The organism is Streptomyces sp. NPDC101227, from assembly GCF_044767545.1.
GTDB lineage: Bacteria > Actinomycetota > Actinomycetes > Streptomycetales > Streptomycetaceae > Streptomyces.
The window spans coordinates 409,070-464,941 of sequence record NZ_JBIWOD010000003.1 but is presented as its reverse complement, the minus strand read 5'-3'; the positions used below and the strand labels follow the sequence as shown (position 1 = coordinate 464,941).

The window sequence follows — 55,872 nt, the reverse complement described above, 5'->3', positions numbered from 1 at the left end:
CGGTGGCCTCTTCCACGACGCGGTGACGCTAACACCGTCGATATAGTAGGTACCTATAGGAAAGTGACTATGCCGAAGGGGTCCCTATGACCGGCAAGGCAACCCGGACCGCACCCTCGTCGACCGACCCCGAACAGGCCTGTCCCATAGGCCCGGTGGTGGACATCGTCTTCAGCCGGTGGACCACACCCATCCTGTGGACCCTCCACGCGCACGGCCGGCAGCGGTTCGGGGAGCTGGAACGACGGATCACCAGGATCACCCCGAAGGTGCTGACCCAGCGACTGCGGCAACTGGAGCGCGACGGCCTGGTCGTGCGCACCTACCACCCGGAGGTCCCGCCCCGGGTCGAGTACGAGATCAGCGAGCTCGGCCGCAGCCTCGCCCCGCTGTTCGCGCATCTCACGGAGTGGGCCACCGCCCACCTCGGCGAAGTCGAGCGGGCCCGGCACGACTACGACCGCGAGCCGGCCCGCTAGCGCGCCGCCGCGGCGGCGGGCGCCCGCCCCCCGGCCGTGGTCACGCCGCCGTCCCCGCCCCGCCGTCTCACGCCCCGGTGAATGCCTCCAGTTCCGCCTGCGTCGGGTAGGACGGCTGGGCGCCCGGCTTGGTGACCGCGGCGGCGCCGACGCGCACCGCGAAGCGGGCCGCGTCGGGGAGGGCGTCGCCGCGGGCCAGCCGGGTGGCGAGGGCGCCGGTGAAGGCGTCGCCGGCACCGGTGGTGTCCACGGCCTTGACCCGTACACCCGGGACCTCGCTCATCCCGGAGGCGTCCAGCACCAGCGCCCCCTCGCCCCCGAGGGTGATCACCACCGAGCGGGCGCCCTTCGCGTGCAGCGCCTGCGCCCACTCCCCCGGCTTGCCGTCGGTGAGCCCCGACAGCTGACGGGCCTCGTGTTCGTTGACGACCAACGGGTCGGCGACGGCGAGGAGTTCGGGGGCCAGGGCCGCCTCGGGTGCCGGGGAGGGGTTGAGCACGACGCGGGTGCCGGCGTCCTCGGCGGCCGAGGCGGCGGCGCGTACCGACTCCATCGGGATCTCCAGCTGGAGGGAGACCACCGAGGAGTCGGCGATGACCTGCGTCGCCGCGGCCACATCGGCCGGGGTGAGGGCGGCGTTGGCGCCCGGCGAGACGACGATGCTGTTGTCGCCGTCCGGGCTGACGATGATCATCGCCGTGCCGGTGCGGGCGGCCTCGTCCACGATGACCGGTGCGACATCGGTGCCCGCCTCGCGCTGCGCGCTCAGCAGCAGTTCGCCGAACGCATCGCCGCCGACCCGTGCCAGCAGGGCGGTGCGCCCGCCGAGCCGGGCCGCGGCGGCCGCCTGGTTGGCTCCCTTGCCGCCGGCCGATTCGACCAGGTCCGTGCCGAGCACGGTCTCGCCCGCACCGGGCCGCCGCTCCACCCGCACCGTCAGATCCGCGTTGGCCGAGCCGACCACCAGGACGTCGTACATGCGCCGCTCTCCCATTTCTTCATCTCACCCGTCTGTCGTGAATTTCGCGGCGTTCTTCGCCGTCACCAGCACCACCGGCACCTTGACCGTCTTCGGCAGCTTCTCACCGCGGGCGGCCTTCAGCGCCCAGTCCACGGCCTGCTTGCCCAGCAGTTGCGGCTGCTGGGCGACGGTGGCGGTCAGCGTGCCGGCGCGGACCGCCGTGACGCCGTCCGGAGTGCCGTCGAACGCCACCACCTTGACGTCCTTGCCGGAGCGGGCGCCCAGCGCCTTGGACGCCCCGAGCGCCATCTCGTCGTTGGCGGCGAACACCCCGGCGATGTCGCGGTGCGCCTGGAGCATGTTGGACATCACGTCCATGCCCTTGGTGCGGTCGAAGTCGGCGGGCTGCCGGGCGACGACCTGGATGCCGGGGTACTTCCTGATGCCCTCTTCGAAGCCCCGGCCGCGTTCGCGGGCGGCGGAGGTGCCGGGCTGGCCCTCCAGGAAGGCCACCTTCCCCCTGCCGCCCAGGGATGCGGCCAGCGTGCGGGCGGCGAGGCGGCCGCCGGCGACATTGTCGGAGGCGATGGTCGAGCCGACCGCGCCGCCGTTGACGCCCCGGTCGATGGAGATGACCGGCACCTTCGCGCGGTTGGCGACGCCGACGGCCGGGACGGCGGCGTCGGAGTCGACCGGGTTGATGATGGCCGCCCTGACGTTCTGGCTGGTGAACGTCTCCATCTGGTTGATCTGCTGGGTGGGGTCGTTCTGCGCGTCGGTGATGTTGATCCGCAGCCCGCGGGCGTCCGCCTCGGCCTGGGCGCCTTCCTTGATGCCGACGAAGAACGGGTTGTTCATGGTCGACAGGGCCAGGCCCAGGTCCGTATGCCCGCCGCGGTCGCAGCCGGAGAGGGCGAGCGCCGCGGCCAGCGCGGTCGCGGCCAGCGCCGCCGCACGGCGCGTCACCGGCGCTCCCGGACCACGGGTCACTCCCGTACGGCCCTTCATCGCGCGCTCCGGCGGCGCAGCGTGTCCAGGAGAACGGCGAGCGCAATGACCAGCCCGGTGGCGACCTGCTGCCAGAACGCCGAGACGCTCAGCAGGTTGAGGCCGTTGCGCAGGACGGCGAGGATCAGCGCGCCGATGAGGGTGCCGGAAGCCTTGCCGGAGCCGCCGGAGAGGCTGGCCCCGCCGATGACGACGGCGGCGATCGCGTCCAGTTCGTAGCCGGTCGCGGCCTGCGGCTGGGCGGAGGTGAGCCGGGCCGCCAGGACGATGCCGGCGACCGCGGCGAACAGGCCGGACAGCGCGTAGATGACCAGCTTGCGGCGTTTGACGTTGATCCCGGAGAGGCGGGCGGCCTCCTCGTTGCCGCCGATCGCGAACATCGCGCGCCCGGCATAGGTGCGGGCCAGGATCAGCGCCGCGATCAGCCCCATCGCGATCATGACGAGTACGGGGACCGGCAGCCAGCCGCCGAGGGTGTCGCCGAGGGCACCGATGGAAGCGGGGAAGGGGATCGGCGAGCCGCCGGAGATGACCAGGGCCAGGCCGCGGCCGACGGAGAGCATCGCCAACGTGGCGATGAAGGCGGGGAGTTTTCCGTAGGCGACCAGCGCGCCGGAGACCAGACCGGCCGCGGCGCCGACCGCGAGGCCGAGGAGGACGGCGATCCAGACGGGCAGGCCCTGGTCGGTGGCCGCCCAGCCGACGACGATGGCGCAGAGCCCGGCGACCGAGCCCACCGACAGGTCGATGCCCGCCGCGACGATCACGAAGGTGACGCCGAAGGCGAGGATCGCGGTGACCGAGGCCTGGACGCCGACGTTGAGGAGGTTCTGTCCGTTGAGGAAGTCACCGGACAGCGCCGCCATGACGACGACCAGGGCTATCAGGCCGCCCAGCGGGCCGTTCCGCAGGACCGCGCGGGAGAACCACGCCCCGGGTCCGTCCCGGTCCGGTGCCGCGCCCGCCGTCTTGGCGGGGGAGGCCGTCTTCGTATCAGCGAACATCGAAGCTCTCCATCGCGCTCTTGTGGGTGTGGTCTGCGGGTGCCCGGACGGCCAGTTCCATCACGGCGTCCTGGGTGGCCTCGTCGGCCGACAGCTCGCCGGCCAGCCGGCCCTGGGACATCACCAGGACCCGGTCGCTCATCCCGAGCACCTCGGGCAGATCGCTGGAGATCATCAGGACCGCGCGGCCGGACGCCGTCAGGTCATTGATCAGCTGGTAGATCTCGACCTTCGCGCCGACGTCGATCCCGCGCGTCGGCTCGTCGAGGATCAGCAGCCTGGTGTCCGTGAGCAGCCATTTGCCGATGACGATCTTCTGCTGGTTGCCGCCGGAGAGGGTGCGCGCGGGCTGCGCCAGGCCGCTCATCCGGACCTTCAGCCGCTCGGCGACGGTGGCCGCTTCGCGTCGCTGGCCGGCCCGGTCCACCAGGCCGCCGCGGGTGTCGCGGTCGAGGCGGGCGAGGGTGAGGTTGTCCTGGAGGGAGGCGTCCAGGAGCAGTCCCTGGCCCTTGCGGTCCTCGGGGACGAGCCCCAGTCCGGCGCGCATCGCGGCCCGTACGTCGCCGCGGGCCAGCGCCTTGCCGTCGATCTCGACCGTTCCGGCGTCGTAGCGGTCCGCTCCGAAGATGGCCCGGACGACTTCGGTGCGGCCCGCGCCGACCAGTCCGGCCAGGCCCACGACCTCACCGGCGCGCACCTCGAAGCCGATGCCCTCGAAGGCCGGGCCTGCCGTGGTGCCGTTGCGGGTCAGGCCGGTGACCTTCAGCAGCGGGGCGCCGGGCCCGTCGGGGCGGCGGCGCGGGTACTGCTCGGCGATGTCGCGGCCCACCATCAGCCGGATCAGCTCGTCCTCGCCGGTGACGGCGGGCACCTCGGCGACCGAGCGGCCGTCGCGCAGGACGGTGACCCGGTCGCCGAGGGCGCCGATCTCGTCGAGGTGGTGGGTGATGAAGATGATGCCGACGCCCGACTCGCGCAGTTCGCGGACGATGGCGAAGAGCGTCTCGACCTCCTCGGAGGTGAGGACCGCCGTCGGCTCGTCCATGATCAGGATGCGGGCGTCGAGGCTGAGCGCCTTGGCGATCTCGACCATCTGGAGGCGCGCGATGCCGAGTTCGGCGACCGGGGTGTTCGGGGAGACGTCGAGGCGTACGCGGGCGAGCAGTTGGGCGGCGCGCGCCCGCATCGTCTTCCTGTCGACCAGGCCGAGGGCGGTGCGCGGCTGGCGGCCCAGGAAGATGTTCTCGGCGACGGTCAGACCGGGGACGAGGTTGAACTCCTGGTAGATGGTGGCGATGCCGAGGCGTTCGGCGTCCTGCGCGGAGCGGATCCGCACCTCTTGGAGGCCCTCTCCGCCGTCCACCAGGATGCGGCCCCCGTCGGGGCGGTGGGCGCCGGAGAGCATTTTGATCAGGGTGCTCTTGCCCGCGCCGTTCTCGCCGAGCAGGACGTGCACCTCGCCGCTGCGCAGGGTCAGATCCACGCCGTCCAGCGCGCGCACGCCCGGGAACGACTTGGTCACCCCCGCCACGCGCAGCAGTTCGCGGCCGCCCGGTACGTCGTCGTTGACGCCGGTCATGCGCTGCCTCTCTTCCTTCGGGGTCCGGTTGCTCGGTTCCTCGGGTTCCTCGGGTCTCTCGGGCCTCTCGGGCCTCACGCGTTCCTCGCGTTTGTCGCGTTTGTCGTACGGCTCGTCAGGGGGCGCTCTCGCCGCAGGAGCGGCGCGTCACGAGGCGGGCGGGCAGCAGCACCGAGTCGGCCGGGCGGCCCTCGATGCGCGCCAGCAGGGTGTGGACGGCGGCCCGGCCCAGTTCGCGGGTGGGCTGGGCGATGACGGTCAGCGGCGGGTCGGTGTGGGCGAACCACGGCACGTCGTCGTACGACACCAGCGCGACGTCGTCGGGGACCCGCAGCCCGCGCGCCTTGAGCTCGTCCATCGCGCCGAGCGCCATCAGATTGTCCGTGGCCAGCACCGCGTCGGGCCGCTGCGGCAGGTCGAGGAGGTCGCTCATCACCCGGCGGCCGCCGGTGTGCTGGAGGTCGGCCGTGGCGCCCACGCGTTCGTCGGGCAGATCGATGCCGTGTGCGGCGAGCGCGGTGCGGAAGAGTTCGAGGCGCTCTTCGCCGGTGGGGGTGCCGGCCGGGGCGACGATGATCGCGGGGCGGCGGCGGCCGAGGGCGGCGAGGTGGGCGGCCAGGTCGGTCATCGCGGTGCGGCCGTCGGCGCGTACGCAGGGGGCGTCGATGCCGGGAACGGTGCGGTCGAGGAGGACCAGCGGGGTGCCGGAGCCGACGACCTCGCCGAGCATCGCCGAGCCGGTGCCGGCGGAGCTGACCAGCAGGCCGTCGATGCGGCGGTCGAGCAGGGTGCGGATGTAGTCGTCCTGCTGCTCGGGGCGTTCGCCGGCGTTGCCGATGACGAGGCTGTAGCCGAGGCTGCGGGCCTCGTCCTCGACGGCGTCGGCGAGCTCGGTGAAGAAGGGGTTGGTGAGGTCGCTGATGATCAGGCCGAGGGCGCCGGTACGGGCGGTGCGCAGGGCGCGGGCGACGTTGTTGGGGCGGTAGCCCAGCTCCCGTACGGCGGTCAGCACCCGCTCGCGGGTCTCGGCGACCGGGCTGTGGCCGTTGAGGACCCGGGAGACGGTGGCGACGGAGACTCCCGCCCGCTCTGCCACCTCTTTGATGTTCGCCATGGCGCCGTTGCCGTCCTGTTCGTGCGGTCCGCGTCGTTGCGGGGCCGGCCCGTTGGGTGTCCGGCCCGTTGCGGGGGCCGGCGGGTCATCGATTCCGTACCGTGCAATCGATCCCGAGCCATCGATCTCGTCTGCTTGTGTAATCGATTCCATGATTCTGTGCGAGGCCCTACGTAATCGATTACACGGCTGCCCCGTCAAGGCGCCGTCGATGTGGCCTGCGTCACATGGATGACCTGGGCCGCCCCGCTCATGGCCGAGGGCCGCACCCCAGCTGGGGTGCGGCCCTCGGCTTCGGGCTCTGCGGCAGGCCCGCCGGACGCGTCAGGCGACGGTCAGCTTGACCTCGATGTTGCCGCGGGTGGCGTGGGAGTACGGGCACACCTGGTGCGCCTTCTCCACCAGGGCCTTGGCGGTGTCCGCGTCGACGTTGGGGATCGAGGCGGAGATCTCGACCGTGAGGCCGAAGGCGCCGGCCTCGGTCTTGCCGATGCCGACCTTGGCGGTCACGCGGGAGCCGGAGACATCCTGCTTCTCCTGGCGGGCGACGACGCTGAGCGCGCCCTGGAAGCAGGCGCTGTAGCCCGCCGCGAAGAGCTGCTCGGGGTTCGTGCCGGCGCCGCTGCCACCCTGCTCCTTGGGCGGGTTGACGACCACATCGAGCTTGCCGTCGTCGCTGGCGACGCGGCCGTCGCGGCCGTTCTCGGCGGTGGCCACGGCGGTGTAGACGACGTCAACGGTCGGGATGGACATACAAATCCTCCTGTGATTCGCCGCGACTCGCGCCCACGGATCGCGACGGCTTGCCGCTGAGCCTAACGGGCGGGGGCAAGAGGGTGGGGGAACGGGGGCGGTGGGGCGGGGCGGGGGGCCGCCGAGGGGGCGGCGGAGGCGCGGAGTCCTCCGGCTCCCTCCCCCCCCCCGGGCCCACCCCCACCCCGCCCCACCACCGCCGGTTGCCGGGCCTCACCGTGGGCCCTCCGCCATTGACCCTCAACCATCAGGGGCTTCAGCCGATGGCGCGGCCCGTGGGGGTCATCCCTCCAGGCTCACGATCATCTTTCCGGTGTTCTCGCCACGGAGCATGCCCAGGAACGCCTCGACGCCGTTCTCGACGCCGGTCACCTTGGTCTCGCGGTACTTGAGCTCGCCGGAGCGGATCCAGGCGGAGACCTCCTCCACGAACTTCGGCTGGAGGTCGGCGTGGTCGCTCACCAGGAGGCCCTGCATGCGCAGGCGCTTGCCGATCACCATGGCGAGGTTGCGCGGGGCGGGGCTCGGCTCGGTGGCGTTGTACATCGAGATCATGCCGCAGACCGCGATCCGGCCATGGACGTTGAGGGCGGAGATGGCCGCCTCGAGGTGGTCGCCGCCGACGTTGTCGAAGTAGACGTCGATGCCCTCGGGCGCGGCCGCCCTGAGCTGGCCCATGACGTCGTCGCCGTGCTTGTAGTTGAAGGCGGCGTCGAAGCCGTACTCCTCCACCAGGAGCTTGACCTTCTCGTCGGAGCCGGCCGAGCCGATGACCCGGGAGGCGCCCTTGAGCCTGGCGATCTGGCCCACCTCGCTGCCCACGGCGCCGGCCGCGCCGGAGACGAAGACGGCGTCGCCCTCCTTGAAGGAGGCGACCTCCAGCAGGCCGGCGTAGGCGGTCAGGCCCGGCATGCCGAGCACGCCCAGGTAGGCGGTGATCGGGGCCAGCGACGGGTCGATCCTGGCGGCGCGCGTGGCGTCCAGGACCGCGTACTCGCGCCAGCCCAGGCCGTGCAGGACGTGGTCACCGACGGCGATCGACTCGGCGCGCGAGGCGATGACCTCGCCCACCGCGCCGCCGTCCATCGGCTGGTCGAGCCGGAACGGCGGGACGTAGGACTTCACGTCGTTCATCCGGCCGCGCATGTACGGGTCGACGGAGAAGTGCTGGTTGCGGACGAGGATCTGGCCCTCGCCGACCTCGGGGACCGCGGCCTCGCGCAGCGCGAAGTCGTCCGGGGTGGGCCAGCCGTGCGGGCGGGCGATGAGGTGCCATTCGCGGCCGGTTGCGGGCAGTGCGGACATGAGCGCGATCCTCCAGCTTGCTTCGGCCCGAATACCTCAGGCTCGATGTTTCATGTACTGAAACAATGATGCTCCTCGATATTTCATGTTGTCAAGCAATTGGGTATCCTGGTGTCATGACAGCGCGCGCAGACTCCCTGACCGTCGAGGTCGTCGACCTGATCGGCACCGTCGTCGCCCGGTACTACGAGGAGTACGAGCACGCCGCGGCCGAGCACTCCCTCACCGGCGCGCAGGCGCGGGTGCTCAGCCTGCTCTCCATCGAGCCGCTGCCCATGCGCAAGGTCGCCCAGCGGCTGAAGTGCGAGCCGTCGAATGTCACCGGGATCGTGGACCGCCTGGAGTCCCGCGGCCTGGTGGAGCGCCGCCCGGACCCGGCCGACCGCCGCGTCAAGCTGGCCGCCCCCACCGCCGAGGGCGCGCGTACGGCCGAACGGCTGCGCACCTCCCTCGACTTCGCCCGCGAGCCGCTGGGCCAGCTGACCGTCGCCGAGCGCACGCTCCTCAAGCAGCTGCTCCAGCGGATGCTGGGTATCGCGCCGGAGTAGCGCACGGGCGGCCCCCGGGCAGGAAATGGCCCAGGAACGCCGGGGGCGAATGTCCCAGGTGGCGGGCTCCGCGGCGCTCTAGTCTGATCCGCATGACGCCCCAGAACCCCGCCCGCCACACCGTCGACTTCTACTTCGACCCGATCTGCCCGTTCGCCTGGATCTCCTCCCGCTGGATCCTGGAGGTCGAAAAGCACCGTGACCTGGATCTGCGCTTCCGGGTGATGAGCCTGTCCGTGCTCAACGAGGGCCGCGAGGACCTGCCCGAGAAGTACCGCGATCTGCTGGATGCGGGCTGGGGCCCGGTGCGCGTGTGCATCGCGGCCGCCCAGGAGCACGGCGAGGAGGTGCTGCGCGATCTGTACACCGCGCTCGGCACCCGGATCCACAACGACGGCCGCGAGGACACCGCGACCGTCATCGAGGAGGCGCTGGCCGAGGCCGGGCTGCCGGTGGAGCTGGCCCGCGCCGCCGAGCGGGACACCTACGACGACGCGCTGCGCAAGAGCCACCACCAGGGCATGGACCCGGTCGGCGAGGACGTCGGGACGCCCACGATCCACATCGACGGGGTCGCGTTCTTCGGCCCGGTCCTGATGGCGATCCCGCGGGGCGAGGACGCGGTACGGGTCTTCGACGGCGCCCGACTCCTGGCCGGTTACGACAAGTTCTTCGAGCTGAAGCGGACCCGGACCGGGGAGTTCGACTTCAGCTGACGGGGGCCTCGGGGGCGGACGTGACGGTTGTGGCGGCCGGGTCGCTGACGGCCGTCTCGTTCTCCGCACCCTCCGCCGTCCGCACCGCGCGCAACAGCGCCACCGCCAGTACCGCCGCGCACACCATCACGCCCGCCGCGCCCAGCACCGCCGCCCGCAGTCCGTCGGCGAAGGCCGCGCGGGCCGCGGTCAGCAGCGCCTCGCCCGCCCGGCCCGGCAGTTGGCCGGCCACCGCCGCCGCACCGGCCAGCGTCTCGCGCGCCGCATCGGCCGCCGCCGGGGGAAGCCCGGCGGGCAGCGCATCGCCCATGCCGGACCGGTAGAACGCGCTCCCGACGCTCCCCAGGATCGCCATGCCCAGCGCGCCGCCCAGCTCCGTGCCCGACTCCAGCACCGCCGAGGCCGAGCCTGCCCGCTCCGGCGGGGCAACGCCGATGGCCAGTTCGTTGCTGAGCGACACCACCATCATCAGGCCCCCGGCATAGACCGCCGAGGCGACCAGGACGTACCAGAGGGCCGAGCCCGGCTCGAGCCCGGACAGCCAGGCGAAGCCGCCGGCCGCGATGACGAACCCCAGGCCGATGACGTACGCCCGGTCCATCCGCCGGGCCAGCACCGCGGCCAAGGGCGCCATCCCGCCCACCGCGAGGGTCGGCAGCAGATTCCACAGCGCGGCTTCCAGCGGGCTCATGCCCCGTACGGACTGCAGGTACTGGGTGAAGAAGACCGCGCAGCCGACGAGCGCGAACATCGCCAGCAGGTTCATCAGCACCGAGACGCTGAATCCGCGGTGCCGGAACAGCTCGGGGTCGAGCATGGGGTGGCGGGCGGTGCGCTGGCGGTGGACGAAGGCCGCGGCGGCCGGCAGGCCGATGACCAGGGCGATGACGGACCTCGCGGTGAAGCCGTCGCGGGCGATCTCCTTGATGCCGTAGACGAAGGGCAGCATGGCGAGGAGGGACAGCAGCGAGCCGGGCAGATCGAAGCGGCCGGCCGCCGGATTCTTGAACTCCGGCAGCAGCAACGGCCCGCAGACCAGCAGCAGCACCATCACCGGCGTGTTGATCAGGAACACCGAGCCCCACCAGAAGTGCTCCAGCAGCACGCCGCTGAGCACCGGCCCGACCGCGATGCCGCCCATGGTGGCCGCCGACCAGATGGCGATCGCCTTGCCGCGCTGTCCGGCGTCGTGGAAGAGGTTGCGGATCAGGGCGAGGGTGGACGGCATCAGGGTCGCGCCGCCGATGCCGAGCAACGCCCGTGCGGCGATGAGCATTTCGGCGCTCCGGGCGTACGCGGCGAGTCCGGAGGCGAGGCCGAAGAGGAGGGCCCCGGAGAGCAGGAGTCTGCGGCGGCCGATGCGGTCGCCCAGCGCGCCCATGGTGATCAGCAGGCCGGCCAGGACGAAGCCGTAGACGTCCAGGATCCACAGCTGCTGGACGCCGCTGGGCTTCAGCTCCTGGGTCAGGAACGGCACCGCGAAGTAGAGCACCGAGACGTCCATCGAGATCAGCAGGCAGGGCAGCAGGAGGATGCCGAGCGCGGTCCACTCGCGGCGGCCGGCCGGCGGCTCGGGTGCGCGGGAGGATGTGTACGGGGTAAACGACATGAGTGACACCGTAAGCAGGGCGTGTTTACGCGGCAAACGGCAGGCAAGAAAAGGGAGTTGGAGATGCATCACACTAGTGCGCCAGTCGGCGCAAGGCGTCGGTGGTGCGCCCGCTGTTACGCTCACGGCCTGTGAATTGGCCCTGGTGCACTAGTACGGAGGATGCCCCGTGGCGCAGCCCGAACCGCCGCCGTTCCGCCGGATCGTCGAGGAGATCCGGCGCCGTATCGACTCGGGCGAGCTGGCGCCGGGCGACCGGGTGCCGTCGACCCGGCGGATCACCCAGGAGTGGGGCGTGGCGATGGCGACCGCCACCAAAGTGCTGACGACGCTGCGCCAGGAGGGAGCCGTGCGGGCCGTGCCGGGCGTGGGGACGGTGGTCGCCGAGCCACCGCCGCAGCGAGCCGCCCGCGGCGAGGGTCCGCGTGAGCGCCGGCCGCGCGAGGGCGACGCCGGGCTGAGCCGCGACCGCGTCGTACGGGCCGCGATCAAGGTCGCCGACGTGGAGGGGCTGCGGGCACTGTCGATGCGCCGGGTCGCCGCCGAGTTCGGGGTGTCGTCGATGGCGCTCTACCGGCATGTGGCGAACAAGGACGCGCTGGTGCTGCTGATGGCGGACGCGGCGTTCCAGGACGTACGGCTGCCCGATCCGGCGCCGGACGGCTGGCGCGACCGGATGGAGGCGGGCGCGCGGCTCCAGTGGGAGCTCTACCGGCGGCATCCCTGGCTGGCCCAGTACCTGTCGGTCAGCCGGCCGCAGCCGATGCCCCGGGCGATGGCGCTGATCGAATGGACCATGGCACGGGTCGTGGGAATGGACCCGGTGACGCTGATCCACATGGCCATCACGATGCTGAGCTTTGTGCAGGCCACCGCCGCCGGCTTCGAGGACGACCTCGATGCCGAGCAGGAGACCGGGATGGACCAGGACCAGTGGATGGCGGCGATGGGGCCGGAGTTCGAGGGCATCCTCACGTCCGGCGCGTACCCCATGTACGCGGCGATGGCGGGGACGAAGGAGGACACGGTGAACCTGGAGAGCATCTTCGAGTTCGGGCTGGCCCGCATCCTCGACGGCATGGAGGCGCTGGTCACGCACACGGCGCCGGGCGCTAGCTGAGCTCGCCCCGTAGCCGTCGCGCCCGTAACACCAGTTCCAGCTCGAAGCGGCGGTCCGGGTCGTCCACCTCGGCGCCCCACAACTCCCGTATCTGGCGCAGCCGGTAGCGCACGGTCTGCGGGTGGACGCCGAGCCGGGCGGCCACCTCGGGGGCGCCGCCGCGGGTCTCCAGCCAGGCGAGGAGGGTTTCGGCGAGGCGGCGGGCGTGGGTGGGGCCGCAGCGGGTCAGCGGGGCGAGGCGGCGGCGGGTGAGGTCCTCGATCAGTTCCTCGGGCGGCAGCAGGACCAGCGCCTCGGTGTGCTCGGTGCACTGCAGCAGTTCGCCCGCGGGCAGCAGTCCGCGCTCCGTCAGGTCGACCGCGGCCCCGGCCCAGCGCAGCGACTTGGCGGCATCCAGCAGCGGTACGGCGGGCCCGATGGCGCCCGACCAGCCGGCCGCCGCGCGGGCCAGCAGCTCGCGCCGCCCGGGGGCGTCCGGTTCGGGGACCACCATCCGGGGCCGTTCGCACTCCATGTCCAGCAGGACGTCGGAGGCGACGGCGGGCGCCACCGCCTCGCGGGCCGGGCGCAGCAGGACCGCGACGGCGACGCGTTCGGGCAGCGGCCAGCCGATGCGGGCGGCGCGTTCGGCGAGCGGAGCGAGGGAGCCGCGGGCGGCGGTGGGGGCCGCCGCGCCGCCGCCCGGCCCCGTGCGGGCGGCGCGCCTTGCGGTGCCGGCGGCGCTCGCGAACAGCTGCTCCATCAGGCGGCGTTGCAGCCGCAGCCGCTCCCCGGCCTGGCGGGCGGCGGCCTCGGCGTAGCCGCGTACGGATTCGGCGACCAGCCCGTCGAGGTACTCGAAGCCCGACTCGGCGAGTTCGTACATCGCGGGTGCCGGGATGGCGACCTCCTGGCCGATCTCGGCGAGCCGCCGCCAGGCCAGTTTGACGCCCAGCCGGTAGATGGCCTGGAGGGCGTCGAGGCTGCGGCCCTGGATGCCCTCGCCGCGGCCGAATTCCTGGAAGACCCGGGGGTGGACGTGCGGCCGGTCCAGTCCCGCGGTCATGTGCTCGACGAAGTGCTCGAGGGACTGCCGGATGCCGACCAGGGCGCGGGGTTCGCCGAACTCATCGGGAATCAGCGGTAGTTGAGGGTATGCGTGGCGGATCTCGCGCAGGATGCCCTCGGCCAGCGCGGGCACCTCGTCCAGGGCGAGGGCGGCGAAGCGGCGCACCTGGCAGGGCGGGACCTCCCGCCAGGCGGAGCGTAAGGCGGTCACCATGGCCCGGCCCTCCTGCGCATGTCCGGCGCGTCCTATTCGCCGGTCCGGTCGAAGGTCACCAGCGGCACATTGGGCTGCCGGGGGGTGGCGTCCAGGGCGGCGACGATGCCGAGCGCGGCACCGACGGCGAGGGCGGCGGCGGCCAGTGCGGTCAGTGCGGCGGCGAGCGTTCGGTGCATGGCGCGGCGAGCCCTTCGTCGATGCCGGGGACCCTGGCCGGTCCCCGTCGAGGCTGGTACGGCACACGGCACGGCCCCATGGCGTACGGGTCGCCGGGTACGGATCGGGGCCTGCTCGGTGCCGCGTCCCACAGCGCGGCACCACGGCAGTCGTGGTGCCTGCCGAGTGTGGAAGGGCATTGACTGGCTGTCAAGAGTTCCCTTACGTTCCCGGCCCATGGCGCCCCGGACCCGCCGGCGCCGCCGCACGTGCACCAGAGCGTGTTCCCCTCACCGCTTCCAGGAGTGCTCGTATGCCCGAATCCGGCACACCCGCCGCCGCGGCCACCGCCGCCCGTACCGCCTCGCCCCTCTCGCTGATCCTGCTGGGAATCGGCGTGTTCCTGCTGGTCCTGGCGCCCCTGCTGGCCTGGTACGTCACGCCGCGGGCCAAGGTCACACCGGTCGATGTCGATGTCACCACGGTCTTCACCGGCACCGGCAGCTACTTCGACACCGGGGCGCTGACGACCCGTAAGCGGCAGAAGATCACCATCACCCGGCATGTGCTGGGCGATGTCGCGGCGAGCGAGGAGAGCGGCCGGGCGGTGTGGGACGTGTCCACAACGGTCGACACGCCGCAGACGCTGGCCCTGAAGGATCCGCGCAAGGCGTTCCAGTGGACCACCGAGCGCTGGGTCACCGACCGGCGCAGCAACGCCCCGGTGCACTGCTGCCAGGAGGCGCCCACCCGCTTCGACGGCGATGCGTACCTCAAGTTCCCCTTCGATGTGCAGAAGAAGAGTTATCGGTGGTGGGACAACACGCTGGGCGCGGCCGTCCCGCTCCGCTTCGCCGGTACGAAGACGATCCAGGGGTATGCGGGCTATCGCTTCACCGGGACCGTGCCGGCCACGAGGACCGGCAGCAGGCAGGTGCCGGGCAAGCTGGTCGGCCGTCCGGAGCAGGGGCAGATCCAGGCCGAGGAGTGGTACGCCAATTCCGGGATCGAGGTGGTCGTCGACCGGCGTACGGGGCGGATCATCAGTGCCGCGATCTCGCCGCTGAAGACGCTGCGGGCACCCGGCGCCCGGCGTGACGCGGTGACCTTGCTGCGCGGCGACCATCTCGAGTTCACGCCCGCCACGCAGCGGGCGCAGGTGCGGCTGGCCAAGGCCGACAGCGACAAGCTGGCGCTGGTGAGCGGGACGCTGCCGGTGGGTGCCGCGGCGGCGGGCGGGGTGCTGGCGCTGGTGGGGGTGGTGCTGGTGGTGCGTGGGAGGAGGCCGGGCGGCCGATCCTGAGCGAAGTGATGAACCGTCAGTCCCATGGGACCGGGTTTTTGTCACTCCGGTGAGTAGCCGCGGCGAGCCGCGCGGCGAAAACTGTCCACCCCACACCGGCACCACCCACGCACCACCCGCACCGCCCAGCACCGCCCCGCGCCGTCCCCCGCACCGCCCCGCACGACTCAGCACGCAGTACGTCCCCCACCGCTGGTACCGCACCCTGAGACGAGTTGGAGCACCCATGCCCCAGCACGTACAACCGTCCCCGCAGCATCTGTCGCCACCGTCCCCGCCCCTCCCCGCCCCCTCCGGACCGCCCCTCTCCAGCCCGCCCCGCTCCGGTCCGGCCGCCTCCGGTCCGGCCGCCCTCGGGCCGTCCCCGCTCCCCCGCCGTATCGTCTTTCTCGCCCGCCGCGACCTGGGCAACCCCGCCGCCGGCGGCTCCGAGCTGCTGGTGGACAGGATCGCCGACGGGCTCACCGCGCACGGCCACCAGGTCACGCTGGTGTGCGGCGGACCGGTGCCCCCCGAGCGGGGAGGCACCCCCGCCCGCGGCTACCGGGCGATCTCCGCGGGCGGCGACGCCGGTCATTTCCTGCGCGCACCACGGGAGCTGACCCGCCGGGCCGGCGCCTGCGATCTGCTGGTCGAGGTGTGCAACGGCATGCCGTACCTCGCGCCGCTGTGGCACCGCGGCCCCACCCTGTGCCTGGTCAACCACGTCCATACGGACCTGTGGGAGATGCGCTATCCGCGGCCCGCCGCCCGGGTGGGCCGGGGGCTGGAGCGCTGGGCGCTGGCCGGCACCCACCGCCGCAATCTGATGGTCGCGGTCTCCGGCTCGACCGCGTCCGCGCTGCGCGGGCTCGGCGTGGAAGGGGACCGCATCCGGCTGGTCCACAACGGCGTCGAGGAGCCGGGGCCGCTCGTCCCCAAGGCCCCGGAACCGCTCTTCCTGGCCATGGGCCGGCTCGTCGAGTACAAGCGGATCGATCTGCTGCTGCGGCTGTGGGAGCGGGTCCGTCCGGTGACCGGCGGCCGGCTGGTCATCGTCGGCGACGGCCCCGAGCGGGCGCGGCTGACGGCGATGGCCGGCCCGGACGTCACGTTCACCGGCCATGTCTCCGAACAGCGCAAGCATCAACTCCTGTGCTCCGCCTGGCTGTTGCTGCATCCGTCGCTGGTGGAGGGCTGGGGGCTGGTGGTCATGGAGGCCGCCGCCCGCCGCACCCCCGCCGTCGGCTTCGACATCCCCGGACTGCGCGATTCCGTGGCGGACGGCGTCACCGGACTGCTGGCCCGCGGCGAGAGCGCCTTCGCCGCGCACTGGTGCACCCTGGCGCTCAGCGCCCGCCGCCGCGACGCCCTCGGCCGCGCGGCGGAAGCGCGCGCCGCCCGCTTCCGGTGGAGCAACACGGTCAGCAGCTTCCGGGCGGTCGCCGCGGAGGCCTTCCTCGCCGCTCCCCCCGGGCGGTGAGGCCCCGGTGCGTGACCCCTCGCTGCGCAGGTCCTACGCCCTCTTCCGCGCCTTTCTGCGCGAGCAGAGCGAACCGGAACGCTGTTACACGCTGCTCGCCCGGGACGCCGCCGACCAGGTGGAGCGCCATGCCCCGCTGAAGGGCGCGGTGGTCGTCGATGTCGGCGGCGGCAGCGGCCACTTCACCGAGGAGTTCCGGCGGCGCGGCGCCCAGGGCCTGCTCTTCGAGCCCGATACGGCCGAGCTGACCGCCCGCGGCCGCGTCCCCGAAGGCGCGGTGGTCGCCGACGGCTATCTGCTGCCGCTCGCCGACGGCGCCGCCGACATCTGCTTCTCCTCCAACGTCCTGGAGCATGTCGCCGACCCGGGGACGTTCCTGAGCGAAATGATCCGGGTCACCCGCCCCGGCGGGCTGATCTATGTCTCCTTCACCAACTGGCTGTCCCCCTGGGGCGGCCACGAGACGGCGCCCTGGCACTACCTGGGCGCCGAACGGGCCCGCGCCCGCTACCTGCGGCGCACCGGCCGGCCCGCCAAACACACCCTGGGCGAGAACCTCTTCGCCGTCCACATCGGCCGCACCCTGCGCCAGGTGCGGGCCCGCGAAGAGGTCGCCGTCCTGTCGGCCCGCTCCCGCTACGCGCCGTTCCTCGCCGAGACCATCCCCCGCCTCCCGGGCGTGAGGGAAGTCGCCACCTGGAACCTTCTCCTCATCCTCCGGCGGTTGCCATGACCCAGACGTCCCAGCCCTCTCAGACACCTCAGCCGACCCCGTCGCCCGGGATGTCCATGGCGCCGGGATCGCCCTCGACCGGCGGCACTCCCACGCCCACCCCGGCCGCCCCACCACCGGGCCGACCCCGGGGCAGGCGCTGGCTGTTCGCGTTCTGGGCGCTCGCCCTGGCCGGCTTCCTGGCCCCCTCACCGGGGAAGATGACCTTCGAGACCAAACTGGGCGTGACCAGCGACCCCTGGAAGTTCCTCGCCGACCTGGGGCAGTTGTGGCACGACCGGGCGGGCTTCGGTGGCATCGCCGACCAGTACTTCGGCTACGCCTTCCCCACCCTCCCCTATTACGGCCTGACGCATCTGGTGCACCTCCCCGTGTGGCTGGCCGAGCGGCTGTGGATGTCGCTGATCGTCACCGTCGCGTTCTGGGGCGCGCTGCGGCTGGCCGAACGGCTGCGCTTCGGCGCCCCGCCCACCCGGCTGTTCGCCGCCGCCTGCTACGCCCTGTGGCCGACCTTCACCATCGTCATCGGCTCCACCTCCGCCGCCGCGCTCCCCGGCGCGCTGCTGCCCTGGGTGCTGCTGCCGCTGACGAACCCGGGGACCGGCGCCCGCATCGCGGCCACCCGCTCGGCGCTGCTGATCCCCTTCATGGGCGGCGTCAACGCGGCCTCGACGCTGGCCTCCCTGTTACCCGCCGGCCTCTATCTGCTCTCCCGTACGGGCCCCCGCCGCCGGGCACTGCTCGCCTGGTGGCTGCCCGGCGTCGTACTGGCCACCGCCTGGTGGGTGGTGCCGCTGCTCCTCCTGGGCCTGCACGGCGAGAACTTCATGCCGTTCATCGAGCAGGCGGACACCACCACCGGCACCATGTCCGCCACCGAACTGCTGCGCGGCGCGGGCAACTGGGTCGGGTATCTGAACTTCGGCGAACCCTGGCTGCCGGCCGGCTGGACGATGACGGCCAACGCCTTCGCGGTGCTGGGCTCGGCTCTGGCCGCGGCCCTGGGACTGGCCGGGCTGGCCCGCCGCGATCTGCCCGAGCGCCGCTGGCTGCTGCTGACCGTGCTGGCCGTCGCGCTGATCGCACTGGCCGGATACGGCGGTGCGCTGGGCGGCCCCGTGCACGGCACCTGGCAGGACTGGCTCAACGGCTGGCTCCGCCCGTTCCGCAACATCTACAAATTCACCCCGGGCCTGGCCCTGGCCCTCACCCTCGGCCTGGCGCATCTGCTCGCCGTGCGGCAGCCGTTCGCCGTGCCGAAGGCCTTCCGGTCCGCCGGCGAACGGCGCGGCACCCGCCGGGTCCCCGGCCGCCGCCGGCTCCCGCTGCTGACCGCCGTACTGATCCTGCCGGCCCTCGCCCTCCCCTTCCTGACCGGCACCGTCCTCCAGCCCGGCGCCTTCACCAAGCTGCCCGGCTACTGGGAGCAGACGGCGGGCTGGCTGCGGACCCACACCCCCCACAGCCGCGCCCTGGTCGTCCCCGCCACCGCCCACGGCATCTACACCTGGGGCTCCCCCATCGACGAACCCCTCGACGTCCTGGCCGAATCCCCCTGGGCGCAGCGCGACTTCGTCCCCTTCGGCACCCCCGGCTCCCGCCGCGCCCTGGACGCCGTGGAGCAGGCCCTGATGACCGGCGCCGAAGTCCCCGGACTGCGGGACTTCCTGGGCCGGGCCGGCCTCCACGACGTCGTCGTGCGCAACGACCTCGACCCCGACCAGATCGGCTACGTCCCGCCGGCGACCGTCATCCGCACCCTGGAGGCCTCCGGCTACCGCAAGGTGGCCGCCTTCGGCCCGCTGACCACCAGCGGCCGGATCCCCGCAGAGACGCCGCTCCAGATCCAGGGCCTCTACCCGCGCCAACGCGCGGTCGAGATCTACCGGCCGCAGGACACCCCGGTGCCCGGCCCGGTCACCGCCAAGGCCGTCGCCGACACCGCCCAGCTCAGCGGCGGCCCCGAGTCCCTGCTCCAGCTGTCCGCCGACCCCGCACTGCGGGACCGGCCCACCGTACTGACCGGCGACAACCACCCCGGCCTCGGCACCGTGCCGCTCCAGCTGACCGCCGACGGACTGCGTCGCGCGGACACCCGCTTCGGCCTGGTCAACAGCAACACGTCGTATACGTACACGGCCGAGGAGACCAACCACCCCGACAGCGTCCAGGACCCCGGCCGCCCGCCCCGGCAGATCCTGCCCACCTCCGGCATCGCTCACCAGACCACGGCCGTGCTGCGCGGCGCCTCCTCGGTCACCGCCTCCACCAGCGGCAACTGGCTCTTCCACCTCCCCCAGTACGACCCGGTGAACGCCTTCGACGGCAACCCGGACACCGCCTGGGCGGAGGGCAGCGCGGGCGACCCCGTCGGCCAGTGGGTGCGGATCGCCTTCACCCGGCCCGCCCCGGTCCCGTCCTCGCTCTCCCTCACCCCGCTGCCCGGCGATGGGCTGCGGGCCGCCCCGACGTCCGTACGGGTGGCGACCGACCGCGGCAACGTCGAGTCCCCCCTGCGGCCGGACGGCACGAAGCAGCAGGTCAAGGCGCCCGCCGGCACCGCGAAATGGCTGAAGATCACCATTCTGGGCTCGCAGACGCCGCGCGCGGGCCTCTCCGGCGCGGGCTTCCGCGAGATCTCCGTCCCCGGCGTCCAGGTCACCCGTCTGCTCCAGCTCCCCACCGACGCGGGGCGCTCCGACGCCGCCGACCGGACCTTCTCCCTGCACCGGGGCAGCGACCCCGGCGGCCTCTCCCCGGTCTCCGCCGAAACCGGCCTGCACCGCCAGTTCCGTACGGACGCGAGCGCGCCCTACGCCGTCTCCGGCAAGGCGCTGGCCGTCCCCGGACCCGAACTCGACCGGCTGCTGGACACCGTCGCGCCCGAGCAGAAGGACCGGATCACCGCCACCGCGGACTCCACCAGCTTCGGCTTCGGGCAGTCGCTCAGCCCCCGCAACCTCGTCGACGGCGACCTGACGACCGCCTGGATCGCCGGCGACCGTCCCACCCTCCATCTCCGCTGGCCCGGCAAGAAGAAGATCGACCAGATCGTGCTGGCCGCGGCGGGCGGCATCTCCACCCGGCCCGAACAGATCCTGATCAACTCCCCGCACGGCGCGGCCACCGCCGGGGTCGACGAGAACGGCCAGGCCCGCTTCGACCCGATCACCACCGACCGCCTCGACATCACCATCAGCAAGGTCAAGCCGCTGACCCTGCACAACCCCGTCGCGGGCCAGGCCCTGCAACTGCCGGTCGGGCTCAGCGAGGTCTACCTCCCCGCCCTGGACGCGTACCGCACCCCGCGCCCCGCCGCCGGGAAGCGCTTCTCGGTCGGCTGCGGCCAGGGGCCGATGCTCGCCGTCGACGGCGTGCTGCACGCCACCAAGGCCTCGGGCCACGTCCGCGACCTCACCGAACGGCGGCCTGTCACGGTGGAGTTGTGCGCCGGCGAACAGCGCGACGGGCGGCTGGAACTGCCCGCGGGCCGGCACCGCGTGGAGGCGGGGGACCAGGGGCCGCTGGCGCTGACGGATGTCACGCTGAGCACGGGGAAAGCCGCGGCCCCGGCGGCCGCCGGCGGCCGGCCGGCCCGCAAGGTCACCGCCGAGGACTGGGCGGGAGACCGCCGTACGGTCTCCGTCGGGGCGGGCACGGCCGTCTATCTCCAGATGTACGAGAACGTCAACGACGGCTGGCACGCGTCCCTCGACGGCCGGGCGCTGACCCCGGTCCGGCTGGACGGCTGGCAGCAGGGATTCCTCGTCCCGGCCGGCGCGGGCGGCACCGTCGAGCTCTCCTACGCCCCGGCCACCAGCTATGACCTGGGGCTCCTCGGCGGCGCGGCGGGCGTGCTGCTGCTCGTCGCCTCGGCGCTCGTACGGCGCACCCCGCGGACGCCGTCGCCCGCTTTGGTGGTGCCGCCCGCGCCGTCGTGGGTGCTGGGCGTGCTGGCGCTGACGGCCGTGGTGGCCATGGCTTCGGGGCCGTTCGCCGTGGTCGTCCCGCTGCTGGCGGTGGCGGCGCGGCTTCGGCCGGGGCTGCTGGTGCCGCTGGCGTTCTCGGCCATGGCGGCCGCGGGAATCACGGCGGCCATCGGGGCGGGGGAGCCGATCGCCGCGGACCAGGGGGCGTTCAGCGCCCTGGCGCAGGGATGTGCGCTGGTGGCGCTGGCGGCGGCGGTGGTGACGGTGCCGGCGGCCGGCGCGACCGACGGACCGGGGCCTGGCCCGGGGGCCGAGCCGGGGCCGCCCGGACCGGCGCCGGCCGAGGGCACGCACGCGGATCCCGGCGCCCCGTCCGCCCCTGCGTCCCCTCCCCCGCTGCCCCGGCGTGCGCGGGACGTGGCACGGCCGGCGCCCGACGTGAATCCGGACGTCGGGCGACCGATCCAGGCCAGGGGGCGGGCGCCGGGCGCCGGCCCCGACTGGGCCGACCGGCAGCGGCCGCCCGGGCCGCCGCGCAGCGGGGAGGAGACCGAACGATGACCGCACTGCACCAGCCGCCCCGCCAGGAGCCCGAGGACCGGGACGCCACCGCCGTCCCCGCCGCCCGCCAACCCGCCGCCACCCGCCTCCCCTTCCCCGTCGTCGACGAGATCTCCCGGCACTGCCTGGGGGACGACGAACCGGAGACCGTGCACATCGAGGTGCATCTGCCGGGCCGGGTCGACCACGAGCGGCTGCGCACCGCCTTCCACCGGGCGCTGTCCCGCCACCCGCGCATCCTGATGCGGCAGGCCCCGGTCCGCTGGTGGCACCGCCGCTACGCATGGCAGCTCACCGCCGCCCCCGACACCGATCCCGTCGCCTTTCCGCCCCCCGGCCCCGACGCCCTCGTACGCGCCCGGGCACGCGCCCTCGCCGACTGCCCGCCCCTGGACTCCGCACCGCCCATCCGGCTAGAGGTGATCGAGCGCCGCCGCGACGCGGCGGACGGCACCGTCCTCCTCCTGACCATCAACCACACCGCACTCGACGGCCCCGCCTGCCTCCGCGTACTGGCCACCGCCGCCGAGCTGTACGGCGGCGCCGACAACTCCCCCGCCCCGCCGCCCGTACGCGCCCCCGAGACCCGTACGGACCGGCCGGCCCGGCCCGACGACCGCGTGGCGGGCGCCGGGCCCGGTCTCGCCCGCCCGGCCCGCATCGCCCCCGACACCGGCGGCGGCCCGCACGCCGACGCCCCCCACAACGGCATGCTGATCACCGAACTGCCCGTACCGGCGCGGCCGCCGCGCGTCGGCGGCCGGGCCCCGTACACCGTCAACGACCAGCTCCTCGTCGCCACCTGCCTCACGATCGCCCGCTGGAACCGGCGACACGGCCGGCCCCTCGCGCCGGTCGTCGTCACCATGCCCGTCGACGACCGGCCGCGCGGCAGCGAGATGCCCATCGGCAACGGCACCCGGCTGGTCCAGGTCGGCTTCGGACCCGAGGAACGCCGGGACGCCGAGCTGCTTTCCGCCGATCCGCCCGACCCCGGCGCGGTGGCGCGTCTGCTGCGCCGCACGGCCGCCCGCACCCGCGCCCTCAAATCCGTCCCCGGCTCACAACTCGGCCTGGCCGCGACCCTGTTGACCCTGCCGGTGCTGCCCATCGGGATCCGCGGCGCCCTCACCCGCACGCTCCGCACCGCCGCCGCCCCCTGGACCTCCACCACGCTCCTGTCCAACATCGGCCGCATCCCCTACCCCCTGGACTTCGGCGACGCCGGGCGGCCGACCGCGGTGTGGTTCTCCGCGCCGGCCCGGATGCCGCGCGGGCTGACCGTCACCACCGTGTCCGTCGGCGGCCGTATCCAACTGGCGCTGCGCTGGTCGCACGCCCTTTTGGACGAGGCGGCCGGCGCCCGGCTCGGCGCGCTCTTCGCCGACTCCCTCGCCGCCACCGAAGGAGACGCCCGATGACGCCCCGGCCGGGCGCCGGGCCGCGCCCCGACGCCGCGAACCAGCCCGCCACCACGGCCCGTCCCCCCGCCGGACTACGGGACTTCTACGAAAACCCGGACGTCCCCGTGGCGTCCGGCACCGCCCGCAGCCGACGGCAGGCCCGGCTGCTGGCCCGCGCCCTCGGCCCCGTACGCGGCGGAACCCCGCCCGCGACCGTCCTGGACATCGGCTGCGGCGACGGCACCGCGGCCGCCACCGCCGCGAACGTGCTGGCCGGCCACCGCCTGATCGGCATCGACTGGTCCCAGGACGCACTGCGCCGCGCCGCCACCCGTATCCCCTGTGCCGTACGCGGCGAACTGACCGACGGCGGGCTGCCGTTCGCCACCGGCTCCGCCGATGCCGTCCTCTTCAGCGAGGTCATCGAGCATCTCGTCGACCCGGATGCCGCCCTGGACGAACTCCACCGCGTGCTGCGCCCCGGCGGCCACCTCATGCTCTCCACCCCCAACCTCGCCGCCTGGTACAACCGCGGACTCCTGCTCGCCGGGGTCCAGCCCGTCTTCTCGGAGGTGAGCCTGCGCCGGATCCACGGCCGCCCCGGCACCCAGGTCGTCGGCCATCTGCGCCTCTACACCGCCAGGGCCCTGCGCGGCTTCCTCGGCGCCGCCGGCTTCGACGTCATACGCCTCGCCGGCGCGCCCTACCACGACGTACCCCGGCCCCTGCGCCCCCTCGACCGCGCCGCCTGCCACGTACCGTCCCTGGCCTCCATCCTCCTCGCCCACGCCCGGCGAAGAAGCCCCTGAGGCGGGGCGCAAGGCCGCACGCGGACCCACTGAGTCCCACGGACATCTGCGAACACCTACGGCGAAGGGAGCAGGGCGATGCTCTGGTGGGGCGTGGCGTCCGCGCTGCTCGCCAACGTCCTGTACAGCACCGGCTTCGTGCTGGAGAAGCGCGCTCTGTCCGCGCTGCCCGCACTGAGCACTCGTCAGCCCGCCCGGGTCGTCCGCCATCTGCTCAGCAGCCCGCTGTGGATCGGCGGCTCGCTCGCGCTGGCCGCCGGGTTCGCGGCCCAGCTCGCCGTCTACCGTACGCTCCCCATCGCCGCCGCGCAGGGCATCTTCGTCTCGGGCCTGGTCCTGCTGCTGCTTCTGTCCTCGGTGGTGCTGGGCGAGCGGACCAGCGGCCGGGAGCGGGGGAGCATCGTGGCGATCCTCGTGGCGCTGGTGATGGTCGTCGCCTCCCTCCAGGGCGACGACGCCCGGACCATCGCCCGCACCGCACCGCCCGCCACCCTGCTCGCCATCGCCGTTCCCGCGCTGGCCGCGGGACTGCTGCTGTACCGCTCGGCGGAGCGGCGGGCCAGGCGCCGCCACCGCCTGCCGACCGCCGGCGTTCCCTACGGGGTGGCCGTCGGGCTGCTCTACGGCGTCAGTTCGCTGGCCATCAAGGGCGTATCCGGCCTGCTGACCACCCACGACATTCCGGCCGCCGCCGGGCAGCTGCTCCGCTCGCCGTACCCCTACCTCCTGCTGTTCACCGGGGCGACCGGTCTGGTGCTCTCACAGACCGCCCTGCAGCGGTGCCGCGCCTCCGTCATCGTCCCGGTCTGCTCCACCATCACCTGCGTCTTCACGGTCGCCTGCGGCACCGTCGCATTCGGCGAACCGCTGCCGGCCGAACCCCTGCGGCTGGCACTGCGGCTCGGGGGCACGGCCGTGGCCCTCGCCGTCCTGCTGGCCCTGCCCCGGCACGACGCCCCCGCGCCGGCGCCGCCCCATACCCCGCGCCCCGCGCCCGCATCACCCCGTCCCGAACCACCCACCGGCACCCCGGAGTTGAGCCATGAAGCCCGATGACCCGCTGCTGAAGATCCTCGCCTGCCCGCTCGACAAGGGTCCGTTGTCCCTCCTTGCCCCCGACGACGCCCTCTACAACCCCCGGCTACGCCGCCGCTACCCGATCCTCGACGGCATCCCCCAGCTCCTCCCCTCCTCCGGAGAGCAGGTCTCCGATGCCGAACACAACCGCATCCTCGGCCGGCTCACGCGCGCGGCCCCGGAGGCCCCGGACGGCGGGCCGGCCCCCGCCCCGCCCGCCCCGCCCGCGTCCGATGCGGAGTCGACGTCGTGACGCTTGCCGCGCGGCTGGGGCGGCGGCTGCCCGGCCGGCTGGTGGCGGCGGTGGCGGCCGGGCTCTATCCGCGGTTCGAGCCGGAACTCGGACGGCTGGCCGAATTCTGTCCGCCGGGCGGCACGGCCGTGGACGTCGGAGGGTGGCTCGGGCCGTGGACCCGGCGGCTGGCCCGGCGGGCGGACCGGGTCGTCACCATCGAGCCCGTACCGCATCTGGCCCGGCTGATCGCCTCGGCCGCCCCGGCGCATGTCGAGGTGGTCCCCGCCGCTGCCGCCGACCGCTCCGGCCGCGCCACGCTCTGGCTGCCGCCGGACGGCCGCGGCGACCGCGGCGTCTCCTCGCTCGTCCGCCGCGAACTGCACGGCGCCGCGCTGGAGGTGCCCTGCCTGCCCCTGGATTCGCTGGAGCTGACCTCCGTCACGCTCATCAAGATCGATGTGGACGGGGGCGAGCTGGCCGTACTGCGCGGGGCGGCACGCACGATCGAGCGTGAACTACCGGCGCTGTTCGTCGAGTTGGAGACCCGGATCCAGCCGCTGACGCCCGTCCTCGACTGGACGGCCGCCCGCGGCTATCGCGGCTGGGTCCTGCCACACGACCGCTGGACGCCGCTGGCCGACTTCGATCTGCCCGCTCATCAGTCCCGTACCTCCCATGTAGCCGAACACGGCCTGCTCCGCCGCTCCCTCGCCCCGCACCGCCGCTACGTCAACTCCGTGCTCTTCCTCCCCTCCCCCACACGGCCCGGCGCCCGCACCGGCCCCCGTGCCGGCCCCCCACACCCCCCGCGCGTCCACGACCATGTCCCTCATGAACGCCGCCACTGACAATGACCCCCCGACCGGCCCCACCGGCCCCACCGGCCCCGGCCCCTCCGGTCTGCCGGGCCCCGTCGCCTTCCAGCTCGTCCTGCTGCGCCGCATGGCCGACCACCAGCCCGGTCTCGTCGAGGACGCGCTGCGCACGCTGGGCGTCTCGCGCGCCGATCTGCGCGCGGCCAACCGCCGCTGGCAGGCGCGGATGCACGCCCCTCGGGCGCCCGGCGGCCTGCAGCCCTACCGCGCGCTCCTCGGCGCCCCGGAGACCGTGCGCGCCCGCCGCCTCGGCGATCTGACCTGCGAGGCCCTGACCTGGCCCGTTCCCCTCTGGCCGGATCTGCGGTTCGAGATCCTGACCGCCGCGCGCGGCGTCGTGTGGAACGCCTGGCTCGTGCGCGCCCCCGGCTCCGCCGCCCCCGCCCTCCGCACCACGGCGGACCTGGTGCCCTGGTCCTGCACGGTCGACGAGGTGGCCACCGCCTTCCCCCCGGCCCGCCCGATGGAGGGCAGCGCCCCCACCCGCTGGGCGCTGGCCTGTACGGTCCCCGGCCCCGACCCGGACAGCGGGCCGCACTCCCTCGTCACGGAATTCACCTGGGGCCTGTTCCAGCGGCTGGTGGACTGATCCGCGCGGGCTTACCCGCCGTCGCCCGGTCACCGCCACCCGGCCCGCCGCCACCCGGCCCACCGCGTCCCCCAACCGGACCTCCCCAACGGGCAGCTGACAGCCGCTCGCCCCACGATGGCCAGGAGTGACCCTTACGAACACTCCACCCAATTACCGGCCCATAAGGGGAGGAATCCTCCATGAACATAAGCATCGCCCAGCTTCGGCGCTGCTCCGTCGCCGTCGACCTCGGCGCGGCCCGGACCAGGGTGTATGTCAAGAACCAGGGGCTGATCGTCGATGAGCCCTCGGTCGCCGCCGTCAATGTCCGTACCGGGGCGCTGCTGGCCGTCGGCGCCCAGGCAGAGGTGATGGACGGCCGTACGCCGGACCACATCCGGGTGGTGCACCCGGTCACCGGCGGCACGGTCGTGGACATCGAAATGGCCCAGCGGCTGCTGCGCAACCTGGTCGGCGACAAGCTGCGCAAGACCTGGCGGCGCCGGCCCTCGATGCGGGTCGCGGTGTGCATGCCGTACGGCAGCGAGCCGCTGGCGCAGCGGGCCGCCGTGGAGACGCTGACCGGACTGGGCGCCCGGCGGGTGGAGCTGGTGGACACGCTGATCGCGGCGGCCGTCGGCTGTGGCCTGCCGGTGGAGCAGGCGGAGGCGACCATGATCGTGGTGTGCGGGGCGGCCACCACGCAGATCGCGGTGCTCTCGGTCGGTTCGATCGTGGCCGCGGAGACCGTTCCGGTGGGCGGCAACACCATCGTCCACGCGGTCATCCAGCACATGCGGCTGCAGCATGAGCTGATGCTGCCGGGCCAGGCCGTCCGCCCCCTCCAGCTGATGCTGTCCGGCGACGCCGCGGAGTCCTCCTCCGCCGAGGTGCACGGCCGGGACGTGGTCAGCGGACTGGCGCGCTCCGTACGCGTCGACACCGAGCGGGTACTGAAGGCCATCACCACCCCGCTGACCGCGATCCTCGACGGCATCGGGGCGGTGCTGCGCAACTGCCCGCCCGATCTGGTGGCCGACCTCGGGGAGCGCGGCATCATGCTCGCCGGCGGCAGTGCGCTGACCCCCGGCCTGGAGCCGATGCTCCAGCAGGCCACCAATATGCCGGTGCATATCGCGGACCGCCCCGACACCTGCGCGGTGCAGGGGCTGGGCGCCATGATCGAGGGCAAGGTGGAACCCTTGCACCTCGATCCCATGGCTTCGTAGCGTCCCCACGGAACGCCCCCTCCCGGCCCCTCCCGGCCCCCTCGGGACCCCGAGGTCCACGATTTCCCTGGCCGCGTAACGGCGGCCCGGCGGGGTCCGGATCCGGGCCCGGGTCACAGACTCCGGGCGTTCCAGGCGACCACCGCGGGCCGGTCGTGCTCGGTGCCCAGGACGCCGACCGCCCCGGTCTCGAACGTGAACAGCCCGCCCGCGGCGGCCGGCAGGCCGAGCCGGCGGGCGGTCAGCACGCGCAGGAAGTGGGCGTGGGCCACCAGGGCCACATCTCCCTCATCCCCTTCGAGATACGGCGCGATCCGCGCGAGCACCCGGTCGGCGCGCGCTCCGACCTGCTCGGGCGTCTCCCCTGGGTGCTCGGCGGGGCCGGGGGCGACGCCGTCGCGGAACAGATACCAGTCGGGCCTGCTGCGGTGAATCTCGGCCGTCGAGATGCCCTCATAGCCGCCGTAGTCCCATTCCCGCAGGTCAGGGTCTATCTGCGGCTGCGCGAGGCCCGCGAGCTCGGCCGTGCGCAGGGCGCGCTCCATCGGGCTGGCGTAGACCCGCCCGATCTTGCGGCCGGCGAGCAGCGGCCGCAGCGCGCGGGCCTGCTCCTCGCCGCCGGCGGTGAGCGGCAGATCGGTCCGGCCGGTGTGCCGGCCGTTCCTGCTCCACTCGGTCTCGCCGTGCCGGATCAGCAGCAGTTCGCTCATGTGCGCTACGCCTGCTGTCCCTGCTCGTTCTGCGCCTCGGCCTGCTGGGCCTCGGCGACCGAGGCGCGAACCTCGTCCATGTCCAGACCGCGGGCCTGGCCGATGACGTTCTCCAGGTCGGCTTCCGGCAGCGCGCCGGGCTGGGCGAACACCGCGATGTTGTCGCGGACGATCATCACGGTCGGGATGGACTGGATCTGGAAGGCCTGCGCCAGCTCGGGCTGGGCCTCGGTGTCGACCTTGGCGAAGACCAGGTCGTCGTGCTTCTCGGACGACCGCTCGAAGACCGGGCCGAACTGCTTGCACGGGCCGCACCACTCGGCCCAGAAGTCGATCAGGACGAAGTCGTTGCCGGAGACGATCTCGTCGAAGTTTTCCTTGGTGAGCTCTACCGTGCTCATACGTGCTTCCCTGCTTCCGGTCTGGGGTCGATGTCCGGTCCGTGTCCAGCTGCGGTAACGGCCACAATCCATCCCGTATTCCGCATCTGACCACCGGACCGTCCCGCTCCCCTGCCCACCGAACGCCGTCCTAGACATCCGACCGGGGTGGCAAACCCCACGCGACCTGCCGGCCGCCGGCACGGCCCCGGGCCTCAGATCCAGTACGGCGCATCCGGCACACCCTGGGCCCCGGAGACGGACAGCCCCACCGCCGCCTGCCCCCGCCCCGTGATCCAGGCCAGCAGATCCCCGAGCGGACCCCGGATGAGGGGCCCGCCGCCGGCACCGATGTCCCGGACCAGATCCACATCCGTCGCCTCGATCCGCATCCCCGGCACCCCGTCCCGCTTCTCCAGCGCGCCGATGACGTCGTCGATGACGAACCGGGCCGCGGCCTCCGGTACGTCCCCGAAGGCATATCCGGCCGCCAGGTCCGCGTGATGGACCTCCAGCTCCCGTACCCGCGTCGCCACCAGGCTCCCGGGCGTACGCAGCTCCCCGGTGCGCAGCCGTACGCGGCGCCACCAGGCCTCCTGGGGAAGCGCCCGCACCGCCGAGTCGAAGCGGGCCGCACTCTCGATGACGTCATCGGCCAGCGCGGCGACCGGGCGCCCCGCCCCGGCCTCGATCTCTTCCTCGCGCGCGGCCATGCTCGCGTACTGCGGGATTTCCGTCCCCGTCCGCGCGCCCTCCAGCAGGCGGCAGAGACTGTCGGCGGCCCGCGCCACATGCGTGATGACATGGCCTCGCGTCCACGGCGGGATCAGCGTCTCCCCGGCGACCTGCCCCGCCGCGAGCCCGCCGACCGTTTCCACGAACCGCTTCGTCGAGGCGTCGACCGATTCCAGCAGCACGGTCTCCAAGGCGTCCAATGTCTCCCCATCTCTCCGTGTCCGGCGATCCCGGTCCCGAGAAGATCCACTTTATTCCGCGAAGTAGAAGTTCATTGCCGCATCGCGAGATTCACCAACACCCCTGCCCCTGCTCGCCCCTACACTCCCCACACCTCCTCACCCCTTCGGCTTCGCGCACCCGGACCGCCGGCCACACCTCCCCGCCGCGACGGTATTCCACTCTCGCCATTCACCGCCGAACGAAAAGGCGACATGCCCCAGGACGGTAATTTTCCGGCATTCCCCATAACCGGCACTTCCGATAACCGGCATTCCCCACCAAGGAGCCGATCCTGCGAATATCCACACCCCCTCGAATGCCGAATTCGGCGGACCCGGGCGCCTTTCTCCCTATCGCGGCACCCCGCCGCCGCCCCGCTCACACGCGTATTAGCCGGGCGTTAGCGGAGCGGCAGCCCGTCGATAGTGAACTGGATCAAGATGGGTGACGTACCGAGGAAACCACGACACCGACCACTCCGGGGGACCCGCCATGAGCTCCAGCACCGCCCGCCGCCGCACCCTGCGCATTGCCGCCGCGGCCCTGACCGCGGCCGCCGGCCTCACCCTCACCGCCTGCACCGGCGCGGACGCCACCGACGCGAAGCCCGCGGACAAGACGGACACGAGCGCGGCCGCCCCCGAATCCGGCGGCGCGGGCACCTCCGCCGGAACGCAGGGCACCGATGCCCAGGCAGGCAAGCAGAAGCCGGGCTCCGGCAACGCCACCCCCTCCCGCGCCGGCTCCGGGAACGGCGCGGCGAAGGGTTCGGGAAAGACCGCGTTCTGCCGCACGAACGACCTGACCATGGCGGCCGCCAACAGCTCGCCCGACCAGAAGACGGGCGACGTCACCGTTCGGATGACGAACAAGGGCGCGAGCACCTGCTCGGCGGCGGGTTTCGCGGGCGTCGACCTCAAGGACATCGACGGCACCTCCGCCCCCGTCCACCGCGGCCGTGAGGTGCCCCGCATCACCGACCTGAAGCCCGGTGACACCGCCACCTTCAGCATCTCGTACAAGGTCGACTTCAGCGGCGACAGCATCGCCTCCCCGACCCACATCATCGTGACGCCGCCGAACGAGACCCACAGCGTCTCCCTGAAGTGGCCCGCGGAGGCGCTGAAGCTGGCCGGCCCGTACGACGACAAGATCCAGGTCCACCCGGTCGGCATCGCCAACTGAGTATCGCGAAGTGCCCGGACCGCGCGTATGGTTCGCCGGTTCCTGACCGATTCAGGTGGGTCAGATGCCGGGCCGGTCGGGGGCGAGGCATGAGCGGGCAGGGCGAAAGTACATGAGCACTGAACCACTTCCGGATCGGACGCGTAAGCCATCAGTGACACGTTTATGCCGTACCACCTGGGGGGATTCATGACGCGCAGATGGTCGCTCATCAGTGCGATCGCCGTATTGACCGTCGCGCTGGCCTTCGTCGTCGTCCAATTGGTGCGCGGCCAGGACTCCGAAAAGGAGCAGGCCGGCGCAAAACCGGCCGCGTCGAGCCCGAGTGACGGCGCCGAGCCGCTGCAGGGCCTCGGATGGTGGCCGCTGCACCAGTCCGGCACCGCGAAGGCCGGCGAACACGACGCCGTGATCAGCGGCGGCACGCAGTGGACCGACGGCCCCGAGGGCGGCGCCCTGCACCTGGACGGCACCAGCGGATTCGCTGACACCGGCACCCGGCTGGACACCACGGACAAGGACTACTCGGTCGCCGCCCGGGTGCGCCTCGCCTCCGAGGACAGGGAAGGCTTCCACACCGCCCTGTCCGAGGACGGCGACCCGAACAGCTCGTTCTTCCTCCAGTACGCCGGCCCGGACGGGAACTTCGCCTTCAGTTTCACCGGCGCCCGTACCGTCGCGGAGACGCCCGAGCAGCCGCAGCCCGGCCGCTGGTACCACCTGACCGGCACGTACAGCCAGAAGGACCACCGGATGCGGATCTACGTGGACGGCCGGCTCGCGGGGACCAGGGTGGCCGCCAGCGACGTGAAACCCACCGGCGTCGTGGTGATCGGACGCGCCAAGTTCGACGGGAAGGCGGCCGACCACTGGAACGGCGGCATCGCCGATGTCCACGTCTACGACCGGGAGCTGACGCCCCGTGAGGTGGGCTCGCTTTCCTCCCACGAACCGGGCTGACCGGCACCAACGGGGCGAGTTCACCGCCGCCGCAGGCCGACGGGCGCCGCACGGGCGCACGGCGGCCGCGGCGGCGCCGGCCGGTTCACCCGCAGCCGACCCGGCCCGCTTTGCCCGCACACGACATAAAAAGGAAAGGCCCTTGTCGGCCAGCGCTTCGACCGAAGACCTCATATCCGGCCCCCGCACCGCGGAGCCCCGCCCCGACGAGTTCCTCAGAGCGCTCTACCACTTCCACGGCAGCGCGTTGCTGCAGTTCGCCGCGCGGCGGCTGGAGGGCGACTGGCACCGCGCCGAGGACGTCCTCCAGGAAGTCGCGATACGCGCCTGGCGGCACGCCGGGGAACTCGACCCGACCGCGGATTCGGTGCGGCCCTGGCTGTTCACCGTGCTGCGCAATCTCGTCATCGACGGCCACCGGGCCCGCCAGGCCAGACCCCCGGAGACCGGTGACCCCGAACTCGCCCACCTGCCGGTGTCCGACGGCGTGGAACACGTCCTCACCTCCCAGGTGCTCACCGAGGCGTTGCGGGACCTGCGGCCGGCTCAGCGCGAGGTCCTGATGCACGTGCACTACCTGGGACGCAGCGTCAACCAGACGGCCAAGGTCCTCGGCGTGCCGCCGGGCACCGTCAAGTCCCGGACGTACTACGCCGCCCGCGCCCTGCGCGAGGCACTGCACAGCCGCGGGCTGTACGCGGGCGGCCTGGACCGCGAGGCCGGATGACACTTATGCCAGACGTCCCGCGTGCCGGGTGATCTCCAGGCCGAGCGGCCCGGTGTCGAGCGATCCGCCCGCACCGGCACGCCAGCGCCACCCCGTGGGTGCCTCACCGAGCACCAGCAGCGCGTCCCCGCGCCGCAGACCGTCCAGTGCCCCCTCCCGTCGCGGGAGCTGTGAGGCGTCCACAACGAACAGATGCGGCGCCTCACCCTGGACGGCGATCCGGCTGCTGCCCTCGATCAGCCGGAAGATCTGGGTGACGTCGGCCGATCCGGGCTCCGGCGCTCCCGTGCCCGCCGACGCCGCCCTGGCGAACGCCTCGTCCAGGCTGGCCGCGTGGTGCAGCCGCGAGGTCCGCGCCTCGTCGCCGGAGAGGAGCCGGCCGTCGGTCAGGGATCCCACCAGGGTGACCTCGGCGAGCGCCCCCACCGGGCCGGCGAGCGCCTCGGTGACGACGGCCCGCACCAGGCTGCGCACCTCCTCGTCCGGACCCGTCACCGAGACGGGCCCGGCCGCCCGGGAGAGATCGACCAGCACCCGGTCGGGGCCGGCCAGTCCCACCGTCACCGTCAGCGCGTACGGCAGGGCCGGTTCGCCCTCCGGGCCGGGGCGGTGCAGCGCGTCGGGCGAGAGCGTCCAGCGCTCGCCGTCCGCCTCCGCGGTCCAGGGCGCCGGGGCGGCCTCCTCGGCCCCGGCCAGCAGCAGTCCTAGCCGCTCCTCGGAGTAGACGACGGCGTACAGGTCGGGCAACGACCGGCCGGAGCGCAGGCATTCGCCCGTCAGCCGGCGCAGGCCCGCGTTGACCACGTCCAGCGCCTCCCGGCCCATGACGGCGGCCGAGGCGGCGACGGGCTTCGGCGGGCGGGCCCGCCGCTCGGTGACGATCAGCGCGGCCACCGCCCCGATCAGCGCCAGCCCCAGCGCCGCGGCCAGGACGTACCAGATCATCTTCTGACTCCTTGTCGGGACGCCCCGGCGGCAGGCCGGGACGGTCGAAAGCGGGGCGGCACAGCCGCCGCGCCGTGCACCTGATGGCCACTACGGCGCCCGTCCCCGAATGGTTCACCGGTGCGCGGGGTGAACCATCCGCGGCGGGGAGCCGTACGCCCCAGCAGTGGCACGGGAGCCGCCGAGTGCGGCTGCCGAGGCCCCCATTCACGCCTGCTGGAGGACGTTTCGTGTCGTTGATGTTGACCGTGGTCGAGGGGGGCGGTGACGCATTCGACGTCCACCTCGACGCCGACCCCGACACGCCCGTGAGCGCTGTCGCGGAGGCGCTGGCCCGGGCGGGTGGGGTCCACCGGCCCCCGGAGGGCCTCGGCCTGTACGCCGGCGACCGGCTGCTGCCCGCCGATATGCGGCTGCGGGACGCGCCGCTCCACCATGCGGCCATCGTGGGCCTGGGCCGCCCGGCGGGCACCGCGTCGGCCGAACCGGACGGGCTGGTGGAGGTCCGTGCGGTCGGCGGGGCCGGCGCGGGCGCCGTGCACCGGCTCGACATGGGCGAGTACCGGATCGGGCTGGCCCACGACGGGACCGCCCAGGTACTGCGCGCCGTACCGGACCGTCCGTTCGCCGTCCTGGCCGTGGGTCCCCAAGGACGCTGCCGTATCGCGCCGGACGCCGCCGCGCCGGGCGCCGGCACCCTGCAACTGGACCGCGAGGACCTCGCCGAGGCGACCGCCTGGCCGGCCGGCGCACAGCTCCTCATCGGAGACTGCCTGCTCGAACTCGCCGTCCCGCAGAAGCCGGACGCGGCGGTGCAGCCGTCGGAGGACGGCACCGGCTGGGACTACAACCGGCCGCCGCGGCTGCGGCCCGCCGAGAACGCCACCCGCTTCACCCTGCCGTCTCCGCCCGCCCCGCCCGCCGCCCGGCCGCTTCCGTGGATCACCGCGCTGGCCCCGCTGGTGATGGCGGGGGCCGGGGCACTGATCTTCGGCCGCATGTCGATGCTGCTGTTCGGGCTGCTGTCCCCGGTCGCGATCGTCGGCAACTACTTCATGAGCCGGCGCACCGGGCGCCAGTCCCACTCCGGCAGTGTCGCCGCCTACGAGGAGAAGAAGGCGCGCATCGAGGGCGACGCGACGGCGGCCCTGGTCGCCGAACGCACCGCCCGGCGCCGCGGTTTCCCCGACCCGGCCGAGGTCGTCCTGACCGCCGTCGGCCCCCGGCGCCGCCTGTGGGAGCGCCGTACCTCCGACGCCGACTTCCTCGAACTGCGCATCGGAACGGCCGACATGCCCTCCGACGTGGTCCTCCAGGACCCGACGAAGGACGAGCACCGGCGCGAGGACCCGCGGACCGCGTACGACGTCCCGGTGACCGTTCCGCTGCGGGAGCACCACGTCCTGGGCATCGCCGGCGAGGGCCCGGCCGCGCGGGCCGTGGCGCGCTGGGCGGTCGCCCAGGCCGCCGTCCTGCACAGCCCCCGCGACCTCCAGATCCATCTGCTGACGACCGGCGAACAGGGCCGCGACGGCTGGTCCTGGCTGCGCTGGCTGCCGCATGTGCGCAAGAAGTCCGGCGACACCCCGGCCAGCATCGGCTACGGCACCGAGACCTGCGCCCGGCGGGTCGCCGAACTCACCGCGCTGATCGTGGAGCGCGCCGGACGGGAGGACCGGCGGAACCGGCCCGCCGGGCCCGACGTGCTCGTCGTCCTCGACGGAGCCCGCAGGCTGCGTTCGCTGCCCGGCGTGGCGCAGATCCTGCGGGACGGACCGGCCGTGGGCGTCCGCGCGGTCTGCCTGGACGCCGAGGAGCGGCTGCTGCCCGAGGAGTGCCACGCCGTCGTCGCCGAGGAGCCCGGCGGCACCGTACGGGTGGGACGGTCCGGGCGAGGCACAGTCGGGGGCATCCGGCCCGACGCGGTGTCCCTGGAGTGGTGCCGTTCACTGGCCCGCGCGATGGGCCCGCTGCGGGACCCGGGCGGGGCCGACGAGGAGGCCGCGGTGCTGCCCGGCTCCGCGCGGCTGCTCGACGTCCTCGCCCTCGACCCGCCGCAGGCCGCCGGCATCAAGGCGCGCTGGCAGGCCGGCGGCCGCTCCACCCGGGCGGCCGTCGGCATGTCCCTGGACGGCCCGTTCTCCCTGGACCTGCGGCGCGACGGCCCGCACGGGCTGGTCGCCGGCACCACCGGCTCCGGCAAGTCCGAACTCCTCCAGACGCTGGTCGCCTCGCTCGCGGTGGCGAACCGTCCGGACGCGATGACGTTCGTCCTGGTCGACTACAAGGGCGGCTCGGCGTTCAAGGACTGCGTGGACCTGCCGCACACCGTCGGCATGGTCACCGACCTCGACGCCCACCTCGTCGAGCGGGCCCTGGTGTCGCTGACGGCGGAACTCACGCGGCGCGAGCACATCCTCGCCGCGGCCGGCGCCAAGGACATCGAGGACTACATCGATCTGCTGGAGCGCAACCCGGCGGGCCGCGAGCCGATGCCCCGGCTGCTCATCGTCATCGACGAGTTCGCCTCGATGGTGCGCGACCTGCCGGACTTCGTGAAGGGTCTGGTCAACATCGCCCAGCGGGGCCGCAGCCTCGGCATCCACCTGATCCTGGCGACCCAGCGCCCCAGCGGCGTCGTCTCCTCGGAGATCCGCGCCAACACCAACCTGCGCATCGCGCTGCGGGTGACGGACGCCGGCGAGAGCCAGGACGTGCTCAACTCCCCGGAGGCCGCCGGGATCTCGCAGAGCACCCCCGGCCGCGCCTACGTGCGCCTGGGGCAGAACTCCCTCGTGCCGTTCCAGTCCGGACGGGTCGGCGGCCGCCGGCCCGGTGCCGCGGCGACCTCGCTGCCGGCACCCTGGGCGGTGCCGGTCGGCTGGGAACGGCTCGGCGAGCCGCTCCCGGCGCGGCCCCGCGCCGCGGCCGTACCCGCCGAGGTGGAGACCGACCTCACCGGGCTCGTCACGGCGATCCGCGAGGCGGACCGGGAGATGGGCATCCCCGCGCAGCACAGCCCCTGGCTCCCGCCGCTGCCCGAGGTCCTGGTGACCGGCGAACTGCCGGCGCCGCCGCCCTCGGACTACGACCTGCCGCCCGTCGCGTACGGCGTGGTGGACCTGCCCGCGCAGCAGGCCCGGCTGCCCCTGGTGATCGACCCGGCGACGCTCGGGCACCTGCACATCATCGGCTCGCCCCGGCAGGGCAGGTCGCAGACGCTGCGCACCATCGCCGGCACCCTGGCCTTCGCCCATGCGCCGGACCAGCTGCACATGTACGGCATCGACTGCGGCAACGGCGCGCTGCTGCCGATCGAGGGGCTGCCGCACTGCGGTGCCATCACCCAGCGCACCCAGCCCGACCGGGTGGCCCGGCTGCTCGCCCGGCTGAACGGAGAGCTGACCCGGCGCCAGGAGATGCTCGCCGCCCGTGGCAGCGCCGACCTGCCGGAACTGCGCCGCGCCCTGCCGGAGGCCGAACGGCCGCCGCACATCGTGCTGTTCATCGACCGGTGGGAGGTCTTCGACAAGCAGCTCGGCGAGTACGACTCCGGGAATCTGCTGAGCTCCGTACTGACCCTGCTCCGGGACGGCGCGAGCGTCGGCATCCACCTGGTGATGACCGGTGACCGGGCGCTGTTCTCCAGCCGGGTCAACGGCTCCACCGAGGACAAGCTCGTACTGAAGCTGAACGAGAAGTCCGAGTACGGGATGATCGGCATCACCCAGCGCAACGTGCCCGACGAGATCCCGCCGGGCCGCGCGTTCCGTGCCGCCGACAAGGCGGAGGTGCAGATCGCGCTCCTCACGGACAACCCGGAAGGCCAGGCGCAGGCCGCGGCGCTCCAGCAGATCGCCGAGTACTGCCGCCAGCGGGCGGCCCATCTGCCCGCCGCCACCCGGCCGTTCCGCGTCGACACCCTGCCGGACCGGCTCACCTGGGAGGAGGCCGCCCAGTACGTGCCGCAGCCGCTGCCGTCCGCGCGCTGGGCGCTGTCCGGTGTCGGCGGCGACGAACTCAGCGCGTTCGGGCCGGACTTCTCCGTCACGCCGACCTTCCTCGTCGCGGGCCCGGCCCGCTCGGGACGCAGCACCGCCCTGGCGACGCTGGCACTGTCGCTGCTGTCGGCCGGGACGCCCGTCGTCATCGGCGCGCCCGCCAGGTCGCCGCTGCGCGACCTCGCCGGACGTCCCGGCGTCCTCGCGGTGTTCACCGAGTCCGACATCGAGCCCACGGCGCTGGAGGAGGCGCTGGCGTCCGCGCCGCAGGGGGCCGTGGTGATCCTGGACGACGCCGACCTGCTGCTGAAGTCGAAGGCCGAGTCCGTCCTCACGCCGATCGCCAAGTCCGGCGCCGAGAACGGCCGGGGCCTGGTGATCGCCGGGCAGACCGACCGGCTCTCCTCCGGCTTCTCCGGCTGGCACACCGAGGCCCGCCGCAACCGGTGCGGTCTGCTGCTGAAGCCGCAGAACATGAGTGACGGCGAGCTGATCGGCGTCAAGGTGCCCCGCAGCCGCCTGGGCGCGACCCGCCCGGGGCGGGCGATCCTGCACCTGGGTGACGGCGTGCTGCGCACCGTGCAGGTCCCGGAGACGGTGATCTTGCCGGCCGGGAACTGAGGTCCCACGGGTCCCGCGAGGTCCCACGGCAGAGGGCTCCCGCCCCGGCGACGGCCGGGGCGGGAGCCCTCATCCATTGCGGGACGCGGCCCGGATCAGCTCGTTCCCTCCACGTAGCCGGGGTCGCGAACGGTCGTCCCCTTCGTCCCGTCGGGGACGGCCCCGTTGATCGCCCAGCCGAGCCCGGCCACTCCGATGAGGTTCGAGCTCTGGTCGATCCACCCCGCCGACTTCGTCCAGATGTTGTCGAGGCCCGGCAGCTGCTTGAGCACGTCCGGAATCTTCATCTTCCCGTTGGGGATCTTCGACAGGACGTTTCCGACGAAGCCCGCCGGATCCTTGAACCCGGTGAACCCCTTGACGGCGGGACCTATGGTCTTGATGTTGATCTTGATCGTCTTGAGGTCGTTCCCGACGGTCTTGAGGGTGTTCGCGATACCGCCCAGATTGGCGATCTTGATCAGACCGACGCCGCCGAGCACCAGCCCCAGACCGCTGAGGACCATGTCGAGGACGTCCCACTCGCCTGACTGAATACTGTCGACGATATTCGCGATGAACGGGATGGCGGCCGTGACCAGACTGGCGATCGTCAGGATGAGCCCGAGGCCCTGCAAGCCGGGGATGAGCATGGCGATGATGCCCAGGGCCGCGCTGATGAAGCCGAACACCTTCTTGAAGACGTCCCTGATCTTCTCCCACAGGTTCTTGCCCGGGACCGCCTCGCTCGACGCGTCGTCCAGGGCGCGGGCCGCCGTCGAGGCGTCCGTCTCTCGCAGCTCCTGCGCGTCCTCGGCGAGCATGCGGGCGGCGTCGAGGTCCCGCTGGGCGCTGTCCACGTCCCCCTGCGCAGCGGACTGGTCGTGCCGGGCGTTCTCCATGGCCTGCCGCGCACTGCGCCGGGCCGCCTCGTCGTCCGGCGGGGGCGGGTCCGCCGCGTCCAGGCCGCTGATCACGGACCCCGCCGCGGCGGCGGCATCGGTGGCCCGCTGCAGCCGCTCCTTGGCGTCCCGTCCGTCGACCAGGGCGTTGTCGGCCTTGCGCTGATGGTCCCCCAGCTGGTCGGCGTACGTGTCCAGGGCGCGGGCCGCCTTGTCGTACGAACTGTGCAGCTTCTCCACCTGATGGGCCAGGTCCCCGAGCTTGTCCCGGAGTTTGTCCATGGCCTTGCCCTCGCCGAGCTGGCTGTTCTTCAGGCCGCTGACGACGGGGAGCGCCTGCTCCGCGTCGTCAGCGACGGACCGGTACTGGCCCGCGAGCTTCGCGAGCATCTCCGCATCACCCGGCGTCGGGTCGTCCGAGAACCCGAAGACCGTCTCCCAGTCGGACACCGCTGGCCGCGCCATCGCCGCGCCCTCACTTTCCGTTTTCGTCCGTGCCCTGCGGGCTCTGTGCGGCCGGCACGGTCGTGCCCTTGCTCTTGACTTCCACGAAGCGCAGCGTCCCCGCGATGGCGTCGAACACCTCGAAGAACTGGTCCCTGAGCTCCACATTGGGCGTGGAGCTGGAGACCAGCAGGTATTCCCGGCGGTTCGGTATCGGGAACAGGGTGTGCATCAGCGCCGTGCGCACCGGCGTGCCCTTGTGGTCGATGTCCTCGATCGAGGTGATCCGCCCGACCGGTCCGACTTCCGGAAGCTCCAGCAGCTCCACCTCGCGCGGCGGGTACCCGCTGCTCTGCGGACCCCCGGCCTGCATGCCCGCCCCGAACAGCACCTCGGCCAGATCCGCCGACTGGTCCTCCGGCACGGGCATCCGCAGCACGACGGAGGTGGCGCTGAGCATCGTGTCCCCGCCGGGGAACCTGGCCATCCCGGACGCCTGGAGCGCCCCCCTGGCGTAGGCCTCGCGCGCGATCCGGCGGGTGTCGCGGATCAGGCCGTCGAGCCGCTCGCGGGAGAGCTGCGGAACTCCCTTCGCCTGGTGCTCGATACGGCGGCGGATGTTCGCGTCCCGGGTGCTCGGGTCGAGGTCCAGGTACCACCAGGAGCCGGGGTAGCGCAGCTTGTAGTGCGCGGGTGCCCCCGGAGTCCGGTCCGTGACCGGCTGCGTCATGACGCGTGTCCCTTTCTTCCGGCAGGCTCTCGTCAGGTCTTCTTGGAGTCGTCAAGCGTCTTGACGGTGTCGTCGTCCGTCTGGGTGAAGGCGTCGGAGATCTTCTTCGTGTTCTCGGAGAAGACCTTCACGTTTTCCTGCACCTTCTCGTGGCCCTTCCCCCACACGTAGTCGAAGTAGGCGAGGGATTCGGCGAGCGTCGTATCGCCTACGTCGCCCTTCGATCCGACGTCGCTGAGCCGCGCGGTGTTGTTGATCCGCTCCCCGATGTCCTCGAGTGACTTGACCGTCTCGTTCAGGTCCTCGAGGGGGACGCTGATGCGGGTCATCGGTTCCTCCTCTCCGGCCGCCGCCGCCCGGTCCCGCCGCAGAAGGGCGGGACCGGACACGAGGGCACGTCAGCCGATGGAGCCGGCCGTCTGGTCGTCGGTGTCGACGAACGCGTCGGCGACCTGCTTGATGAACTCGCTGACGCCCTGCAGACCCTCGATCGCCTTCTCGGTGCCGTTCTTGTACTCCTCCCAGAACGGACGGAACTTGCTCTCGGAGCCCGGGGTGGCGTAGGCCGCCTCGACCATCTCGTCCATCTTGGTGTTGGCCTCGTGGAGGCTCTGCTGCATCAGTTCCTTCTGGTTCTGCAGCCAGGTCGACGCCTCCCGCATCTCGTCCGGGCTGATCTTGATGTTGCCGCCGGCCATCTCGTTTCCTTCCCTCGTTACGTATCGCCGCGGTCGCTGAGCCGCGCACACCGGGCTGTACGGGGCACCCGTCGAGGTGGTTCATGCCTGTTGCCGAACGGTGACGAAAGAAGACGAGAGAAGACGAAAGAAGGGGCCGACGTCCTGATCAGGCCTGCGACCAGGCCCCTTGGCCGGTAACCGCGGTTCGCGGGACAGGGAGTGACGTCCCCTCACCGAGGGGCAGCGGCGCGATACGGGGGCGGAGTGCGGACAGACGCATCCGAGCGGGCCTCGTAGCCCATACGAGCCGCGAATTCGGTCGTGTGTCCACTGCGCGTCCACTGGATCTTGATCCAGACAAAGGAACGGGGCCGCCGCTCTGGAGCGGCGACCCCGTTCACTGCGTATCCGAAGGTAAAACGCTTCGTCGCAGCTGTGCTGTGGTGGGGCGGGTGGGACTCGAACCCACGGCCGACGGATTATGAGTCCGCTGCTCTAACCGGCTGAGCTACCGCCCCTCCACGGCGCGCCGCGCACAAATGTGCGCGCCGTCTGCCGCAGCATAGCCGCTCATACGATCTGCTGCCCGTGTGGGCTGCCATCGGGCTGCCGTCGTGCGGTCATGCACGCCCAAGAGGACTTCGATCACGGGTGGTTCGGTTCCATGGGAACAAGAAAAAGGACCCCTTGCGGGGTCCTTTTTCTTCCTGCTCCCCCGACTGGACTCGAACCAGTAACCCTCCGGTTAACAGCCGAATGCTCTGCCAATTGAGCTACAGGGGATTGAGCTCCCCCGACTGGACTCGAACCAGTAACCTGCCGGTTAACAGCCGGCTGCTCTGCCAATTGAGCTACAGGGGATTGCTCTGTGTGCCTCGAATGCACTCCCGTCCGGCCTTCCGGACGGCGCGCGCTCGCTGCGACACATACATTAGCGCAAGCAGGGGGGTGCTCCGCCAATCGGTATCCCCGCCGACGGCTCCGGATGATCTCCGGCCCCGGCGGGTAGGCGGGCGGCACGGCCCGGCGGTCCGGTGCGTAGGGGTACCGGACGCCATCGAGCGGTATCGGAGCGCGGCGGCTTCGGCGACGGCGCGCGGACCGACGAGAGGGAAGGTGGAGCGATGCGCTACCGGCTCACGTTCATCGCGGGACTGGCCATCGGATATGTGTTCGGCACGCGGGCCGGCCGGGAGCGGTACGAGCAGCTGCGCAAGGGCGCCCAGCGGATCGCGCAGAACCCCGCCGTACGCAATACCGCCGAATCCGCGGCGCTCGGCGGGCGCCAGGCCGCGTCGCGGGCCTTCGGGACGGTTTCGGCCAAGGTGAGCGACCGGTTGCCGGCGTCCGTCACCGACCGGGTGCGCTCGCTGCGGGAGCAGCGCTCGAACAACGAGGACGACTGGGGCACCAGCAACACCTGACCCCGCGGCGATCTTCCCGGCCTCCGGCCGCGGCCGGCACGGCCTCCGGCGCCCCACGGCGCTCTCCTTAGTCGTTTTTCCGTCCCATGGGGCAAAATCGGGGCATGGGGATAGTCGCCGGATTGGACAGCTCGTCCGCAAGCACACGCATCGTGGTCTGCGATGCGGATACGGGTGCCGTCATCAGGCAGGGGTACGCGCCGCACCCTGTCGAGAAGGGCCCCGAGACCGATCCGCAGGCGTGGCTGATGTCGCTGGGCGAGGCCGCGGGCCACGGGCTGCTGGAGGGCGTGCAGGCGATCGGTGTCGCGGCGCAGCAGCACGGGCTGGTGCCGCTGGACGCGGAGGGCAATCTCGTACGGCCCGCGCTGGTGGGCAACGACAAACGGGCGCAGAGCGCGGCCGCGGACCTGGTGGATGCGCTGGGCGGGCGGAGCGCGTGGGCGCATGCCGTGGGGTCGGTGCCGCAGGCGGCCCATCCGGTGAGCAAGCTGCGCTGGCTGGCGCGTAACGAGCCGGAGAACGCGGCGCGGATCGTCGAGGTCATGCAGCCGCACGACTGGCTCGCGTGGCAGCTGCTGGGGCGGCCGGCGCGGCATACGACGGACCGGGGCGGGGCTTCGGCGACGGGATTCTGGTCGGCGGCGACCGGGTCGTACCGGCCGGATCTGATCGAGCTGGCGCTGGGCCATCAGGTGCGGCTGCCGGAGGTGCTGGGACCGTCCGGGACGGCCGGGTTCACGCCCGAGGGGCTGCTGATCTCGGCCGGTACGGGCGAGACGATGGCGGCGGCGTTCGGGCTGGGGGTCGGCGAGGGCGATGCGGTGGTGTCGCTGGGTGCGTCGGGGTCCGTCTTCGGGATTCATCACGAGGCGCTGGCGGATTCGACGGGCACGATCACGTCGTTCGCGGACGCCACCGGGCGGCATCTGCCCGTGGTGCACACGACCAATGCGGTGCGGGTCCTGCGGGGCGCCGCGGAGATGCTCGGGACGGATCTGGAGGGGCTGTCCGATCTGGCGCTGAAGTCGTCGCCGGGTGCGTACGGCATGGTGATGCTGCCGTATCTGGAGGGTGAGCGGACGCCGCATCTGCCGCATACGGCCGGGTCGTTGCACGGGATGCGGCGGGAGAGCATGCGACCGGAGCATCTGGCGCGGGCGGCCGTGGAGGGCATGCTCTGCGGGCTCGCGGATGCGCTGGATGTACTGCGGGGGCGGGGGATGGCGGTGCGCCGGGTGTTCATGCTGGGCGCGGCGGCGGAGCTGGGTGCGGTGCAGGCGGCGGCGCCCGGGCTGTTCGGGGTGCAGGTCGTGGTGCCGCAGCCGGCCGAGTATGCGGCGCTGGGCGCGGCCCGGCAGGCGGCCTGGGCGTGGGGCGTGGCCCATGGCACGCTCGGCCCGGCGGCCGGTGCGGAGCACGCGCCGGGCGGCGGCTCCCCGTGGGTGGACCCGCCCCAGTGGCCGGCGGCCGCCAGCCAGGTGTTCGAGCCGGGTGAGGGGCTGGCGGTCGGGCAGGCGGTGCGGCAGCAGTTCGTGGCGGTGCGTGACGAGGCCCACCCGGGGGCGTTCCGGCAGGAGGCGTGAGCCGTAGGGGCACCGGGCGGGCCGTGGTCAGTCGAGGTAGCCCCGCAGCTGGTCGGCGAAGGCGTGGTCGCGGAGTTTGTTGAGGGTCTTGGATTCGATCTGCCGTATCCGTTCGCGGGTGACGCCGAAGATGCGGCCGATCTCCTCCAGGGTGCGGGGGCGGCCGTCGGCGAGGCCGTAGCGGAGCTGGACGACCTTGCGTTCGCGTTCGCCGAGGGTGGACAGGACGGCGTCGAGGTGTTCGCGCAGCAGGAGGAAGGCCGCGGATTCGACGGGTGAGGCGGCGTCGCCGTCCTCGATGAGGTCGCCGAGGGCGACGTCGTCCTCCTCGCCGACGGGGGCGTGCAGGGAGACCGGCTCCTGGGCCAGGCGCAGCACCTCGCTGACGCGTTCCTCGGTGAGGTCGAGGTGGGCGGCGACCTCTTCGGGGGTGGGTTCGTAGCCGCGTTCCTGGAGCATCCGGCGCTGGACGCGGATGACGCGGTTGATCAGTTCGACGACGTGGACGGGGACGCGGATGGTGCGGGCCTGGTCGGCGAGGGCGCGGGACATCGCCTGGCGGATCCACCACGTGGCGTAGGTGGAGAACTTGTAGCCGCGGGCGTAGTCGAATTTCTCGACGGCGCGGATCAGTCCGAGGTTTCCCTCCTGGACGAGATCGAGCATGGTCAGGCCGCGGCCGACGTAGCGTTTGGCGACGGAGACGACGAGGCGGAGGTTGGCCTCGATCAGACGGCGTTTGGCGATCCGGCCCAGGACCACCAACCGGTCCAGGTCGTAAGCGAGTTGGGAGTCCAGGTCGGGGGTGCCGGTGAGCTTCTCCTCGGCGAAGAGGCCGGCCTCGACGCGGCGGGCGAGTTCGACCTCCTCGGCGGCGCTGAGCAGCGGGATCCGGCCGATCTCGCGGAGGTACTGGCGGAAGAGGTCGGAGGAGGGGCTACCCGTGTCGGGGCGGGGCGAGGGCTCCGGCGGCTCGGGAGACACCGGAGGCTCCGGAGCGGTCTCCTCGGTGAGCTCCTCGGCGGCGGGTGCCCCGGGCTGCTGCGGCACGGTGAGCGGCTCCGTGGCCGCCTCCGCGGTGGCCGGCGCGTCGGCGAGGGTCTGGGTCTGCACGGGGGCGACCTCCAGGGTGATCGCTGCGAAGGCGGCAGAAAGACCGGGTACGGATGCGGCCGAGCCGCCGTCCGCCCCGTACGTCAAGTGCGGTTCCGCGGGGGATTCCGGATCAGGGCAACCGGACCCGCCGCGCTCCGAAGACTGAGGCACCGCTCCTCAGTGTGGAGTACGACACACTCCCGCCACGAGGGGCGTGCGTCCACTTTTTGAGTCCGGTCCGTGACCGGACGGCTACCGGGGGGTGTTGCGGGGGGCCTGAGGGGCGGCGCAGGCCTAGAGGGCTCCGTAGCCGCGTTCGCGGAGGGACTGGCCGTACTGCTGGAGGACCCAGAGTTCGTTCTGTACGGCGGCGAGGTGTTCGGGGTCGGCGTGGGAGCCGAGGCGCTGGAGGGTGCCGCGGATTTCCGTGACGCGCTGGTTGACGGCGGCGAGGCGGACGGCGACCAACTGGACGCCGGCGTAGGCCTCGTCGGGGTCGCGGCGGGTGTGGAGCGGTTCGACGGCGAGCTCTCTGACCATGGCGCGGACGGTGTCGTCCGGGGCGGCGTCGATGACGCGGGGGAGGTATTCGTTGTCGGCCGCGGTGGCGCCGCCGGCGTCCTCGATGCACTGCCGGACCGTGGCGTAGGGCGGGGCGGTGAACTCGTCGAGCCCGTAGGCGTCGAAGGCCGGGGAGACCAGGTCGGGGCGCTGGAGGGCGAGCTTGAGGAGTTCGCGTTCGACGCGGTGGGCGGGGCTGCGGAGGTTGAGGGCCGGGCCGCGGGGGGCGGCCGGCTGCGGCGGGGCCTCGGCGGCCGGCGCGCGGCGGGGCGTACGGGAGGGGGTCTGGCCGTCGCGGCCGCGTTCGCGGGCCCAGCGGGCCAGCTGGCCGACCCTGCGGACGACGAACTGGGTGTCCAGGATGCCGAGCATGCCGGCCAGCTGGACGGCGGATTCGTGCTGGATGGAGCTGTTCTTGATGTTGGCGACGATGGGGGCGGCTTCGTCGAGGGCGGCGGCGCGGCCGACGGTGGTGTCGAGGTTGTGGCGCGAGACGACGTGGCGGAGGGCGAATTCGAAGAGGGGGGTGCGGGACTCGACGAGGTCGGCGACGGCCGCGTCGCCCTTGGCGAGGCGCAGATCGCAGGGGTCCATGCCGCCGGGGGTGATGGCGATGGAGGTCTCGGCGGCGAACTTCTGGTCGTCCTCGAAGGCGCGCAGGGCGGCCTTCTGGCCTGCGGCGTCGCCGTCGAAAGTGAAGACGACCTCGGAGCCGGCGTTGTCCATCAGGAGGCGGCGAAGGATCTTGATGTGGCCCTCGCCGAAGGACGTACCGCAGGTGGCGATGGCCGTGGTGATGCCGGCGAGATGGCAGGCCATGACGTCCGTGTAGCCCTCGACCACGACCGCGCGGTTGGTCTTGGCGATCTCCTTCTTGGCGAGGTCGATGCCGTAGAGGACCTGGGACTTGCGGTAGAGGGGGGTCTCGGGGGTGTTGAGGTACTTGGGGCCGTTGTCGTCGTCGCGGAGCTTGCGGGCGCCGAAGCCGACGACCTCGCCGGCGATGTCGCGGATGGGCCACATCAGGCGGCCGCGGAAGCGGTCGATGGGGCCGCGGCGGCCGTCCTGGGAGAGGCCGGAGAGGATCAGCTCCTGGTCGCTGAAGCCGCGGCCGCGCAGGAAGCGGGTGAGGTGGTCCCAGCCGGCGGGGCTGTAGCCGACGCCGAAGTGCTGGGCGGCGGCCTGGTCGAAGCCGCGCTCGGCGAGGAATTTACGGCCGATCTCGGCTTCTGGACCGTCGAGCTGATCGACGTAGAACTGGGCGGCGGCTTTGTGGGCCTCCACCAGGCGGGTGCGTTCGCCCTGCTGGCGGCCGGGGGTGTAGCCGCCCTCTTCGTAACGCAGGGTGATGCCGGCCTGGGAGGCGAGGCGCTCGATCGTTTCGGCGAAGGAGAGGTGGTCGATCTTCATGATGAAGTCGACGGTGTCGCCGCCCTCCTGGCAGCCGAAGCAGTGGTAGAGCCCCTTGGCGGGACTGACGTGGAAGGAGGGGGACTTCTCGTCGTGGAACGGGCACAGGCCCTTGAGGTTGCCGCCGCCGGCGTTACGGAGCTGGAGATACTCGGATACGACGGCGTCGATCGGGACCGCGTCCCGTACCGCCTTCACATCGTCATCGTTGATCCTGCCTGCCACGCGTGAATTCTACGGTGGGGGTCGGACATTCCCCGCCGCGCGGCCGTCCCGGCAGGGACGCATCGGCCCGACAGCGGCCCGAGATCGGCCCGGAATCAGCCCGACAGCAGCTCGATGAAGCGGTCCAGGCCGATGTTGCCGCCCGAGATGATCACGCCGATACGGGGCGGGCGGGGCGGCCGCCCAGGCCGTCCGGGCACCGGCGGAAGCTCGACGCGCCGGGCGAGGAGGGCGGCGAGCGCGCTGGCGCCGCTCGGCTCCGTGACGATCTTGAGCCGCTCGAAGGCCAGCTTCATGGCGGCGCGGATGTCGTCGTCGGTGACGAGCACGATGCGGTCGAGGAGCCGCCGGTTGATGGCGAAGGTCAGCTCGCCGGGCGACTCGACGGCCTGGCCGTCGGCGATGGTGCGCGGGACCGGGATGGTGACGGGGTGGCCGGCCTCCAGGGAGCGCAGGGTGTCGTCGCCCGCCTCCGGCTCGACGCCGATCATGCGGATACCGGGAACGAGGGCCGTGGCGGCGGTGGCCGAGCCCGCCATCAGGCCGCCCCCGCCGACCGGTGCCAGCAGCGCGTCCAGCGGGCCGGTCTCCTCGATCAGCTCGAGTGCGGCGGTGCCCTGTCCGGCGATGACGTGCGGATGGTCGTACGGCGGGATCAGGGCCAGGCCGCGCTCGTCGGCCAGCCGGCGGCTGAGGGCGGCGCGGTCGCCGGTGTAGCGGTCGTAGGTGACGATCTCGGCGCCGTATCCGGCGGTGGCGTCCCGTTTGGAGCGCGGTGCGTCCTCGGGCATCACGATGACGGCGTGGCTGCCCAGCTCGCGGGCGGCCAGCGCGACCGCCTGGGCGTGGTTGCCGGAGGAGTGGGCGACGACGCCGCGGGCCAGCTGCTCCGGGGAGAGCTGGGAGAGGGCGTTGTAGGCGCCGCGGAATTTGAACGCGCCGATCCGCTGGAAGTTCTCGCACTTGAGGTGGACCTCGGCGCCGACCAGCGCGTCCAGGGTCCGCGAGCGCAGGACGGGCGTGCGGTGGGCGATGCCCGCCAGCCGGCCGGCGGCGTCCCGGACGTCATCGAGGGTGACGGCCGGGACGGCTGCGCCGGGACCGGTGCCGGTGGTACCGGGGGGCGTACGCGCGGTCATACGGGCACGCTACGGGAGCAGCGAGTCCAGCGGAACCTCCGGATCGGCCAGCGCGTCGGCGTCCAACGGCGCTCCGGCGCGGATCAGTTGCTGGATGGTGTCGCTGACGTCCCAGACGTTGACGTTCATGCCGGCCAGGAGGCGGCCCCCGGCGAGCCAGAAGGCGATGAACTCCCGCTTGCCGACGTCGCCCCGGCACACCACCTGATCGTAGGAGCCGGGCGGTGCGTAGCCGGAGTACTCCATGCCGAGGTCGTACTGGTCGGAGAAGAAGTACGGGATGCGGTCGTAGCTGACGTCCTGGCCGAGCATGGCGCGGGCGGCGGCGGGGCCGCCGTTGAGGGCGTTGGCCCAGTGTTCGACGCGGATCCGGCCGGCGAGGAGGGGGTGGTGGGCGGCCGCGACGTCGCCGGCGGCGTAGATGTGCGGGTCGGAGGTGCGCAGTGCGGCGTCCACCGCGATGCCGCCGCCGTCCTCGCGGTCGACGAGGGCGAGGCCGGCCTGTTCGGCGAGGGCGGTGCGCGGGGCGGCGCCGATGGCGGCGAGCACGTCGTGGGCGGGGTGTTCCTCGCCGTCGTCGGTGCGTACGGCGAGCACCATGCCGTCCTGGCCGATGATCTCGGTGAAGCGGGCGCCGAAGTGGAAGCGAACGCCGTGTTCGCGGTGCAGGTCGGTGAACACGGCGCCGATTTCGGGGCCGAGGACGCCGTGCAGCGGCGTCGGCGCGGACTCGACGACGGTCACCTCGGCGCCGTAGGTGCGGGCGGCGGCGGCGACCTCCAGGCCGATCCAGCCGGCACCGGCGATGACCAGGTGGCCGTTGTCGCGGCCGAGCGAGGCCAGCACGCCGCGCAGGAGTTCGGCGTGGGCGAGGCGGCGCAGATGGTGCACGCCGGCGAGGCCCGTGCCGGGGATGTGCAGGCGGCGGGGCTCGGCGCCGGTGGCGAGCAGCAGCTTGTCGTAGACGATCAGGGTGCCGTCGCCGAGGCGTACGGTTTTGGCCGCGGCGTCCAGATGGACGGCGGGCTGGCCGAGGTGCAGCTCGATGTGCGCCTGGGCGTACCAGGCGGGTTCGTGGACGAAGACGCTGTCGCGCTCCTCCTTGCCGAGCAGATACCCCTTGGAGAGCGGGGGGCGTTCGTAGGGGTGGTCGCGCTCGTCACAGATGAGGATCACCCGGCCGGTGAAGCCCTCCGAGCGGAGCGTCTCGGCTGCCTTCGCCCCGGCCAGGCCACCCCCGACGATGACGAACGTCTGGTGTGCGTCGACCACTTGCTTCCTCCTCGTTGCGGTGCCGTACGGCCGCGTCCGCGTCCGTGAACGCCCCGGTGCTGCCCCCGATTACCTGCCCCCGTTTCCTCCCTGTCCCCCGCTTCCTTGCGTGCGCTTTTGTGTCTGCGCTTCCTTGCCCGTGTGGGATGACTCGGGCGCGGTCGGGGTTCCCCGTTCGAGACAGTCGTGTTCGAGCGTCCCGCACGGAGCGTGATGGGGGAAGGGGGTCTTCCTCCCCAGGATCACCCTGGGTTGCCCTAAGCGTTACCAGGGCGTCGTGTGAGGCGGGCGTGAAGAGACCGTGCCGAGGCGTCGGTGAGGGCCGCGATCTGGTCGACGACGGCCCGCATCCGGGCGGTGTCGTCCCCGGCGACGTCGAACAGCGAACGGAACTGCGGATCAAGGCCGTCGGGGGCGCGGGCGAGCAGCGCCTCGCCCAGTTCGGCGATGACGATGCGCTGGTCGGCCCTGAGGGCTTCCTGGTCGGGGCGCTGCATGACGTACCGGTCGGCGACGGCTTTCAAAACGGCGCATTCCAGCCGTGTTTCGTCCGGAACCACCAGCTGCGCTCCGTAACGGGTGAGCCGTCCGGTGCCCCAGGCGGCCCGGGTGGCGCCCTCGGCGGCCAGGCAGAAGCGGCCGATGAGCTGGCTGGTGGCGTCCTTGAGGCGGGCCTGGGCGAGCGCCGTGCCGTCGTAGCCGTGCGGCCACCACTCCTGCTCCAGGAGGCGGTCCAGGGCGGCGGCAAGTTCCTCGGCGCCGGCACCGGGCGCGTAGCGCGCTCCGGCGACCGCGAAGATCTCGGCGCGTTCGGCGTCGGCGAGCAGGAGGTTGGGGTCGAGATGGCCGGCGTGCAGGCCGTCCTCGACGTCGTGCACCGAGTACGCCACATCGTCGGACCAGTCCATGACCTGCGCCTCGAAGCTGCGCGCCGCGGCGGGCGCGCCCTGCCGGAACCAGTCGAAGACCGGCAGGTCGTCCGCGTAGACGCCGAACTTCCTGGAGGCGGGGTCGGTGGGGTGCGCGCCGCGCGGCCAGGGGTATTTGGTGGCGGCGTCCAGGGCGGCGCGGGTGAGGTTGAGGCCGACGCTGACGGTCGTGCCGTCCGGGGCGGGCACGAACCGCTTGGGCTCCAGGCGGGCCAGCAGGCGCAGCGACTGGGCGTTTCCCTCGAAGCCGCCGCACGGCGCGGCCACTTGGTCGAGGGCCTGCTCGCCGTTGTGCCCGAAGGGCGGGTGGCCGAGATCGTGCGCCAGGCAGGCGGCCTCGACCAGGTCCGGGTCGCAGCCGAGGGCGGCGCCCAGTTCGCGGCCCACCTGGGCGCATTCCAGGGAGTGGGTCAGCCGGGTGCGGGGGCTGGCGTCCCAGGCGTGGGTGAGGGTGCCGGGGGTGACGACCTGGGTCTTGCCGGCCAGGCGGCGCAGCGCGGCGGAGTGCAGGACGCGGGCCCGGTCGCGCTGGAAGGCCGTGCGCCCGGGGCGTTTGTCGGGCTCGGCGACCCAGCGTTCGGCGTCCGCCTCGGTGTAGCCCAGGGTGTTGGGGGCCTGGCCGGTTGTCGATGGTGTGCCCGTCATACAGCGACGGTAGCCGCCCTGGTGCCGTCGGGATCGGATCCGGCACGCGCCAGGGTCGCGCGGTGGCACGCCTGGTCTCGCTGCTCCGGCGACGGACAGCAATTGGCAGCGGCTCCTGCCCCGGTCCACCACGGTGTACGGTGCCGCGCCTGGTCGTAGCGGTGGAGTACGAGACGGGCCAGGGCGGGGTGGTCGCCGAGGGGCGCGGCGGCGATGCCGGGGGCGTGGGCGGCGCACTGGGTGGCGAAGCGGCCGGGGGCGGTGAAGCAGGCGGCGACGGCTATCCGGTCGTGGCCGCGGGCGGTGAGCAGACGGACGGCCTCGGGGACGGTGGGGGCCGCCGCGCTGGCGTAGGCGGGGAGTACGGGTATGCCGCCCAGCCGGGCCGAGAGGAGCCGGCCGATGCGGGCGGTGTCCGCCGCGGAGCGCGCCGCCCGGGAGCCGGCCGAGGCCAGGACGACGGCGGTGCGGTGGCGGGTGGGCGCCTGGGGGAAGCCGGCCTCCAGGAGGCGGCCGTGCAGCGCCTCCGCCAGGAGGGGGTGCGGGCCCAGCGGCGCGGCGACCCGGCCGTCGAGGTGGGGCGCGGCCTCCAGGGCGGCGGGCAGGTCATGGGTGACGTGGTGGCCGTGGCCGAACAGCAGCGGTACGAGGACGGCCGCGCCGCGCAGTTCCTCGAGGGTGTCGGCGAGCAGCGGCCGGTTCAGCTCGATATGGCCGAGCCTTACGCGCAGCCCGGGGCGCAGCGCGCGGACCCGGTCGAGCAGGGCGTGGATGGTGGGGAGGGCGCGCGGGTCGCGGCTGCCGTGGGCGACGGCGACCAGGGTGGGGGCGGTGTCGCCCGCGGCGGGCCCGGGGCGTGGTGAGCGCCGGAAGCCGTGCAGCCGGACCCGGCTGAGCTGGGTGCTCAGCTGGGCGGTGATCTCGGTGGCGAGGCCGGCCGGTCCCAGGGGCAGGGCGTCGTGGTCCCCGCCGGCCTCGGGGGCGGTGGCGTCGTCGCACGGTGCGCGGCCGATCGGGGCGGCCGGCGGGGCGGGAGGGTGCGATATCGGCTCCGTCATGGCCGGAGCGTGACAGCCGGTCGTTGCGGTTCCGTTTCCCCGCGGCGACATCCGTGTGCCGTTCCGCCGACCGGGACGGGGATCTCGCGGCCCGGTCGGCCCGGAGGGCGGGCCCGGCGTCGCGGGGCCGGGGTTCACGGTGTGAGCGGGCCGGGCGACGGGCGCTCGTCGAACTCCGTACGGGCGGCCAGGATGTCCCGGGCGTGCACCACCGACCACTCGGCGAGCGCCGCCGTCAGCCGGCCCGCCTGCACCCCCAGCTCGGTGAGCCCGTACTCCACGCTGGGCGGCACGGTCGGATAGACCGTGCGACGCACCAGGCCGTCGCGCTCGAGGGCGCGCAGGGTCTGGGTGAGCATCTTCTGCGTGATGCCCTCCAGCAGGCGGCGCAGTTCGCTGAAGCGCAGCGGGCGGTCGCTGCCACGGAGGGCGGCGAGTACGTACAACGACCATTTGTTGGCGAGGACTTCGACAACGGTGCGGGACGGGCAGTCGCGGCGGTAGATGACGGTCCGGCCGGCCCGGTCGGTGCCGGTGTGCGGGGCGGGGCTCCCAAGAGCGGTATCCATGAGGTACCTAGGTACCAACAAGGTGCCATCTTCACAAGAGGTACCGCCACTGACCAGGATGGTCCGCATACCAAGCCACGCTCTTACCTCCGGGGGTTCGTCATGTCCGCTCGCCTGTCCGCTCGTATGTCCGCCATCAGCCAGCGCCGGTTCGGCGGGCCCGAGGTCCTGGAACTCGTCGAGACCGGGCGGCCGGTGCCGGGTCCCGGCCAGGTCCTGGTCCGGGTGCTCGGCGCCGGCGTCAACCCGGCCGACTGGAAGCTGCGTTCCGGGACGGTCCGCAAGGCCGGGGAACCGCCGTTCACGCTGGGCCTGGACCTGTGCGGCGAGGTCGTGGAGACCGGGGCGGGGGCCGGTCGCTTCCGGGTGGGCGAGGTGGTGTTCGGCTGCGCCTCGGTGCCGGGCGGCGCGTACGCCGACTACGTCGCCGTGTCCGAGGCGGCGCTGGCCGGCGTCCCGGAAGGCCTCGATCCGGTCCATGCGGCGGCGCTGCCGGTCGCGGGCCTCACGGCCTGGCAGCCGCTGGTGAAGGTCGCCGGGGTCCGCGCCGGGCAGCGGGTGCTGGTGCATGCGGCGGCGGGCGGCATCGGGCACCTCGCCGTGCAGATCGCGAAGGCGCACGGGGCGTATGTGCTGGGCACGGCCCGTGCCGAGAAGCACGGTTTCCTGCGGGAACTGGGGGCGGATGAGGTCATCGACTACACGGCGGTCGACTTCACCGAGGCCGCGCGCGCGGTGGACGTGGTGATCGATCCGATCGGTGACGACTACGGCCCTCGGTCCCTGGAGACGCTGGCACCGGGCGGGCTGCTGATCGACGTAAGGGGAACCGGCCCGGACCGGACCGCCGTACGGGAGGCGGCGCGGGCGCGTGGGCTGCGGTACGTGGAATTCGGGTTCACGCCGTCGGGGGCCGACCTCGAGCGGCTCGGCGAGCTGGTGACGTCGGGGGCCGTACGGGTGGTGGTGGACCGGGTACTGCCCCTGACGGCGGCGGCGGAGGCGCATGCGGCGAGCGAGGGCGGGCGGGTGCGGGGAAAGATCGTGCTGGTCCCCTGACCGGCCGCGCCCCCGCACCCGCCCGTCCCCCTAGTACGCCTCGACTAGTACGCCTCGACTAGTACGCCTCGACCTCCTTCAGATAGGCCGCCCGCGTCGCCTCGTCCAGGAACGACGCCTGGAAGGAGTTGCGGGCGAGGGTGCGCAGCGTCGCGTCGTCGAGGCCGAGGGCGTCGCGTACCGCGGTGAAGTTGTCGTGTGCGTAGCCGCCGAAGTAGGCCGGGTCGTCGGAGTTGACGGTGACCAGGAGGCCGGCGTCCAGCATCGCGGGGAGCGGGTGGTCGGCGAGGTCGTCGATGACGCGGAGCCGGACGTTGGAGAGGGGGCAGACGGTGAGCGGGATCCGGTCCGCCACGAGGCGTGCCACCAGGCGCTCGTCCTCCAGGGAGCGCACGCCGTGGTCGATGCGGTCCACGCCGAGGACGTCCAGGGCCTCCCAGACGTAGGCGGGCGGCCCCTCCTCCCCCGCGTGCGCCACGCACTTGAGCCCGGCCTCCCGCGCCAGCGCGTAGACCTCCTTGAACTTCGACGGCGGGTGCCCGACCTCGGCCGAGTCCAGGCCGACGGCCGTGATCCGGTCGAGGTAGGGGCGGGCCGCCTCAAACGTCGCCAGGGCCGATTCGGCGCTCTCGTCGCGCAGGAAGCACATGATGAGCCGGGTGGTGATGCCGTACGTCTCCTGGGCGGCGTCCAGTGCCCGGGACAGCCCGCGGATGACGGTGCCGATCGGGACGCCGCGGGCGGTGTGCGCCTGCGGGTCGAAGAAGATCTCGGCGTGCCGTACGCCCTGCTCCTTGGCGCGCGCGAGGTAGGCGTGGGTGAGGTCCGCGAAGTCGTCCTCGGTGCGCAGTACGGCCATCAGCGCGTAGTAGAGGTTGAGGAAGGACTGCAGGTCGCTGAAGGAGTAGGCGCGGCGCAGCTCGTCCTGGGTGGCGTACGGGAGCGTGACGCCGTTGCGTTCGGCGAGGGCGAAGGCGAGCTCGGGCTCCAGGGTGCCTTCGATGTGGAGGTGCAGTTCCGCCTTGGGGAGCGGGGGTTTGGCGGCGGATGCGGCAGATGCGGCGGAAGGGGACGAGGGGGGCGGGGAGGAAGGCACGCGGGTCACACCTGTTCTGCGGTACGGGAGGGGTCCTCGCTGCGGGAGGGATTGTCCAGGTTATCGGCCGGCCGGGTCCGGGACGGAGCCCTGCTCCGGGGCCGCGTCGCTGCCCGGCCCGACCGGCCGGCGCGCCCGCTCGGCCGCCGCGGCGCTCAGCCAGCAGCCGCCCCCGATGAGGGTCCCGGTCGCGCGCAGCCGGGCGGCGAGAGGTTCGGCCGCCAGGTAGACCCAGGCCCGTACGGTGCCGCCATCGGGGCGGACGGCTTCGGTGATCACCCGCTCGTAGACGTTCTCCGGGTCGCCGGGGGCATAGCCCTCCAGTCGGTCCAGGACCGCGCGCACCTCGTCGTAGTCGGCGTCGCGGGGCCGGATGAGGGTGCCGTGGACGACCGCGTCCGGGGGCCCGGCTATCGCGTACGGATACCCGGGGCCGTCGTAGAGCAGTGCGCCGGCGATCCGGGCGGGCTCCTCGGCGGTGGTGCGGCCGCGCAGCGTCCAGGCGTGGTTGGCCTCACCGGGGCGCAGCGTTCCGTAGACGAAGAACGGCAGCCGCTCGGGCTCGGTGGTCATGGGCGGTCGGTCCTTTCCAGGGGTGCCGGGTGCCGTCTGAGCTGTGATGTCGTCCCCCTAGTGCAACCCCGCCGGGCCACTGGTGCAACCATCACCGGCCGCCGGGCGTCGCAGCTTGCGACGACGATCAGCAGACGATCACCAGTGGGAACACGGGAACCGGTCACGGCCGGGAACGGGGGCGGGAGATGCGAGGGCAGGGGCCGG

At 72.9% G+C, this 55,872-nt stretch carries 48 protein-coding genes, 3 tRNA genes and 1 pseudogene (1 of these 52 running past the window's edge); 23 read left to right on the top strand and 29 right to left on the bottom strand.

Annotated elements, in window-relative coordinates:
- Positions 1–86: 86 nt before the first annotated feature.
- Complete coding sequence (locus ACIRPT_RS08895; protein WP_403824291.1) at positions 87–479, top strand: winged helix-turn-helix transcriptional regulator; 393 nt, start codon at positions 87–89, stop codon at positions 477–479.
- Positions 480–546: 67 nt separating this feature from the next.
- On the opposite strand, the gene rbsK is transcribed toward ACIRPT_RS08895, so the two are convergent.
- The 6 genes and pseudogenes from rbsK to ACIRPT_RS08865 form a co-directional block, all read right to left on the bottom strand.
- On the bottom strand, positions 547–1,458 hold the full coding sequence (rbsK, locus tag ACIRPT_RS08890) for a ribokinase (protein WP_403824644.1): 912 nt from the start codon (positions 1,456–1,458) through the stop codon (positions 547–549).
- Positions 1,459–1,482: 24 nt separating this feature from the next.
- Positions 1,483–3,452, bottom strand: a pseudogene (locus ACIRPT_RS08885) (substrate-binding domain-containing protein).
- Positions 3,442–5,031 carry a sugar ABC transporter ATP-binding protein gene (locus ACIRPT_RS08880; RefSeq protein WP_403824288.1) on the bottom strand — a complete coding sequence of 530 codons (1,590 nt, stop codon included), beginning with the start codon at positions 5,029–5,031 and terminating at the stop codon, positions 3,442–3,444. The pseudogene ACIRPT_RS08885 and the gene ACIRPT_RS08880 overlap by 11 nt, the downstream one beginning before the upstream one ends.
- A 115-nt stretch (positions 5,032–5,146) precedes the next feature.
- Positions 5,147–6,145 carry a LacI family DNA-binding transcriptional regulator gene (locus tag ACIRPT_RS08875; RefSeq protein WP_403824285.1) on the bottom strand — a complete coding sequence of 333 codons (999 nt, stop codon included), beginning with the start codon at positions 6,143–6,145 and terminating at the stop codon, positions 5,147–5,149.
- 324 nt (positions 6,146–6,469) lie between these two features.
- Complete coding sequence (locus tag ACIRPT_RS08870; RefSeq protein WP_400061119.1) at positions 6,470–6,898, bottom strand: organic hydroperoxide resistance protein; 429 nt, start codon at positions 6,896–6,898, stop codon at positions 6,470–6,472.
- Between the two features lie 282 nt (positions 6,899–7,180).
- Positions 7,181–8,203, bottom strand: a complete 1,023-nt coding sequence (locus tag ACIRPT_RS08865; protein WP_403824282.1) for an NADP-dependent oxidoreductase — start codon at positions 8,201–8,203, stop codon at positions 7,181–7,183.
- A gap of 116 nt (positions 8,204–8,319) precedes the next feature.
- Here ACIRPT_RS08865 and ACIRPT_RS08860 point away from each other — a divergent pair, with 116 nt between their 5' ends.
- Positions 8,320–8,751: a MarR family winged helix-turn-helix transcriptional regulator gene (locus tag ACIRPT_RS08860; protein WP_403824279.1), complete on the top strand. Its 432-nt coding sequence runs from the start codon at positions 8,320–8,322 to the stop codon at positions 8,749–8,751.
- A gap of 92 nt (positions 8,752–8,843) precedes the next feature.
- Positions 8,844–9,467 carry a disulfide bond formation protein DsbA gene (locus tag ACIRPT_RS08855; protein ID WP_403824277.1) on the top strand — a complete coding sequence of 208 codons (624 nt, stop codon included), beginning with the start codon at positions 8,844–8,846 and terminating at the stop codon, positions 9,465–9,467.
- Here ACIRPT_RS08855 and ACIRPT_RS08850 read toward each other — a convergent pair.
- A complete protein-coding gene (locus ACIRPT_RS08850) occupies positions 9,460–11,076 on the bottom strand; it encodes an MFS transporter (protein ID WP_403824274.1) in 1,617 nt (538 codons plus the stop codon). The genes ACIRPT_RS08855 and ACIRPT_RS08850 overlap by 8 nt on opposite strands.
- A gap of 169 nt (positions 11,077–11,245) precedes the next feature.
- On the opposite strand from ACIRPT_RS08850, the gene ACIRPT_RS08845 reads away from it, so the two are divergent.
- On the top strand, positions 11,246–12,196 hold the full coding sequence (locus ACIRPT_RS08845) for a TetR/AcrR family transcriptional regulator C-terminal domain-containing protein (RefSeq protein WP_403824271.1): 951 nt from the start codon (positions 11,246–11,248) through the stop codon (positions 12,194–12,196).
- On the opposite strand, the gene ACIRPT_RS08840 is transcribed toward ACIRPT_RS08845, so the two are convergent.
- The gene (locus ACIRPT_RS08840; RefSeq protein ID WP_403512044.1) at positions 12,189–13,457 is read right to left on the bottom strand and encodes a helix-turn-helix domain-containing protein; all 1,269 of its coding nucleotides are present in this window, start codon (positions 13,455–13,457) and stop codon (positions 12,189–12,191) included. The two genes, ACIRPT_RS08845 and ACIRPT_RS08840, sit on opposite strands and share 8 nt — an antisense overlap.
- Before the next feature lie 32 nt (positions 13,458–13,489).
- The gene (locus ACIRPT_RS08835; RefSeq protein WP_403512047.1) at positions 13,490–13,636 is read right to left on the bottom strand and encodes a hypothetical protein; all 147 of its coding nucleotides are present in this window, start codon (positions 13,634–13,636) and stop codon (positions 13,490–13,492) included.
- A gap of 293 nt (positions 13,637–13,929) precedes the next feature.
- On the opposite strand from ACIRPT_RS08835, the gene ACIRPT_RS08830 reads away from it, so the two are divergent.
- From ACIRPT_RS08830 to ACIRPT_RS08780, 11 genes are all read left to right on the top strand, one after another.
- A complete protein-coding gene (locus ACIRPT_RS08830) occupies positions 13,930–14,919 on the top strand; it encodes a DUF3068 domain-containing protein (RefSeq protein ID WP_403512050.1) in 990 nt (329 codons plus the stop codon).
- Between the two features lie 226 nt (positions 14,920–15,145).
- Positions 15,146–16,381, top strand: coding sequence for a glycosyltransferase family 4 protein (locus ACIRPT_RS08825; protein WP_403824266.1), 1,236 nt, complete (start codon positions 15,146–15,148; stop codon positions 16,379–16,381).
- Between the two features lie 7 nt (positions 16,382–16,388).
- Positions 16,389–17,114: a class I SAM-dependent methyltransferase gene (locus ACIRPT_RS08820; RefSeq protein ID WP_403512054.1), complete on the top strand. Its 726-nt coding sequence runs from the start codon at positions 16,389–16,391 to the stop codon at positions 17,112–17,114.
- Between the two features lie 56 nt (positions 17,115–17,170).
- Positions 17,171–21,604: an alpha-(1->3)-arabinofuranosyltransferase family protein gene (locus ACIRPT_RS08815; RefSeq protein ID WP_403824263.1), complete on the top strand. Its 4,434-nt coding sequence runs from the start codon at positions 17,171–17,173 to the stop codon at positions 21,602–21,604.
- The gene (locus ACIRPT_RS08810) at positions 21,601–23,025 is read left to right on the top strand and encodes a condensation protein (RefSeq protein WP_403824260.1); all 1,425 of its coding nucleotides are present in this window, start codon (positions 21,601–21,603) and stop codon (positions 23,023–23,025) included. Before ACIRPT_RS08815 ends, ACIRPT_RS08810 begins: the two co-directional genes overlap by 4 nt.
- Positions 23,022–23,816 carry a class I SAM-dependent methyltransferase gene (locus ACIRPT_RS08805; protein WP_403824257.1) on the top strand — a complete coding sequence of 265 codons (795 nt, stop codon included), beginning with the start codon at positions 23,022–23,024 and terminating at the stop codon, positions 23,814–23,816. The genes ACIRPT_RS08810 and ACIRPT_RS08805 overlap by 4 nt, the downstream gene beginning before the upstream one ends.
- A gap of 78 nt (positions 23,817–23,894) precedes the next feature.
- Positions 23,895–24,872 carry a DMT family transporter gene (locus ACIRPT_RS08800; protein WP_403512064.1) on the top strand — a complete coding sequence of 326 codons (978 nt, stop codon included), beginning with the start codon at positions 23,895–23,897 and terminating at the stop codon, positions 24,870–24,872.
- Entirely contained in the window at positions 24,859–25,146 is a 288-nt protein-coding gene (locus ACIRPT_RS08795; protein WP_403824254.1) for a Trm112 family protein, read from the top strand. The genes ACIRPT_RS08800 and ACIRPT_RS08795 overlap by 14 nt, the downstream gene beginning before the upstream one ends.
- Complete coding sequence (locus ACIRPT_RS08790) at positions 25,143–25,976, top strand: FkbM family methyltransferase (protein WP_403824251.1); 834 nt, start codon at positions 25,143–25,145, stop codon at positions 25,974–25,976. The genes ACIRPT_RS08795 and ACIRPT_RS08790 overlap by 4 nt, the downstream gene beginning before the upstream one ends.
- Entirely contained in the window at positions 25,960–26,592 is a 633-nt protein-coding gene (locus ACIRPT_RS08785; protein WP_403824248.1) for a hypothetical protein, read from the top strand. Before ACIRPT_RS08790 ends, ACIRPT_RS08785 begins: the two co-directional genes overlap by 17 nt.
- A gap of 182 nt (positions 26,593–26,774) precedes the next feature.
- The gene (locus ACIRPT_RS08780) at positions 26,775–27,803 is read left to right on the top strand and encodes a rod shape-determining protein (RefSeq protein ID WP_403512075.1); all 1,029 of its coding nucleotides are present in this window, start codon (positions 26,775–26,777) and stop codon (positions 27,801–27,803) included.
- 113 nt (positions 27,804–27,916) lie between these two features.
- Here ACIRPT_RS08780 and ACIRPT_RS08775 read toward each other — a convergent pair whose 3' ends face one another.
- The 3 genes from ACIRPT_RS08775 to ACIRPT_RS08765 all read right to left on the bottom strand — a co-directional run bounded on the left by ACIRPT_RS08775 (position 27,917) and on the right by ACIRPT_RS08765 (position 29,810).
- Entirely contained in the window at positions 27,917–28,513 is a 597-nt protein-coding gene (locus ACIRPT_RS08775) for a histidine phosphatase family protein (protein ID WP_403824245.1), read from the bottom strand.
- A gap of 5 nt (positions 28,514–28,518) precedes the next feature.
- Positions 28,519–28,914 carry a thioredoxin gene (gene trxA / locus ACIRPT_RS08770; RefSeq protein WP_403512080.1) on the bottom strand — a complete coding sequence of 132 codons (396 nt, stop codon included), beginning with the start codon at positions 28,912–28,914 and terminating at the stop codon, positions 28,519–28,521.
- A 194-nt stretch (positions 28,915–29,108) separates the two neighbouring features.
- Positions 29,109–29,810 (bottom strand): maleylpyruvate isomerase family mycothiol-dependent enzyme, encoded by a 702-nt coding sequence (locus ACIRPT_RS08765; protein WP_403824642.1) that lies wholly within the window; start codon positions 29,808–29,810, stop codon positions 29,109–29,111.
- Between the two features lie 532 nt (positions 29,811–30,342).
- Here ACIRPT_RS08765 and ACIRPT_RS08760 point away from each other — a divergent pair.
- The 3 genes from ACIRPT_RS08760 (at position 30,343) to ACIRPT_RS08750 (ending at position 32,722) form a co-directional block, all read left to right on the top strand.
- Entirely contained in the window at positions 30,343–31,035 is a 693-nt protein-coding gene (locus tag ACIRPT_RS08760; RefSeq protein ID WP_403824243.1) for a DUF4232 domain-containing protein, read from the top strand.
- A gap of 189 nt (positions 31,036–31,224) precedes the next feature.
- Positions 31,225–31,995 carry a LamG domain-containing protein gene (locus tag ACIRPT_RS08755; protein WP_403824240.1) on the top strand — a complete coding sequence of 257 codons (771 nt, stop codon included), beginning with the start codon at positions 31,225–31,227 and terminating at the stop codon, positions 31,993–31,995.
- 142 nt (positions 31,996–32,137) lie between these two features.
- Entirely contained in the window at positions 32,138–32,722 is a 585-nt protein-coding gene (locus ACIRPT_RS08750; protein WP_403512091.1) for a sigma-70 family RNA polymerase sigma factor, read from the top strand.
- A gap of 3 nt (positions 32,723–32,725) precedes the next feature.
- Here the strand turns inward: ACIRPT_RS08750 and ACIRPT_RS08745 are convergent, their stop codons facing one another.
- On the bottom strand, positions 32,726–33,667 hold the full coding sequence (locus ACIRPT_RS08745) for a hypothetical protein (RefSeq protein ID WP_403824237.1): 942 nt from the start codon (positions 33,665–33,667) through the stop codon (positions 32,726–32,728).
- A 239-nt stretch (positions 33,668–33,906) separates the two neighbouring features.
- Here ACIRPT_RS08745 and ACIRPT_RS08740 point away from each other — a divergent pair, with 239 nt between their 5' ends.
- Positions 33,907–38,289 carry an FtsK/SpoIIIE domain-containing protein gene (locus ACIRPT_RS08740; protein ID WP_403824640.1) on the top strand — a complete coding sequence of 1,461 codons (4,383 nt, stop codon included), beginning with the start codon at positions 33,907–33,909 and terminating at the stop codon, positions 38,287–38,289.
- 95 nt (positions 38,290–38,384) lie between these two features.
- Here the strand turns inward: ACIRPT_RS08740 and ACIRPT_RS08735 are convergent, their stop codons facing one another.
- The 7 genes from ACIRPT_RS08735 to ACIRPT_RS08705 all read right to left on the bottom strand — a co-directional run bounded on the left by ACIRPT_RS08735 (position 38,385) and on the right by ACIRPT_RS08705 (position 41,885).
- Complete coding sequence (locus tag ACIRPT_RS08735; RefSeq protein WP_403824235.1) at positions 38,385–39,635, bottom strand: hypothetical protein; 1,251 nt, start codon at positions 39,633–39,635, stop codon at positions 38,385–38,387.
- A gap of 10 nt (positions 39,636–39,645) precedes the next feature.
- Positions 39,646–40,344: a hypothetical protein gene (locus ACIRPT_RS08730; protein ID WP_403512100.1), complete on the bottom strand. Its 699-nt coding sequence runs from the start codon at positions 40,342–40,344 to the stop codon at positions 39,646–39,648.
- A 32-nt stretch (positions 40,345–40,376) separates the two neighbouring features.
- A complete protein-coding gene (locus ACIRPT_RS08725) occupies positions 40,377–40,673 on the bottom strand; it encodes a hypothetical protein (protein ID WP_403512103.1) in 297 nt (98 codons plus the stop codon).
- Positions 40,674–40,742: 69 nt separating this feature from the next.
- Positions 40,743–41,042 carry a WXG100 family type VII secretion target gene (locus ACIRPT_RS08720; RefSeq protein WP_403512105.1) on the bottom strand — a complete coding sequence of 100 codons (300 nt, stop codon included), beginning with the start codon at positions 41,040–41,042 and terminating at the stop codon, positions 40,743–40,745.
- Between the two features lie 423 nt (positions 41,043–41,465).
- Positions 41,466–41,542 (bottom strand) — tRNA-Ile (locus ACIRPT_RS08715).
- 192 nt (positions 41,543–41,734) lie between these two features.
- Positions 41,735–41,807, bottom strand: a tRNA-Asn gene (locus ACIRPT_RS08710).
- Between the two features lie 5 nt (positions 41,808–41,812).
- A tRNA-Asn gene (locus ACIRPT_RS08705) sits at positions 41,813–41,885 on the bottom strand.
- 263 nt (positions 41,886–42,148) lie between these two features.
- Between ACIRPT_RS08705 and ACIRPT_RS08700 the strand changes: the two genes are divergently transcribed.
- Positions 42,149–42,448 carry a YtxH domain-containing protein gene (locus ACIRPT_RS08700; protein ID WP_403824231.1) on the top strand — a complete coding sequence of 100 codons (300 nt, stop codon included), beginning with the start codon at positions 42,149–42,151 and terminating at the stop codon, positions 42,446–42,448.
- 104 nt (positions 42,449–42,552) lie between these two features.
- Positions 42,553–44,034, top strand: coding sequence for an FGGY family carbohydrate kinase (locus ACIRPT_RS08695; protein WP_403824228.1), 1,482 nt, complete (start codon positions 42,553–42,555; stop codon positions 44,032–44,034).
- A 27-nt stretch (positions 44,035–44,061) separates the two neighbouring features.
- On the opposite strand, the gene ACIRPT_RS08690 is transcribed toward ACIRPT_RS08695, so the two are convergent.
- The 7 genes from ACIRPT_RS08690 to ACIRPT_RS08660 all read right to left on the bottom strand — a co-directional run bounded on the left by ACIRPT_RS08690 (position 44,062) and on the right by ACIRPT_RS08660 (position 52,937).
- On the bottom strand, positions 44,062–45,300 hold the full coding sequence (locus ACIRPT_RS08690) for an RNA polymerase sigma factor (RefSeq protein WP_403824225.1): 1,239 nt from the start codon (positions 45,298–45,300) through the stop codon (positions 44,062–44,064).
- Positions 45,301–45,423: 123 nt separating this feature from the next.
- A complete protein-coding gene (gene dnaG / locus ACIRPT_RS08685; protein WP_403824222.1) occupies positions 45,424–47,325 on the bottom strand; it encodes a DNA primase in 1,902 nt (633 codons plus the stop codon).
- 95 nt (positions 47,326–47,420) lie between these two features.
- Entirely contained in the window at positions 47,421–48,464 is a 1,044-nt protein-coding gene (locus tag ACIRPT_RS08680) for a pyridoxal-phosphate dependent enzyme (RefSeq protein ID WP_403824220.1), read from the bottom strand.
- Between the two features lie 9 nt (positions 48,465–48,473).
- The gene (locus tag ACIRPT_RS08675) at positions 48,474–49,736 is read right to left on the bottom strand and encodes an NAD(P)/FAD-dependent oxidoreductase (RefSeq protein ID WP_403824217.1); all 1,263 of its coding nucleotides are present in this window, start codon (positions 49,734–49,736) and stop codon (positions 48,474–48,476) included.
- A 257-nt stretch (positions 49,737–49,993) separates the two neighbouring features.
- Positions 49,994–51,310, bottom strand: coding sequence for a deoxyguanosinetriphosphate triphosphohydrolase (locus ACIRPT_RS08670; protein ID WP_403824214.1), 1,317 nt, complete (start codon positions 51,308–51,310; stop codon positions 49,994–49,996).
- Positions 51,307–52,368 (bottom strand): sirohydrochlorin chelatase, encoded by a 1,062-nt coding sequence (locus tag ACIRPT_RS08665; RefSeq protein ID WP_403824211.1) that lies wholly within the window; start codon positions 52,366–52,368, stop codon positions 51,307–51,309. Before ACIRPT_RS08665 ends, ACIRPT_RS08670 begins: the two co-directional genes overlap by 4 nt.
- A gap of 134 nt (positions 52,369–52,502) precedes the next feature.
- Entirely contained in the window at positions 52,503–52,937 is a 435-nt protein-coding gene (locus ACIRPT_RS08660; protein ID WP_403824209.1) for a winged helix-turn-helix transcriptional regulator, read from the bottom strand.
- Between the two features lie 126 nt (positions 52,938–53,063).
- Here ACIRPT_RS08660 and ACIRPT_RS08655 point away from each other — a divergent pair, with 126 nt between their 5' ends.
- Positions 53,064–53,996: an NADP-dependent oxidoreductase gene (locus tag ACIRPT_RS08655; RefSeq protein ID WP_403824206.1), complete on the top strand. Its 933-nt coding sequence runs from the start codon at positions 53,064–53,066 to the stop codon at positions 53,994–53,996.
- A 58-nt stretch (positions 53,997–54,054) separates the two neighbouring features.
- On the opposite strand, the gene ACIRPT_RS08650 is transcribed toward ACIRPT_RS08655, so the two are convergent.
- Both ACIRPT_RS08650 and ACIRPT_RS08645 read right to left on the bottom strand, forming a co-directional pair.
- Complete coding sequence (locus ACIRPT_RS08650; protein ID WP_403824203.1) at positions 54,055–55,092, bottom strand: adenosine deaminase; 1,038 nt, start codon at positions 55,090–55,092, stop codon at positions 54,055–54,057.
- A 60-nt stretch (positions 55,093–55,152) separates the two neighbouring features.
- Positions 55,153–55,665, bottom strand: coding sequence for a gamma-glutamylcyclotransferase family protein (locus ACIRPT_RS08645; RefSeq protein ID WP_403824200.1), 513 nt, complete (start codon positions 55,663–55,665; stop codon positions 55,153–55,155).
- 188 nt (positions 55,666–55,853) lie between these two features.
- Between ACIRPT_RS08645 and ACIRPT_RS08640 the strand changes: the two genes are divergently transcribed.
- Positions 55,854–55,872, top strand: the beginning of a protein-coding gene (locus ACIRPT_RS08640) for a vancomycin high temperature exclusion protein (RefSeq protein WP_403824197.1). It continues 695 nt past the right edge of the window; the window shows 19 of its 714 coding nt (coding positions 1–19); the start codon lies at positions 55,854–55,856; its stop codon lies beyond the right edge, outside the window.

Coding starts and splice junctions, on each gene's coding strand:
- ACIRPT_RS08785 (WP_403824248.1), top strand. CDS start 25,960: ATGAACGCCGCCACTGACAATGACCCCCCGACCGGCCCCACCGGCCCC.
- ACIRPT_RS08755 (WP_403824240.1), top strand. CDS start 31,225: ATGACGCGCAGATGGTCGCTCATCAGTGCGATCGCCGTATTGACCGTC.
- ACIRPT_RS08760 (WP_403824243.1), top strand. CDS start 30,343: ATGAGCTCCAGCACCGCCCGCCGCCGCACCCTGCGCATTGCCGCCGCG.
- ACIRPT_RS08680 (WP_403824220.1), bottom strand. CDS start 48,464: ATGACCGCGCGTACGCCCCCCGGTACCACCGGCACCGGTCCCGGCGCA.
- ACIRPT_RS08660 (WP_403824209.1), bottom strand. CDS start 52,937: ATGGATACCGCTCTTGGGAGCCCCGCCCCGCACACCGGCACCGACCGG.
- ACIRPT_RS08815 (WP_403824263.1), top strand. CDS start 17,171: ATGGCGCCGGGATCGCCCTCGACCGGCGGCACTCCCACGCCCACCCCG.
- ACIRPT_RS08810 (WP_403824260.1), top strand. CDS start 21,601: ATGACCGCACTGCACCAGCCGCCCCGCCAGGAGCCCGAGGACCGGGAC.
- ACIRPT_RS08645 (WP_403824200.1), bottom strand. CDS start 55,665: ATGACCACCGAGCCCGAGCGGCTGCCGTTCTTCGTCTACGGAACGCTG.
- ACIRPT_RS08670 (WP_403824214.1), bottom strand. CDS start 51,310: ATGACGGGCACACCATCGACAACCGGCCAGGCCCCCAACACCCTGGGC.
- ACIRPT_RS08665 (WP_403824211.1), bottom strand. CDS start 52,368: ATGACGGAGCCGATATCGCACCCTCCCGCCCCGCCGGCCGCCCCGATC.
- ACIRPT_RS08730 (WP_403512100.1), bottom strand. CDS start 40,344: ATGACGCAGCCGGTCACGGACCGGACTCCGGGGGCACCCGCGCACTAC.
- ACIRPT_RS08780 (WP_403512075.1), top strand. CDS start 26,775: ATGAACATAAGCATCGCCCAGCTTCGGCGCTGCTCCGTCGCCGTCGAC.
- ACIRPT_RS08825 (WP_403824266.1), top strand. CDS start 15,146: ATGCCCCAGCACGTACAACCGTCCCCGCAGCATCTGTCGCCACCGTCC.
- ACIRPT_RS08835 (WP_403512047.1), bottom strand. CDS start 13,636: ATGCACCGAACGCTCGCCGCCGCACTGACCGCACTGGCCGCCGCCGCC.
- ACIRPT_RS08870 (WP_400061119.1), bottom strand. CDS start 6,898: ATGTCCATCCCGACCGTTGACGTCGTCTACACCGCCGTGGCCACCGCC.
- ACIRPT_RS08840 (WP_403512044.1), bottom strand. CDS start 13,457: ATGGTGACCGCCTTACGCTCCGCCTGGCGGGAGGTCCCGCCCTGCCAG.
- ACIRPT_RS08800 (WP_403512064.1), top strand. CDS start 23,895: ATGCTCTGGTGGGGCGTGGCGTCCGCGCTGCTCGCCAACGTCCTGTAC.
- ACIRPT_RS08865 (WP_403824282.1), bottom strand. CDS start 8,203: ATGTCCGCACTGCCCGCAACCGGCCGCGAATGGCACCTCATCGCCCGC.
- ACIRPT_RS08775 (WP_403824245.1), bottom strand. CDS start 28,513: ATGAGCGAACTGCTGCTGATCCGGCACGGCGAGACCGAGTGGAGCAGG.
- ACIRPT_RS08895 (WP_403824291.1), top strand. CDS start 87: ATGACCGGCAAGGCAACCCGGACCGCACCCTCGTCGACCGACCCCGAA.
- ACIRPT_RS08880 (WP_403824288.1), bottom strand. CDS start 5,031: ATGACCGGCGTCAACGACGACGTACCGGGCGGCCGCGAACTGCTGCGC.
- ACIRPT_RS08695 (WP_403824228.1), top strand. CDS start 42,553: ATGGGGATAGTCGCCGGATTGGACAGCTCGTCCGCAAGCACACGCATC.
- ACIRPT_RS08855 (WP_403824277.1), top strand. CDS start 8,844: ATGACGCCCCAGAACCCCGCCCGCCACACCGTCGACTTCTACTTCGAC.
- ACIRPT_RS08875 (WP_403824285.1), bottom strand. CDS start 6,145: ATGGCGAACATCAAAGAGGTGGCAGAGCGGGCGGGAGTCTCCGTCGCC.
- ACIRPT_RS08655 (WP_403824206.1), top strand. CDS start 53,064: ATGTCCGCCATCAGCCAGCGCCGGTTCGGCGGGCCCGAGGTCCTGGAA.
- ACIRPT_RS08735 (WP_403824235.1), bottom strand. CDS start 39,635: ATGGCGCGGCCAGCGGTGTCCGACTGGGAGACGGTCTTCGGGTTCTCG.
- ACIRPT_RS08720 (WP_403512105.1), bottom strand. CDS start 41,042: ATGGCCGGCGGCAACATCAAGATCAGCCCGGACGAGATGCGGGAGGCG.
- ACIRPT_RS08745 (WP_403824237.1), bottom strand. CDS start 33,667: ATGATCTGGTACGTCCTGGCCGCGGCGCTGGGGCTGGCGCTGATCGGG.
- ACIRPT_RS08740 (WP_403824640.1), top strand. CDS start 33,907: ATGTTGACCGTGGTCGAGGGGGGCGGTGACGCATTCGACGTCCACCTC.
- ACIRPT_RS08850 (WP_403824274.1), bottom strand. CDS start 11,076: ATGTCGTTTACCCCGTACACATCCTCCCGCGCACCCGAGCCGCCGGCC.
- ACIRPT_RS08725 (WP_403512103.1), bottom strand. CDS start 40,673: ATGACCCGCATCAGCGTCCCCCTCGAGGACCTGAACGAGACGGTCAAG.
- trxA (WP_403512080.1), bottom strand. CDS start 28,914: ATGAGCACGGTAGAGCTCACCAAGGAAAACTTCGACGAGATCGTCTCC.
- ACIRPT_RS08830 (WP_403512050.1), top strand. CDS start 13,930: ATGCCCGAATCCGGCACACCCGCCGCCGCGGCCACCGCCGCCCGTACC.
- ACIRPT_RS08805 (WP_403824257.1), top strand. CDS start 23,022: ATGACGCCCCGGCCGGGCGCCGGGCCGCGCCCCGACGCCGCGAACCAG.
- ACIRPT_RS08795 (WP_403824254.1), top strand. CDS start 24,859: ATGAAGCCCGATGACCCGCTGCTGAAGATCCTCGCCTGCCCGCTCGAC.
- ACIRPT_RS08860 (WP_403824279.1), top strand. CDS start 8,320: ATGACAGCGCGCGCAGACTCCCTGACCGTCGAGGTCGTCGACCTGATC.
- ACIRPT_RS08700 (WP_403824231.1), top strand. CDS start 42,149: ATGCGCTACCGGCTCACGTTCATCGCGGGACTGGCCATCGGATATGTG.
- rbsK (WP_403824644.1), bottom strand. CDS start 1,458: ATGTACGACGTCCTGGTGGTCGGCTCGGCCAACGCGGATCTGACGGTG.